This is a genomic window from Reyranella sp., from assembly GCF_965279625.1.
GTDB lineage: Bacteria > Pseudomonadota > Alphaproteobacteria > Reyranellales > Reyranellaceae > Reyranella.
Map to the genome: position 1 here is coordinate 4432279 of NZ_OZ257251.1, position 54159 is coordinate 4486437.

A 54159-nucleotide genomic window follows, 5' to 3' on the forward strand; every position below is an offset into this window, starting at 1 on the left:
CCACCGCCGGCGGCCAGCGCCACGACGAGCAGCGCGACCAGGATCGGCCAGCGGCGGCGAGACTGGGGCATTCCTTACTCCACGCATCAATTGCTGCGTGGAGACCTAGAACCATTCGGCGTTCCGCCCCTTGATGTCGGTCAAGCCTGCCGGCGATAGAGGAAGCAGTTGTCGGCCTTGGGCATCTTGATGCCTTCGTAAAAGGTCATCGCCGTCGGCGCGGAGAGCAGCAAGGTGGTCGTGTTCGGGCCACCGGCTTCGCTGCGGGTCATCTCGATCAGGCGACGGCCGATGCCCTGGCCCTGGCAGGCCTTGTCGACCGCGAGGTCCGACAGATAGCAGCAGAAGCAGAAATCGGTGAGCGAGCGGGCAAAGCCCACCAGCTTGCCGTCCTGACGCGCGGTCAGGATCAGGTTGGCCTGCTTCAGCATCTGTTCGATGCGGGGACGGTCGGTGATCGGGCGGTTCAGGCCGGACTTGGCGACCACGTCGATATATTCGTCGGCGCCGAGATCGTCCTCGCGGGCATAGATCGTGTTCATTGCGTCAGCCATCTCCTCAGGGCGGCCGATACTTCGGCCGGTTTCTCCAGCGGTGTCATGTGCCCGGAGTCGTCGATGACCTCGAGGCGGGCGTTGGCGATGTCGCTGGCCATCTCCTGCGCGCGCGGCAGGGGCGTGACCCGATCCTGGCGGCCCACGATCACGAGCGTCGGCATCTCGATCTCGACCAGGAGCGGACGGCTGTCGGCGCGGCCCAGAATGGCCTGCTGCTGGCGCACGAAGCCGTCGCCGCCGATGTCGCATGCCATGTCGAAGAGTGGTTGCGTGATGCTCGCGTCGCCAACCCTCGACGGGTGGACGAGTTGCGGCAGCAGGGTCGGGTGAATGCCGTGGAAGCGGCCGATCCGCGTCTGCTCGATGAAGCCGCGCCGCCGTGCGGCCGTTTCCGGCGAATCGGGGGCGGCCTGGGTGTCGATAAGGGCAATGCGTTCGACCCGCTCCGGCGCGCGACGGAGAATCTCGAAGGCGACGTAGCCGCCCATCGAGAAGCCGCACAGGGCGAAGGTCGGTGGGGCCTCGGCGAGCGCAGCCTCGGCCATCGCCGCGATCGTGTCATGGTGCCAGAGCTCGGGGATGGTGAAGGAGGCTACGTCCGCCAGCGCTTCGACCTGGGGGGCGAAGACGCGGCGCGTGTTGAGCAGGCCCGGCAGCAGCACGAGTGGAGAACGCGACATGGCGGGCGGCCTCAGATCTGGATCTGGTTGCCGAGTTCGATAGCGCGGTTGGGCGGGATACGGAAGAAGGTCTTGGTGGCCGAGGCCGAATGGGAGAGCGAAATGAACCAGTCGCGGCGCCAGCGTCCGAGCCTGGAATGCTGCGACGGCACCAGGGTCTCGCGGCCGAGGAAGAACGAGGTCTCCATCTCGTCGTAGGCGATGCCGTGCGGACGGCAGGCCCGTAGCGCCTCGGGAATGTCTGGCTGCTCGGTGAAGCCGTAATGCGCGATCACCGTATGGAAGCCCTTGCCCAGCCGCTCGACCTCGACCCGGCTGGCGTCGGAAACGACGGGAACGTCCATCGTGTCGACCTGCAGGATGATGATGCGCTCGTGCAGGACCTTGTTGTGCTTGAGATTGTGCAGGAACGCGGCCGGCGTGTGGCTGGCGTCGGCGGTCAGGAAGACGGCGGTGCCCGCCACGCGATCCGGCGCGCGCTCCATGCGCTCGAGGAACTGCTTGAGCGGCAGCGAGCCCTCGCTCAGCTCCGCCGCGACCAGCCGGCGGCCGCGGCGCCAGGTCATGATCGTGAAGTAGATCAGGAAGGCCACGATCAGCGGCAGCCAGCCGCCGTCGGGGATCTTGAGGGCGTTGGCGATGAAGAAGGCGAGGTCCGGGATGGCCAGGAAGCCGAACACCGCCGCCGCCAGGGGCCACGACCAGCGCCACACCAGGATCGCCACCGCCATGGCCAGAGCCGCATCGACCAGCATGGCGCCGGTGACGGCGAGGCCATAGGCGCCGGCCAGGGCGCCCGACGAGCCGAACCCGACGACCAGCGCCACGACACCCGACATCAGGAGCCAGTTCACGCGCGGGATGTAGATCTGGCCGATTGCCGTTTCGGACGTGTGGTGGATTTCCATGCGCGGGAGATAGCCGAGCTGAATGGCCTGCCGGGTCAGCGAGAACACGCCGGTGATGACCGCCTGCGAGGCGATGACGGCGGCGAAGGTCGAGAGCACCACCAGAACGATGATGTAGTCCTTCGGCACCAGTTCGAAGAAGACCTGATGCACGACGGTGGGATTCTCGATGATGAGCGCGCCCTGGCCGAAATAGTTGAGCAGCAGGCCCGGCATGACGAGACCCAGCCAGCCGATGCGGATGGGTTTGCGGCCAAAATGACCCATGTCGGCGTACAGGGCTTCGGCGCCGGTGACGGCCAGCACGATCGAGCCGAAGGCCCAGAAAATGCCGAAGCCCTGGTCGGTGACGAGATAGTAGGCGTGGATCGGATTGATGGCCGCCAGGACGGAAGGGTTCTTGACCACCTGCCAGGCGCCGAGCACGCCCAGCACCAGGAACCAGACCAGCATCACCGGTCCGAACAACCGGCCGACATCGGCGGTGCCGCGCGCCTGCAGCATGAACAGGGCGACGAGGATGACCAGCGACAGCGGCAGGACATAGGGCGTTAAGGCGGGCTCGGCCGCGGACAGGCCCTCGACGGCGCTCATCACGGAGACCGCGGGTGTGATGATCGCGTCACCGTAGAACAGGGCCAGCCCGATCACCGCCAGCACCACGATCGACCGGCGGACCTTCTTTGCCTTGCCGTTAAGCCCGCGGGTCGCGAGCGTCGCCAGCGCCAGGACGCCGCCTTCGCCCTTGTTGTCGGCGCGCATGATCAGCACGACGTATTTGATGGTGACGGTCAGCGTCACCGCCCAGAACAGCATCGAGAGCACGCCCAGCACATGCTCGCGCGTCGGCGCCATTCCGCTGCCATGGAGGAAGGTCTCGCGCAGCGCGTAGAGCGGGCTGGTGCCGATATCGCCGAACACGACACCGAGCGCCCCGAGGACCAGGGCCGCACCCACGGGATGGGCAGCGTGCTGGTGACCGGTGGCGGCTTCGGGCGATGAGGATTGGCTGGTTTCGGCTGGTGCCATGATGTCAAACGCCGCCTCGGACGGCGGCGCGGCGAGGGTGTGCGCTTAGCGCCTTGCGCTGTCAACGAGCCAAATAAGGCACCGTTGCGGCGAAAGCACTTGACTTGGAGCGGCCTGAGGGGCGGCCTTGGGGGCAGGGAGGCTACCCATGCAAAAACATGTCGAAGAACATGCCGACGTCAGCCAGCCCCGGCTCTATCGTGAGGACAGCTGGGGGCCGCATTTTGCCCGGCTGCGGCGGCAGGACCCGGTTCACTGGCATGCCGAGAGCCCGTTCGGGCCCTACTGGTCGGTCACACGTCATGCCGAGATCATGAAGGTCGAGCTGGACCCGGCGACCTATTCGTCGGCGTCCGAGCTGGGTGGGATCCAGATCACCGACCAGCCGCAGGGCGAGGAGCTGCCCAACTTCATCCGCATGGACCCGCCGCGCCACACGGCCCAGCGGAAGACCGTGGCGCCGATCGTGGCCCCGTCCAACCTGGCCAACATGGAAGGCCTGATCCGGCAGCGCACCGGGCAGGTACTCGACGGGCTGCCGACGGGCGAGACGTTCGACTGGGCCGACCGGGTGTCGACGGAGCTCACCGCGATGATGCTGGCGACCCTGTTCGACTTTCCCCAGGAGGATCGGCGCAAGCTGACCCGCTGGTCCGACGTGGCGATCTGCAACATCGAGGCCGAGGACGCGATCGTGAAGACCAACGAGGCGCGGATGGCGGAACTCCGGCAGATGGCTGAGACCATGGCGGCGCTCTGGCAGGAGCGCGCGGCGCGGCCGCCGACCTTCGACCTGATCTCGATGATGGCGCACAGCGACGCCACCCGGAACATGCCGACCCGCGAGTTCATCGGAAACTTCGCGTTGCTGATCGTCGGCGGCAACGACACGACGCGCAACTCGATGAGCGCGGGCCTGATGGCGATGCTCGACAATCCGGCCGAGGTCGACAAGGTGCGCGCCGACCCCGGCCTGATGCCGAGCCTGGTGTCGGAGACGATCCGCTGGGCGACGCCGGTGATCCACATGCGGCGCACCGCGCGCCAGGATTGCGAACTGGGCGGCAAGCAGATCCGGGCCGGCGACAAGGTGGTGATGTGGTACGTCTCGGGCAATCGCGACGAGGCGGCGATCGACGAGCCGGAGCGCTTCGTCGTCGGCCGGCCGAAGGCGCGCCAGCATCTTGCCTTCGGTGCCGGCATCCATCGCTGCGTCGGTGATCGTCTGGCCGAGATGCAGATCCGGATACTCTGGGAGGAGCTTCTCAAGCGCGACCTCGAGATCGAGGTCGTCGCGCCGCCGGTGCGCCTCTACTCCAACTTCATCCGCGGCATCCGCTCGCTGCCGGTGAGGATTACGAGCTAGCGCTCTACAAGCCTTTCCTCCCTCGTTTGACGGAGGAGGTGAAGTTGTTTTCGAACTTCAGGACGACGAGCCGCGGATCGTCTCGACGCCCGCCGCAAAAGCCTGCTGCAACAGCCAGACGTCGCCGGCGATCGAGACGAAGTCGTAGCCGAGTTTCACGAACTGCGCGGCCTGCCTGGCATCGACGGCGAGGCGGCCGGCGGACTTGCCGTGTTTCTTCGCCGCCGCGATCGTCGCCCGCTCGGCGCTGAGGAAGTCGGGGTGGTCGAAGGCGCCCGGCTCGCCCATGGCGACGCTGAAGTCGTTGTGACCGAGCCACAGCATGTCGACACCCGGCAGGGACGCGATCTCGTCGGCCGCGGCGGCGCCGCGCGGATCCTCGATCTGCAGGATGATGGCGGTGCGCGCGTTCTGTTCGGCAAAGCGCGGCAGCAGCGGTTCGGAGCGCCGCGCGAAGCGCTCGTGGGCGAGGCCCAGCGCCACGCCACGCGTGCCGTCGGGCCAGTACTTGGCGGCGTCGAGCACGGCCCTGGCCTGCTCGACCGACGAGACGATGGGGACCATTACGCCGTCGGCGCCGGTGTCGAGCGCGCGAGAGATGTGATGACGTGACTGTGAGGGCACGCGCACGACCAGCGGCAGGTTTGCAGCCTGCATGTAGCGCACGACCTGGCGCACGGTATCGAATCCGAAACCGGTATGCTCCATGTCGAGCACCGCGAAGTCCGCGCCCGCGGCTTTCAGGATCTGGCCGATTCCCGGCGTGGCGAACTCGAACAGGAAGGTGCCGATCTTCGTGGGACCGGTGCCGACGAGCGCGCGAAGTCCATTGCCTGTCATTGTCGTTTCCCCCTTATGGACGCGATGCTAGCGTGGACCGTCCCCACGACACACCTTCTTTAGGGAGAGACTCATGAAGCTCTATTACATGCCCGGCGCCTGCTCGATCGGCATCCACGTCCTGCTCGAGGAAATCGGCAAGCCCTACGATGCCCACAAGGTCGACGGCGCCAAACAGGAGCAGTACGGGCCCGACTTCGTGGCGCTCAACCCGAAGTCGAAGGTGCCGACCCTGCAGCGCGATGACGGCTCGGTGCTGACCGAGTTCCCCGCGATTGCCGTGTGGCTCGCCCGCAAGAATCCCGAAGCCGGCCTGCTGCCGTCGGATGCCGATGACGAAGCGCGGGCGCTGGAGGCGATGGACTACGCGGTGTCGACCATGCACATGCAGGGCTTCAGCCGCATGTTCCGTCCGGGCAACTTTGCGCCCACCGAAGCCGACCACGACAAGGTCAAGGCGCGCGGCAAGGAGATCATGGAGAAGGGCCTGGCGCTGATGGACAAGGCGCTCGAGGGCAAGGAGTACCTGGCGGGCAAGTTCTCGGTGGCCGATGCGGCGTTGTTCTACGTCTCGTTCTGGGCCGCCGCCCGCATGAAGATGCCGCTGCCCAAGAACGTGGCCGCCCACTACGAGCGCATGAAGGCCCGTCCGGCCGTGCAGCGCGTGCTGGAGCAGGAAGGCCTTTCGGCCGCCGCCTGAACGCCGCGAGACCCGCGCCGTCCCGCTGTGCGGGGCGGCCCGGCCGCGATCTTGCGACGGCGATCTTCGGTGCCGTCGCGCGCTGAGCTAAGCTCGGGCCATGTCCTTGCCCGCCTCCCTGCGCGACCGCCTCCGCCTGCCGCTGATCGCGGCGCCGATGTTTCTCGTCTCCGGCCCGGCCCTCGTGACGGCCGCCTGCCGTGCCGGCGTCGTGGGCTCCTTCCCGACCGCCAACTGCCGCACCGTCGAGGAACTCGATGCCTGGCTGGCCGGCATGGCAGACGATGCCAAGCGCGCCGCCGATACCGAGGGCCGCGCGCCTGCGCCCTGGTGTCCAAACCTAATCGTGCATCGCTCCAACCCGCGCGTGCTGGAGGATCTCGCCGCCGTGCTGCGTCACAAGGCGGAGATCGTGATCACGTCGGTCGGCTCCCCCGAGCCGGTGATGAAGCCGCTCAAGGATGCGGGCTGCCTCGTGTTGGCCGACGTGGCCTCGGTGCGTCATGCCGAGAAGGCGGTGGCGGCGGGCGTCGATGGGCTGGTGCTGCTGACGGCCGGCGCTGGCGGCCAGACCGGCTGGGCCAATCCCTTCGCCTTCGTGCGGGCGGTCCGGGCATTCTGGGACGGAATCGTGGTGATGGCGGGCGGCATGGCCGACGGTCACGCCGTCGCGGCTGCCCAGGCCTTGGGCTGCGACCTTGCCTATATGGGCACCAAGTTCATCGCCACGCGCGAGAGCCTGGCCAAGGACGGCTACAAGCAGATGCTGGTGTCGAGTCGCCTCGACGACGTGCTGCTCACGCGCGCCTTCACCGGACTGGAGACCAACATGCTGCGCCCGTCGATCGCCGTGGCCGGCCTCGATCCGGACAACCTGCCGGCGCGCGGCAAGATCGATATTTCCAAGGACATCAACGCGGCCGAGCGCGAACGGCCGGACGCCAAGCGCTGGAAGGACATCTGGAGCGCCGGCCATTCGGTTTCGGGCGTGGCGGACGTGCCGTCGGTGGCGGCGCTGGTCGAGCGCACCGCCACCGAATACGACGCCGCCTGTCGCTCAATGCAGCGTGTATAGCCCGCAGGAGAGGCGAAATTCGGCAGGTTTGATCAGCTGCGTGTTGGCGACGGTCACCTTGTGCAGCTTGCCGTCGAGATTGCGGTCCCAGAAATCGAGGAACTTGGTAAGGGCGGGGAAACGAGGGGCCAGATCGAGGTTCTGCCAGAGGAAACTCTGCAGGACATGCTGGTGATCGGGCATCCAGTAGAGGATTTCGGCGGTCGTGATGCGGTAATCGTTGAGCTGCGCAACAAAACTACGATCCATTTAGACCCTCCTTGACTTGGTGCGCGTGGAAGAATAGTCACGCACCGCTCTCGGAAAATCAGCAAAAATCGTTCCAGATCAAATAGTTAGCAGCAGTCCTGCCTGATTGCTGCCAGTGCGAACCTGGTTTGGGAACCTTTCGTGGCCTGTCTTGACTCAGGCACCCGACAACCCTAAATCCCGTGCGCCATTGGCACTCACTCTCTGAGAGTGCTGATAGCACTACATTCACCGCGGCCGTTCGGTCGCGCAGGGTCAATCATTCACTGGAGGAAGAACCATGAAGTTCCGTCCGCTTCACGACCGGGTCGTGGTCAAGCGCGTCGAGGAAGAAGGCAAGACCAAGGGCGGGATCATCATTCCCGACACCGCCAAGGAAAAGCCGATGGAAGGCGAGATCGTCGCCGTTGGTCCGGGCGCCCGCGACGAGAAGGGCAACCTGGTCCCGCTCGACGTCAAGAAGGGCGACCGCATCCTGTTCGGCAAGTGGTCGGGCACCGAGATCAAGCTCGATGGCCAGGATCTTCTGATCATGAAGGAATCCGACATCATGGGCATCATCGAGGGTTCCGCCTCGATGAAGAAGGCCGCCTGAGCTTCGCTCGGCATCACTGAAAACCAAAACGACATTCGAGAGGAATAGAAAATGGCAGCCAAGGAAGTCCGCTTTAGCGCCGACGCACGCGAGCGCATGCTGCGCGGCGTCGACATTCTCGCCAACGCCGTCAAGGTGACGCTGGGCCCGAAGGGCCGTAACGTTGTCATCGACAAGTCGTTCGGCGCACCGCGCATCACCAAGGACGGCGTCACCGTCGCCAAGGAGATCGAGCTCGCCGACAAGTTCGAGAACATGGGCGCCCAGATGGTGCGCGAAGTGGCCTCGAAGACCAACGACATCGCCGGCGACGGCACGACGACGGCGACCGTTCTCGCCCAGGCGATCGTGCGCGAAGGCGTGAAGTCGGTCGCGGCCGGCATGAACCCGATGGACCTCAAGCGCGGCATCGACCTCGCGGTCGAGGCGGCCGTCGAGGACATCAAGGCGCGCGCCAAGAAGATCACGGGCACGGACGAAGTCGCCCAGGTCGGCACCATCTCGGCCAACGGCGACAAGTCGATCGGCAAGATGATCGCCGAAGCCATGAAGAAGGTCGGCAACGAGGGCGTCATCACGGTGGAAGAGGCCAAGAGCCTCGACACCGAGCTGGACGTCGTCGAGGGCATGCAGTTCGACCGCGGCTATCTCTCGCCGTACTTCATCACCAACGCCGACAAGATGATCGCCGAGCTCGACTCGCCGTACATCCTGCTGTTCGAGAAGAAGCTGTCGGGCCTGCAGGCGATGCTGCCGGTGCTCGAGGCGGTCGTGCAGTCGGGCAAGCCGCTGCTGATCATCGCCGAGGACGTCGAGGGCGAGGCCCTGGCGACCCTGGTCGTGAACAAGCTGCGTGGTGGCCTGAAGATCGCCGCTGTCAAGGCGCCGGGCTTCGGTGACCGTCGCAAGGCGATGCTCGAGGACATGGCGATCCTGTGCGGTGGCCAGCTGATCTCCGAGGACCTCGGCATCAAGCTCGAGAACGTCACGCTCGACATGCTCGGCAAGGCCAAGAAGGTCATCGTCGAGAAGGAAAACACCACGATCGTCGACGGCTCGGGCAAGAAGGCGGACCTCCAGGCCCGCATCAGCCAGATCCGCGCGCAGATCGAGGAGACCACTTCGGACTACGACCGCGAGAAGCTCCAGGAGCGCCTGGCCAAGCTCGCCGGCGGTGTCGCGATCATCAAGGTCGGCGGCGCCACCGAAGTCGAAGTGAAGGAAAAGAAGGACCGCGTTGACGACGCCATGCACGCCACCAAGGCTGCGGTGGAAGAGGGTGTTGTCGCCGGCGGCGGTTCGGCCCTGCTCTACGCGATCCGCGCGCTGGACAAGGTCCGCACCTCCAACGACGACCAGAAGGTCGGCATCGAGATCGTGCGTCGTGCGCTGCAGGCGCCCGTCCGCCAGATCGCCGAGAACGCCGGCTACGACGGCGCCGTCGTGGCGGGCAAGATGCTCGAGCAGAAGGACACGAACTTCGGCTTCGACGCCCAGAAGGGCGACTATGTCGACATGATCAAGTCCGGCATCATCGATCCGGTGAAGGTCGTTCGTACGGCCCTGCAGGACGCCGCTTCGGTGGCCGGTCTGCTGGTCACGACGGAAGCCATGATCGCCGAGAAGCCGGAGAAGAAGGCCCCGATGATGCCGCCGGGTGGCGACGGCGGCATGGGCGGCATGGACTTCTAAGTCCAGTCTTCTCAGACAAGTTGGAAAGGCCGGGGAGCGATCCCCGGCCTTTTCTTTTGGTTCGCGCAGGCGGAGCACCAAACTCTTCACCTTCCCCGTCAAACGGGGGAGGCCGGGAGGGGGAAAGCAAAGGACGGGGTTCGAGCTATCCGCGGCATTTCTCGTGTCGAGGTTGTATGATCGGCTGCCGGGGGAGGGCTGAAGGAATGCGATGGCTCTGGGTGGCAGTTGGAATGTTCGCTGCGATGCCCGCTGGTGCGCGCGAGGCGCGTGACTACAAGGCCAGTGAACAGTCGATCGTGAACTGCATCGAAGCGGCCGAGAAGGCTCTGCTGCAAACAGGCGTAGACATCACGCGCCAGTGCATCGGCATCGAAACGCGCAACTGCGATCAGACCTCCGAGGATACGTACCAATCGAACAAGCAAATGTATTGCGCGTCCGCAGAAGCCGAAGTCTGGTCCAGGCTTATGGAAGCTGCCCTTGCCACGCTCATCACGCGCTATTCGGCGTGGGATGCGGAGGGAGGCAATAAGCAGACGGGCGTCGCATATGAGCCAGTCGTTCCGGCTTTGAGGCAGGCACATGAAGCCTGGGAGCAACGTAAGGACTGCGAGTTCGCTCGCATCCAGCCCGGACAGGGAACGGACAAATACGATGTGCCGGCGCGATGCGCCCGAGATCAGGTGGCGGATCGCGCGTTGCTGTATCGTCGATGGCTAACAAGACAACCTTACTGATCATGAGCCACCATCCCCTCTCGATCAAAGGCGTGTTGCTTCACGATAGTCGCGTGCTTCTACTTCTCAACGAGCGCGACGAGTGGGACCTGCCCGGCGGGCGTCCCGATGCTGGCGAAGATCATCGGGCGGCGCTGGTGCGAGAGGTGCGCGAGGAGACGGGGCTAGCCGTCGAAGTCGGCGCCCTCATCGACGAGCATCTGTTCGAGGTTCTGCCGCAGCGTTTCGTGCGGATCGTCGCCTATGCCTGCACGCTGGTGACCGAGGGCACGATTGCCCTCAGTCCTGAACATCGCGAAGCGTGCTGGGTGGAGCTCACGGTGCTCGGCGAGCGTATCGCCGGGCGCTCGTTGCCGGTGGGCTATCTCGGCGCGATCCGCCAGGCCGCCTGCCAACCCTTCTCGCCGTAGCTGCGACTCGTCTCAAGCTTGAGGAAGCGGTCGTGCGCGCCGGCGGCGCCGAGCCACAGCTCGTTCCAGGCATCGAAGCCGGCCAGCGGATCGGCGAGCTGAAGCTCGCGGGCCAGTTTCCAGCCTTCCATGCGAACCACGACTGCGCCGTCTTTCTCCTCCGCCGAGACCTGCTCGCCCTCGGCCGCAAGAATCGTCGTCAGCCAGCGGGCGAACAGGCGGGCGCTGTCGAGATCGCCGGTTTCGACATCCGTCGGCAGGTCGATCTCGCGCGCGGTCTCCTCGTGGAACTGCAGCCCCACCAGACGCGCCACGCGGCCCATCTCGAGCTGGGCGTCCTGCGGGCCTAGAAGGTCCTGCAGCACCGGCAGCATGGTCTGCACGTAACCCATCGCGTAGGAGCGGTAGGTGCGCAGGCGGCGCTCCTCGGGCCAGTTCTCCGTCGCGAGCTTCGGCTGCGTCTTCCAGTCGATGCGCGGCATCTCCTCGTCGTAGGCGAAGCGTACGCGCTCCTCCTCCTTCAGGGGGCGGCCGTAATCGTAATAGTAGCCTTCGAGGCCCGGCTTGCCGTCGACCGTCATGCCGGTGCAGACGAAGCCGAGGCCGGGGTTGTTCAGCGAGACGCCGTTGTGGCCATGCCAGCCGTGCAGGAAGGCCGCCGACACTTCGTGCGGCACGGCGGCGATCGCGGTGCCCTTCCACATCCAGCGCGGCGGCGGGTAGCGCACCCACGCCTTCGTGTCGCTCTCGCGCAGGTAACCGGTCTTCACGCCGCCCAGCGCGTTGGAGTGATAGTGGTAGAGGGCGCAGGCCGGTGCATCCTTCTCGCCCGCGAGGCCGAGCTTCTGGAGGCCCGGCTTGAACTTCTCAAGGTGCTGCCGGCGGAAATGGCGGAAGATGTATTCACGCGCCGTGTCGCTGCCGCGTCGGGAGACGAGGCCGAGGACCAGTGCCGTCATCAGCGCATTGTAGAGGGTGCCGACCGCCCTGCAGGCGGCAGCTTCAGCCCCCTGTCGCTCAGCCATGATGGCCGTCGATCAGGATCGCCTTGGAATGACCCGCCTTCAGGCGCATCGCGAGGACGGGCTTGTATTCCTCGGAATGATAGAAGCGCTCGGCCTTGGCGCGGTCGGGGAATTCGAGCACGACGACGCGTGCCGGCGTCCAGCCGCCTTCCAGGCTGGTGCAGTGGCCGCCGCGCACGATGAACTTGCCGCCGAACTTGGCGACGAGGCCCGGCGTGTGCTTGCGGTACTCGTTCATCAACTCTTCGTCCTTGGTGTCGATCTCGACGATGATATAGGCCGTCACGTCTTCCTCCCTCGTCAGCCGGTTTCCATGGGCAGGGCGGGGTCGTTTGCCCATTCCTGCATGGAATTGTCGTACACCGAGACGTTCCTGTGACCCAAGAGGGCGGTGAGGACGAAAGCGTCCAGCGTGGCGGCTATGCCGCCGCCGCAATAGACCAGCACGCGCTTGTCCGGGGCGGCGCCGACGCTCTCGAACGCGGCACGCAGCTCGGCGATCGGCTTCAGGGACTTGTCCGGCCCGAACAGGCTGGCGGCCGGGACGCAGGATGAGCCGGCGATGCGGCCGGCGCGGCCATAGACCACGCCGCCGGTGCCGCTGTGCTGGTCGTGGCTCAGGGCGTTGAGGGTCAGCGTCGAGGGATCGCCGATCGCGCCCTTGATCGCGTCCTTGCCGACGAAGATCTCCCGCCGGCCGCGCAGCGACAGCGTTGCCGGCGGATGGGTGACGGGCTCGGTCGACAGCGGGCGGCCTTCCGCCTTCCACTTGTCGAGGCCGCCATCGAGGATCGCAACCTCGTCGAAGCCGACGGCGCGCAGCATCCACCAGATGCGGGTCGCCCAGACCGGCGACGCATGGCTGTAGAGGACCACGAAGGTCCCGTGGCCGACGCCCTTGGCCGCGAAGGCCCGGGTGAGGTCCTCAAGCGACGGCAGGGTGAAGCGAAGCGGTGAGGTCGTGTCGGAAAGGTCGGCCTGAAGGTCGAGATAGGCCGCGCCGGGAATGTGACCCGTGTCGTAGTTGGCGCGCCCGCTTTCGGCGATGTAGCGGCCGTCGGGTCCGGGCTTCAGGTAGGTGGTGCAGTCAAACACGCGCAGGGCAGGGGCGCCGAGCTGGCGTGCGAGATCGTCTGTCGTGATCAGGTTGGCCGAATGGGCCATGTCGCTCTCCCGGGGTTGGGGAGAGCGGAGATTAGCGCGGTTCCTGGCGGAGGCGCGCTAAATCAGATCGTCTTGGAGGGCAGCGGCGGAACGCTGACCGGACCGGACGAGGGCGCGGCGGCGGTCGGCGCCGGCGCAGAGGCCGGCGGGAGCTGGCCGACGTCGGGCGACTTCGGAGCGGCCGGCGTGGTGGTGGTCTTCTTCGTCTTCTTCGACGGCGCCTTCGCGACCTGCACCTTCTTCAGGCAGGCACTGCGCTGCGAGCTGCTCTTGATCTTGTTGCAGGAGGCAGTCGTGGCCGTCTTCGGCTTGGCGGTGGGGGTGGTGGTCGGCGCAGGCATGGTTTCGTCCTGCGCGAAGGACGGGGCGGCAAAGGCGACCGCAGCCAGGGCGGCCATGCTGGCGATCAAAAGACGCATGAAATTCTCCCGGGCCGCTTGCGGTGAGGGGACGGGTGCGGCCTCGCTGTATCTGCAAAATGCTATGTGATTTGTGGTATTTATGTCAAATTCTTAATGAGTTAGAGCAACTGCAATCGGAAAGCCTGTGCAGGCCATCTTCAACGTCGCCTTTCCGATCTTCGGCGTCATTCTGGCGGGCTATCTGGCTGGCCGCTGGCGCATCCTGGGGCCAGAGGCGACCACGGCGCTCAACGCCTTCGTGAGTTACTTCGCCCTGCCGGTCCTGTTCTTCGGGACCCTGGCGCGTACGCCGGTGACGGCCGTTCTGGATCCCAGCCTCATGGCGGGCTTCGGCATTGCCGTGGTCGCGACCTTTATCGTCGGCATGATCACCACGCGGCTCGTTTCGCGGGGCGGTCTGGCGGCCATGAGCCTGCAGGGAATTGCGGCCTCCTGGGGCAATGTCGGCTACATGGGCGTCCCGCTCTGTCTCGCGGCTTTCGGCGAGCAGGGTCTGCCGCCGGCCATGCTCACGGTGATCGTGACGGCCGTCGTCTCCATGGTGTTCGGCGTCATGCTGATCGAGCTCGAGGTCGCGGCCGGGCACGGTCCGGTGCGGACCTTCCTGCGCGCTGCCTTCAACGTGGCCCGCAACCCGCTGCCGGTTTCGATCGCGTTGGGGATCCTGGCCTCCTGGGGCGGCCTGCCGATCCCCGTACCGTTCGAGAAATGGCTCGACCTCATGGGCGCCGCGGCGGCGCCCTGCGCGCTGTTCGCCATCGGCCTGTTCCTGTCGGACAAGTCGATCAAGAGCGGTCTCGCCGAGGCGGGCCTCGCCACCCTGATCAAGCTGCTGCTGCAGCCATTGGCGGCGCTGGTGATCCTGCCTTTCTTCGTGCCCCTCGATTCGATTGCGGGCAAGGTGGCGCTGCTGATGGCCGCGCTGCCAACGGCTGCCAACGCCTTCGTGCTGGCCAAGCAGTTCGATGTGTCGGTCGAGCAGAATACCGCGTCCGTTCTCCTGTCGACGGCCTTCTCGGTGGTCACGGTTTCTGCTTTGCTGGTCTGGCTGCGCGTGACCTGACGACGACAAGGGGGAGAAGAGGCATGCTTCAGGAGTTCAAGAAATTCGCGATGCGCGGCAACGTCGTGGATCTCGCCATCGGCGTGATCATCGGCGCCGCTTTCAGCAAGATCATCGACTCGCTGGTCGGTGACATCATCATGCCGATCATCGGCCGCATCGCCGGCGGTCTCGACTTCACCAACTACTTCATCGGCCTCACCCCGGCGGCCAGCCAGGCCGCGACCTACGATGCCGCCAAGAAGGCCGGCGCGACGCTGGGCTACGGCACGTTCCTGACGGTGACGGTGAACTTCCTGATCATCGCCTGGGTCCTGTTCATGGTGATCAAGGGCATGAACCGCGTGATCAAGCAGGAGGAGAGCGCGCCGCCGCCGCCCGCGCCGCCGACCAAGGAGCAGGAGCTGCTGACGGAGATCCGCGATCTGCTGAAGGCGCGCGGCTAGGCCGCCGCCTTCGTCGGGTCGAACACCGCGTCGAGCCGGCGGGCCAGCCCGTCGGAGATCTTCGTGAGCGGCAGGCGGCATTCGGGCGACGCGATCAGCCCCTGACGCCACAGGAGATGCTTGATCGGCATCGGATTGGCTTCGGCGAACAGCAGCGGCACGAAGCTGGCGAGCGGCGCCCAGGCGGCCCGCGCACCGGCGAGATCGTTGGCGCGGAAGCAGCGCTCGACCTCGACGAAGCCTTCCGTCACGAGATGGCTCGCGGCCAGGATGCCGCCCTCCGCGCCATTGGCCCTCATGGTGAAGAACAGCGCATCCTCACCGGTCAGCACGGCGAAGTCCGCCGGCTTGCGCCGCAGCAGCTCCAGCGACTGCTCGATGCTGCCCGAACTGTCCTTCACGCCGACGATGTTCGGCACCTCCGCCAGTTCGAGCAGCGAGTCGTTGGATAGATTGACCGCCGTGCGATAGGGGATGTTGTAGATCACGACGTCGCGGTCGGTGGCCGCGGCGATGCGGCGGAAGTGCGCGATCAGCCCGTCCTGGCTCGGCCGGTTGTAGTAGGGGCACACCGAGAGGATGCCGGCGATCGGCAGGTGACGGAGGCGCTTCAGCTCCTTCTCGACCTTGGCCGTGGCGTTGCCTCCGACACCGGCAAAGACCGGCACGCGGCCGTCGGCAACGGCCAGGGTGCGCTCGATCACGGCCGCGATCTCGTCCTCGTCGAGCGCCGGCGATTCGCCGGTTGTGCCGAGCGGCAGCAGCCCGTCGACGCCTTTGGCGATGTAATGATTCACCAGCCGGTCGTAGCTCGCGAAGTCGATGGCGCCGTCCTTGAACGGCGTGATGAGCGGCAGCCAGAGGCCTGAAATCTTCGTGGTCATGGCGATACGCTAAGGGACGCGAACAGATAACAAAAACGAATGTTTTGGATAGGAACGTTCGGAAGTGCTTATATATGCCCATGCGCAAGGACCTCGATTTGGCGCTGGTGCGCGCCTTTCTGACCGTCGTCGAAGCGGGCGGCGTCACGCGGGCGGCAGCGGCGCTGGGCATGAGCCAGGCCGCCGCCAGCCAGCAGATCAAGCGGCTGGAGGAGGCGCTCGACTGCCGGCTCTTCAACCGCCAGGGGCGCGGGCTGGTGCTGGCGCCGGCCGGCGAGCGGCTGCTCGAACAGGCGCGACGCCTGGTGGCGATGAACGACGAGGTCTGGTCGTCGATGCGCGCGCCGCAGTTCGAGGGTGAGGTCCGCTTCGGTGTTCCTTACGACATCATCGGCAGCTTCGTGCCGGCGATCCTGCGGCGCTTCGCCAAGGCGCAGCCGCGCGTCCGGGTCAGCCTGGTCTGCGAGGATTCGCGTGTGATCCGCGAGGAGTTGACGTCGGGCGGCGTCGATCTCGCCATGACGACCGAGATGGAGTGCGGCCGTCACGGCGAGACCTTGCGCACCGACCGGCTCGTCTGGGTCGGGGCGGCCGACGGCGACGCCCATCTCAAGGATCCGCTCCCGGTCTCGCTCGGCGCGCCGACCTGCGTCTTCCGTCCCATCGCGGTCGAGGCGCTGGGCAAGGCGCGGCGCGACTGGCGCGCGGTCTGCGAGGTGAGCCGGCTGGAGCCGGTCTATGCCGTGCTGGAGGCCGGCCTTGCGGTGGCGCCGCTGCTGCGCTCCTCGGTCCCCGAGCGCTTCGTGATCCTCGGCCGCGAGGCGAAGCTGCCGCCGCTGCCGGAGTTCCGCATCAACCTCTATGCGCCGCCCGGCCTCGGCCCCGCGGCGCGCGATCTGGCCGATCACGTGCGGGCGAGTTTTTCCGGACGGTTACGAAGCCATAACAATTGATACCAAGCGCCCCCTGTGCCGATGGCCCGCCGGCCCGTATCTTCGCGTGCATGGACGGGGCGCGGTTCGAGAGATCGCCGCGGCGGCCAGCGAGTTTAGAGGGGGCGTCTGGGGGCCTGGAGAGTGAAAACTCTCCGGGCCCCCATTTTTTTGCTGACATGAAACGGTCATGGAGGCGTGTTTGATCCGGGCGTCTCAGAGGAGGATCGGGGGATGTCAGTGACGAGCGAGTCCGTGCTCGACAAGCCGAGGGGTGTGGTCGTGGTGAGGCCGTCGACCGAAAGCGACGTGCCGGCCATGATTGCGATCTACACGCACCACATCACGCGCGGCGTTGGCGACGTCGATATCGAGCCGACCCAGTCCGACGACATCAAGCGGCGGCGCAAGAACATGCTGCGGCGCCGGCTGCCGCACCTCGCCGCGGAGCGCGACGGCGTGATCGTGGGCTATGCCTATGCGGTCCCGTTCCGCAAGCGCCCGGCCTACCGCTATGCCGTGAAGCATTCGATCTACGTCCATCCCGACCATGTCTCCACCGGGATCGGCCGCCTGCTCCTTCCGGCGCTCATCGAGGCCTGCGCCGGCACCGGCTATCGCCAGATGTTCGCTTATATCGACGCCGACAACGTCGCGTCGCTCAGCCTGCACGAGACCCACGGCTTCCGCCGCGTCGGCCTGCTCGAGGGCGTCGGTTTCAAGTACGGCAAGTGGGCCGACAGCGTGCTGATGCAGCGCGCCATCGGCGCGGGCGCCAGCACGCCGCCGGTCGAGATCGCCTACTCGCGCACCACGTAGGTGTAGAAGCGCACGCGGCCTTCCTTGTCGATCTCGCGATAGATGCCCTGGATCTCGACGTCGAAGCCGGGGAACAGGTTGGCGCTCTTCTGGAACATGAGCAGGTAGTCGAGCATCGGCTTAGCCCGTTCGTCGAGCCTCTCGCCGGGCACGATGCTGGCGATACCGGGCGGATAGACCACGAACATGGTGGTGGCGATTCGGCCGACCGCCTCTTCGATCGGCACATAGTCGACATTGTTGCGCACCAGCTGACGGACCGCCTCGTGCGGGGGCATCGCCGGCTCGGGCAGGTGCTCGGGCATGAACTGCGCACGCTGCATCAGGCTGACGTTGCTCTCGCGGAAGAAGGCGTGCATTTCGGCGCAGAGATCGCGCAGCCGCATGCCGGCATAGCGGGCCGGCCGCTTGCGCACGAACTCGGCGATGACGTCTTCCAAGCGTGCGTTCTCGTCGTGCAGCCGCTTGAAGATCACGAACGCGCTCAGCAAGGTGCCGGCCTTGCTCGATTCGACTCCGGGTGTCATCAGGAACAGCAGCGAGTTGAGGTCGTTCTTTTCCGGGACAATCTGGTTCTCGCGCAGATACTGCGCGACCACGGGCGCGGGGATGCCGTGCCCGGCATAGTGCCCGGTCTCGCGATCGAATCCCGGAGTCAGCACGATCAGCTTGTTGGGATCGGTGATCGCATAGCCCGGCGCCACGTGCTTGAAGCCATGCCAGGGCGCATCGGGCGCCAGCTCCCAATAGCGCGCGTCGACGGCGAGGTCGTCGGTCGGCACATCCTCCCAGGCCTGCTCGCGGCCGCCCACCGTGACGCGATTGGGCACGAAGGGCTCGAAGAACCAGCGGCGCGCCAAGTCGCGCTCCTTGTCCTCGAATTCGCGGCGGATGGCGCGCATCTTCTTGCGGATCTCGATGCCCAGCCGGATGGTGTCGTCCCACAACACCTCGCCTGAACGCCCCTTCATCATCTGCGCGCCGACGTCGAGCGAGGCGAAGATCGGGTAGAAGGGCGAGGTCGAGGCGTGCAGCATGAAGAATTCGTTGAAGCGGCGATGCTCGATGCGGCGGCGCTGGCCCTTGATATGGCGATCCTTGACGTGAATCTGCGAGGCCTGGCTGAAGCTGGCGAGCTGCTTGTGCGCCGACTGGGTGGCGATGATGCCGGGACTGTCCGGCCCGAGATTGGTCAGGCCCATGGCGAAGCGGCCGGCATAGAGCGGATGGAACTTCATGAAGCCCGCCCATGCCTCGTCGAACAGGATGTAGTCGCAGAGATGGCCGATCTTCTCGACGATCAGGCGCGCGTCGTTGATCGTGCCGTCGTAGGTGCATTGCTCGATGACGGCAACGCGGAACGGCCGCTCGCGCTTCCACGCCTCCTTGTCCTGGACCAGCGGGTTGGTGCGGATCTTCTCGCGAATGGCGGTCTCGTCGAGCGCCTCGTGGAAGATTGGCCCGATCAACCCGTGGGCGTTGCGGTCGGTCTCGAGATAGATGGGAATGCCGTTGCCCAGGAACAGCGCGCCATGATGGGCGGCCTTGTGGTTGTTGCGGTCGAACAGGACGAGATCGCCCTCCGCGACCAGCGCCTGCAGCACGATCTTGTTCGACGACGAGGTGCCGTTCAGCACGAAGTAGGTCTTCTCCGCGCCGAAGATGACGGCGGCTTCCTTCTGCGCCTTCAGTGCCGGGCCCTCGTGGACCAGCAGGTCTCCGAGGTCGAGCACGGAATTGTCGAGATCGTCGCGGAAGACCGCCTCGCCCAGATGCTCGACGAAGATCCGGCCGATCGGGCTCCTGTTGTAGAAGATGCCACCATTGTGGCCGGGGCAGGTCCAGAGCTGGTTGCCTTCCTCGGCATAGTCGACCAGCTCGCCGAAGAACGGCGTCTTCAGCGTTTCGGCGTATTGTTTGAGGCGGCTCACCAGGTTCTTGGCGATGAACTCCGGCGTCTCTTCGGAGAGGAAGATGTAGCCGTCGATAAAGTCCATGAGTTCGACCGGGATGTCCTGCAGCCGCTTGCGGCGCACCAGGATCACGATCGGCATCTCCAGCCCGCGCCGCCGCATCATGTTGATCATCGCCGCAGCCTTGCCGTCGAGACCCTTCTTGCCCCAGTCCACGACCATGCAGCCGATGGCGGCGTCGGTCTGCACCACCATCTCGGCATCCTCGATGCGCCGGGCCCGCACGACCTGGAAGCCCATCTTCTCGATGGAAACCGTGATCTCGCCCAGCCTGTGGCCTTCGAGATCGTCGGCATCGAAGGCCGGAGCGCAGACGAGGAACGTGAAACGCCTGAAGAAATCCATCAGTAGACCGCCGGGACATAGAGTTCGGGAGCGACCGGCGTGCGCGCGTAGTCGGGCTTGTGTTCGCGCTTGGGCAGGACGATCGGTTGGTGTTCGACTTCCTTATAGGGCACTTGCTGCAGAAGGTGGTGAATGCAATTGAGGCGCGCGCGGCGCTTGTTGTTGCCCTCGACCACCCACCACGGCGCCTCCGGAATGTGCGTCCGGGCCAGCATTTCCTCCTTGGCCTTGGTGTACTCCTCCCAGCGCCGCCGGGATTCCAGGTCCATGGGGGAGAGCTTCCACTGCTTCATGGGGTCGTGGATGCGCATCAGGAAGCGCATGTTCTGCTCCTCGTCGCTGATCGAGAACCAGTATTTGAGCAGGATGATGCCGGAGCGCACGAGCATGCGCTCGAACTCGGGCACCGTCTCGAAGAAGTCCCGGACGTCGCTTTCCTTGCAGAAGCCCATGACCCGCTCGACGCCGGCCCGATTATACCAGCTGCGGTCGAACAGCACGATTTCGCCGCCCGCCGGCAGGTGGCTGACATAGCGCTGGAAGTACCACTGGGTGCGCTCGCGCTCGGACGGCGCCGAAAGGGCGACGGTGCGGCAGACGCGCGGGTTCAGCCGCTGGGTGACGCGCTTGATCACGCCCCCCTTGCCCGCGGCGTCGCGACCCTCGAACAGGACGACGACCTTGAGCTTCTGGGCGATCACCCAGTCCTGCAGCTTGATCAGCTCGCGCTGCAGCCGCAGCAGCTCGGTGAAATAGAATTTCCGGTTGATGCCTTCCTGCTGCGGCAGGTCGGCATCGCCATGCTCGGGCAGGCGGGCCAGCATTTCGTCGCCCAGTTCGAGCTCGAGATCCTCGTCGATACTGTCGGCCAGCTCCCGGCGGACGCGGTCCTCCAGCGCCTTGCGGTCCCGTTCGCTCTCCATGCCAAGCCCTCCATCACCTTCAGAGTGGCCGGGAAAGTGAGGGGCGCATATGACAATTTGACGACAGTCAGGCTAGGTCCCGAAGCGCGCCCTCAGGGACGCGGTAGCAGCCCTTTTTCCTGCATTTCGGCAAAGCATTTGCGGAACATCGCCTCGGTATCCATGACCTCGGTGAAGTCGGCCTGCATCAGCTTGATGGTCGAGACCAGCGCCGCCGGTCCCGGCTCCGTGCGGCCGTAGCCCATCGTGTAGTCGGCATATTCAAACGACAGGCCGACGAAGTCCCGCAGGGTGCCCGACTTCAGCCTGTAGGCGGCGCGGATTTCGGCCCATTCGCCTTCGCGCGGCCGGATATCGCGGTCGAGCGCCAGGGGCACATGGGCGCCCGGCTCGAAGCCCAGCGCGTCGGCGATGGCCGGCCAGACATTGGGCCACACGAAGACGTCGCCGTTGGTGACGTTGAAGATCTCGTTTCGAGCCGTCCCGGCCTCGCCCGACCAGGCGATGGCGCGGGCCAGGAGGTCGGCATCGACCGCCTGCGCCACGCGGCCGACCCCGCCCGGATAGTCGAGCTTTGTCTTGCCGGCTTTGCGCATGAAGGCGGCATAGACCCCCAGCGCCGGAATGACGTTCATCGCGCTGCCCACCGAATCACCCACGATCAGGACGGGCCGTAGGATCGACCAGCTCCAGCCCTTGCCCGCCTGGCGTTCGCGAAGGAAGCGCTCCTGGTTCCAGTAGAAGTTCGGCTGCTCGTGCATCTCCGAACGGTTCTCCCTCGCCGGCACGGCAAGCGGACGGACATGCACGCCGTAGGCCTTGGTCCCCTGCAGCAACGCTACATGCCGCAACCCCGGCGCCGCCCGTTCGAGCGGGGCCATCAGATTGCGCAGCATCAGGTCGTTGGTGCGGATCTGTTCTTCTTCCTGCCACCCCGCGACCAGCCCGGGCCGTTCGTAGAGGGCGGCATAGACGAGGTGCGTGATGCCCGCGAATTCCGGCGCCACCGCCTCGCAGGCTGCCCTGTCGGTGAGATCGAGCGGCAGCCAGCGCGCCCCGTGGGTCTCGTCTGGCTTACGCCGCGAGACAGCTACGACTTCGCAGCCCTCGACGGCAGCGAAGTGCTTCATTGCGGCATGGCCGACGAGGCCGGTGGCCCCGGCCACGAGGATCTTCTTTCGGGTCATGCCGGCAGCCTGACACGCGCTGCCGCCGCCGCAAGCCCCTATGACGGGACGCTTAGTAGGAGGAAACCTTGTCCGGCTCGCCCTTGGAGGGCCAGACCCGGCTGTAGAGGTACAACAGCGCCTCGCCGGCCTTCATGCTGTCGAAGGTCGGCGGATGTTCGGCGTCGACACAGGTCGGCAGCGGACGGATGACGGTGTCGTAGTCGGGATTGGCAAACACGCCGACCGAGTAGCGCTCGCGGCCATAGTGGTTGACGACGCGATGGAGCGTCGAGGCGAACCGGTTGTTCGTCCACATCCGCATCGAATCGCCGATGTTGACGATGAAGCTGTTCTCGACCGGCGGCACGATCAGCCATTCCCCGGACTTGCTCTTGATCTCGAGGCCGCCGACATCGTCCTGCTGCAGCATCGTGAAGCCGCCGGCATCCTGATGGGCGCGGCTGTCGCCGCCCTCGAGAGCGGCCTGGGTGTCCTGCGGGAGATAGTGGAGCAATCGGACCTGGATCAGCGGCTTCTTGTAGTACTGCGCGAAGTATCCGTCCGGCAGGTCGAGCCCGCGCGCGAACACCGAGGCCAGCAGGGCGGCGAAGTCGGTCATGGTGGCGTGATAGTCCAGCACCGCGTCCCGGAAGCCCGGCAGGTCGTCGGGCCACAGATTGCCACCATGCAGCGGCTTGCCCGAGACGACATCCGGATCGTCGTCCGGCAGTTCGATCGAGACCTGGAAGGCTTCGTTCTTGTGGGGCTTGCGCGCCTTCATGCGCGACGGGTCGAGGTGAGGCTGGAAGCCCTCGATGGCGGCGCCGCGATAGGCATTCTGCTTGCCGGGCTGGTCCATCGGCAGGTAGCCGCGGAACAGGTTGGAGTTGCCCATGTAGGCCTTCATCTTGGCCTCGAGCGGCAGAGCGAAGAAGCGCTTGGACTGGCGGAAGATCTCTCGGATCTTCTCGGGCGGCACCGGGTGATTGACGATCGTCAGGAAGCCCACGTCGCGGCAGGCATCGTGGACCTCGCGGGCGAGCCGCTCCTTGGCCTCCTCGTTGGCGCGGCCCAGCGGTGCGAAGTCGATCACCGGCAGTTCGTTGGCATTGGCCCAGCGTCCGAGCTTCGGAGCCGGGAGCGGCGCGGGCGTGGCTGACTGGATATCGGTCATGTCGGTTCGTCCTCAGCTCGAGAGCGCATCGATGAGTTGCTGGCGGGCCGCCGTCGCATTCTTGGCGTACCATTCGATGCCGCCCGGCAGCATCTTCGCATAGTTCTCAGGCGCGCCCGGATTGACCTTGTTCCAGTCGGCATCGAGGAACTTGTAGGCCTCGGGATTGACCGGGCCGTAGCCGTTGGACTTCAGAAGCTCGGCCTGCGCCTGGGGATCCTGGGTCATGGCGATGAACTCCCAGATGGCCTTTCCGCCCTGAGCGCCCTTGGGCACCATCCAGCAGGCCCCCCACGACACGCCCTCGTTCCAGGTCCAGTCGCAGACGCCTTTGGTATCGAGCTTCAGCGGCCAGGCACGCGTGTTGAGGAGCTGCCCCAGATGGACCTCGCCGTTGCGGAACGCGTTCTGTCCGTCGGCGATGACCGTGTAGTAGATCGCGTGCTCCTTCATCTTCTTGTGCATGTCGAGGGCGCGCTTCATGTCGATCGGGTAGATCTTGTCGAAGGGCACGCCGTCGGCCATCAGCGCCGCTTCCAGCACCGCGTCGGGTTCGCGGCGGAACGCTCGCTTGCCGGGGAATTTCTTGAAGTCCCAGACATCCTTCCAGCTCGTCGGGACCTCGCCGCCCCACTTCTTGGTATTGTAGGTCAGCACCATGGCGTAGAGATAATTTCCGATCCCCCATTCGACCGCATGCTCCGGACGCACCTTGCTCCTGTCGACGATCGAGTAGTCGATCTTCTCGAGCATGTTTTCCGGGCCGATCTCCAGCGCGGTGTGCAGATTGCGGTCCATGATGTCCCACGTGACCCTGCCGCTCTGGACCATCAGGCGGATGCGGCTCGTGGAGGGACCGGTGCCGTCGATCGCGACCTTGCGGTCGGGAAACTTCTTCAGATAGGGATCGACGAAGGACGCCTTCATCCCGCGCACCGCATCGCCACCCCAGTTGACCAGGACGAGTTCCTTCTGGTCGGCCATCGCCGGACTGAGGCGCGCCGCGGCCGGCGCGATGCCGAGGGCGGCGCACATGCCGAAGAAGACGCGCCGGGAGTAGACCTTGCCTTCGGTGTTCTGGACGAACCGTTCGATATCGCTCTGACGATCACGCACGTCGGACATCATTGACCTCCTAGCTCCTCGATCGTCGGGCCCTCAAGGCGATCTCTGCACTGAGAACGAGCAGCGTGAACAGGATCATGCCCGTCGCCACCACGGCGATGACGGGGTCGAGATTGTCGTTGATGCCGTCCCACATGCGACGCGGCAGGGTGAAGAAGGCCCGGCCCCCGATGAAGATCACGACGATCAACTCATCCCACGAATGGATGAAAGCAAATATCGCGCCCGACAGGATGCCGGGGACGACGTTCGGAACGATCACCCAGCGCAAGGTCTGCCAGACGGAAGCGCCGAGCCCGCGCGCCGCCTGCTCGAGCCTCGGATCGATATTGGCGAGCGAGGCCGAGACGGTCAGCACGACATAGGGAAGGCCGGTGACCGTGTGCGCGAAGACGATGCCGATCGCGGATCCGACGAGGTCGAGATCGACATAGAGCCGGTAGATGCCCAAGGCGTAGACAATCGTCGGCACCGCCATGGGCAGGATCATCGCGGTGCGGACGCGTTCCGACCAGCGGGATGACACGCGCCAGCAGCCGATGGCGCACAGCGTGCCGGCCACGACGGCGCCCAGGGTCGACACCGAGGCGATCCAGAGGCTTTGCCAGATGCTGTCATGCCACTCGCCGCTCGACAGGAAGGCGCGCCAGTGCTGCAGCGACCAATGCTCGTCCGGCATGGCGAGATAGCGCGTGTCGGTAAAGGAGATCGGGACGACGGCGAAGGCGGGCAAGGCGAGGAAACCCAGCACCATCCAGGCGAAGGCCGTCACGATTCCGGTCGCGTGATGCCTGTTCACGAGGGGCCCCTCACGCGCCGAACAGCCGCTTGACGTCGAGGACGCGGGAGAGGGCCCACAGCGCGGCGAGCACGGACAGCATCAGCGTCGCGGCAAGCATGGTGCCCAGCCCCCATCGCAGCGTGTCGTTGATCTGCACGGCGACATATTCCGCGATCATCAGCACCTTGCCGCCGCCCAGCAGCGCCGGCGTGACGTAGAAGCCGAGCGACAGGATGAAGACCAGCGTGCCGGCGCCGATCAGGCCGGGCCGGGTGAGCGGCAGGAACACCATGCGGAACGCCTGGAACCGGCTGGCGCCGAGGCTGCGTGCGGCTGCGACTAGCCGCACGTCGATGCCGCGCATGTTGGCGTAGAGCGTCAGCACCGCATAGGGCAGCATGACGTGGACCATGCCGATCAGCACGCCGGTCTCGTTGCGGACCAGCGCCAACGGCTCGTCGATGATGCCCCATGCCATCAATCCGGCATTCACCGGCCCGCGGCTGCCGAGCAGCGCGATCCAGGCAAAGGAACGCACGAGCACCGATATCCAGAACGGCAGGAGGACGCAGAACAGCATGAGGCGCTGCTGGCCGGTGCTGGCGGCCCGCATCGCGTAGGCCACCGCGTAGCCCAGCAGCAGGGCGATGAACGTGGTGAGCGCGGCGACGCGGAGCGTCGTCAGCAGGGTCTTCTGGACCGACGTGCTGGTGAAGAGCAGCCCGTAATTGTCGAGACCGGGCTTGGGATCCATGACGCTGGTGACGAGAACGTCCGCGAGCGGCACCAGATAGAGAATGCCCAGCATCGCAAGAGCCGGCAGGATGATAAGCCAGTAGGCGCCGTGGCGCGGCCGCCATTCCGCCCGCGCGTCACTCTGCGAGGGCACGGCAATCCTCCGCCTGCCAGCCGATGTCGATCTCCGTGCCGGGAGCAAACGAGTCCTGGCCGGCGGTGTTGGCGAGTTTCACGATGAAGTCATCGGCGCCGAAGGCCACGAGCCGCAGCCGCGTCTGGTCTCCGAGAAACGTCACCTCCGCGATGCGGGCGGCAAAACGGTTGGGCGACGCCTGCGCCGCCTTGCCGAGCAGGATCTTCTCCGGCCGCACGACCAGATGCACCGCCGAACCCGGGGCGCAGGGCACGGGCATCACTGCCGTCACAGTCTCGCCGGTCGCGAGCGTGGCCGCGCAACGGGCGTCGGCGTGCTGCCGCACGGTCGCGGGAAGCGCGTTGCTCTCGCCGAGGAAGCGAGCGACGAACAGAGAGGCCGGCGCCTCGTAGAGGCGGCGCGGCTCGTCGACCTGGCGCAAGGCGCCGGTGCTGAACACCGCGACCCGGTCGGACATGGTCATCGCCTCGACCTGGTCGTGCGTGACGTACACCATGGTGACGTCCAGCCGCTGGTGTAGATGCTTCAATTCGTATTGCATCTGTTCGCGCAGTTGCCGGTCGAGCGCGCCCAGCGGTTCATCGAGCAGGATCAGGCGGGGTTCGAAGACGAGGGCGCGGGCGACCGCGACGCGTTGCTGCTGGCCACCGGAAAGCTGCTGCGGCTTGCGATCGCCAAAGCCGTCGAGCCTGACCATCGACAGCGCCCGCGCGACCTTCGACGTCATCTCGGCTCGAGATACGCCACGGACGCGCAGCGGGAACGCGATGTTCTCCGCCACCGTCATGTTCGGAAACAGCGCGTAGTTCTGAAACACCATGCCGATGCCGCGCTTCTCGACCGGCACGTCGGTGATGTCCTCGCCGTCGACGAAGATGCGGCCCTCGGTGGGCCGCTCGAAGCCGGCAAGCATGGTGAGCGTGGTCGTCTTGCCCGATCCCGACGGGCCCAGCAGCGTCAGAAACTCGCTGCGGGCGACCTCGAGGTTGAGCGCACGGACGGCGTCGACCGTGCCGTCATAGCTCTTGCGAACGTTGACGAACCGAACGAGCGACTCTGGAACCGGCGAGAGCATACGCCGGTGCAGCGAATTCCATGCCAGCCCGCGCGCCGGTGCGACAGGCGGAAATCACTCCACCTTGGCGCCCGATGCCTTGATCACCGGTGCGAGCTTCTTCTCCTCGGCGGCTCGGTACGCGGCGGTCTCCGTGGGCGTCATCCAGATCTGGGTGGCGCCCTGCTGGTCGAATGCGGCTTTGACGCTCGCTTTCTGCAACGCCTGCCTGGTAAGCGCCGAGAGCTTCTCGACCATGGCCGGCGGCACGCCGGCCGGCGCGCAGACGCCGCCCCATGAGGTGATCTCGAAGCCCGGCAGGAATTCCGCGAAGGTCGGCTTGTCGGGCACCGAGGGATGGCGCTCCTTGGATGTCACCGCGAAGCCCTTCACCTTGCCGCCCTTCATCAGGCCGAGCGGCCCTGGAATGTTGTCGAACATCATGTCGACCTGGCCTGCCAGGATGTCCTGATGGGCGGGTGCGCTGCCCTTGTAGGGGACGTGCAGTAGGTTGACGCCGGCCATCTGCTTGAACATCTCGCCGGTGAGGTGCGGGCTGGTGCCGGCACCCGACGAGGCGAACGAATACTTGCCGGGATTGGCCTTCGCCAGCGCGATCAGCTCGGGGATCGTGTTGGCCGGGAAGTCGAGCCGCGTCATCAGCATGTTGGGCACCGACCACAGCATGGCGATGCCGGTGAAGTCCTTGCCCGCGTCGAACGGCAGCTTGGTATAGAGCGTGGGGGCGATGGCGTGTGCGGCGATCGTATAGAGGCCGATCGTGTAACCGTCGGGCGGCGATTTTGCGATGGCGTCGGCGCCGATATTGCCGCCGGAGCCGGCCCGGTTTTCGATGATGAACTGCTGCCCCGTCAGCTCGGAAAGTTCCTGGCAGACGATGCGCGACAGGGTGTCGGTCGGGCCGCCCGGCGGAAATACCACGATGTACTTCACCGGGCGGTTGGGCCAGTCGCTCTGGGCACGGGCGATGCCTGAGGCGATCATCGGAGCGGCGAGTGCACCGCCAGAGAGTAGGAGCGCGCGTCGGCGCGGAATCATGACTTTGGTCATCTTGAACGTAGCCTCCTGTGCTTTCTTTATTGGACGACAGTCTAACTGAGTCGTTCCGCTGTTCAATATGACGCCCGCCGGAGCCTTCGCTTGATTTGAGAGGGCGCGGCCGCCACGGTGGCGCCCGCAACAGGAGACGGTGCGATGAAGCTGGATTTCACGGGCAAGAAGGCAATCGTTTGCGGCGGCAGCCGCGGTATCGGCAAGGCCATCGCGATGGGGTTTGCGGCCTGCGGCGGCGACGTGTCGATCTGCGCACGCGATTCCAAGACGCTCGAGGAGACCCGCGCTGAACTCGCCAAGTACGGGCACAAGACGCATGCCGCCAGCGCCGACCTCGCCCAGGGCGACGCGGTGCGCGGCTATGTGCGGGATGCCATCTCGGCACTGGGCGGCGTCGATTTCCTGGTGAACAACGCCTCGGCCTTCGGCTCCTCCGACGACGACAAGGGCTGGACCAGCAACCTCGCGGTCGACATGCTCTCGATCGTCCACGCCACGCAGGAGGCCCTGCCCGAGCTGAAGAAGTCGCGGGGCAACGTGGTCAACATCTCCTCGATCTCCGCCCATCATCCCGCGGCGCGCCAGCCGCCCTACGGCGCCATCAAGGCGGCGGTGATCCACTACACGGTTACGCAGGCGGCGATGTACGCCAAGGATCTCATCCGGGTGAACTGCATCGCGCCGGGCTCGATCGAGTTTCCCGGCGGCGTCTGGGACAAGCGCAAGACCGACAATCCCGCTCTCTACAACGGCACGCTGGCCTCGATCCCGTTCGGCCGCATGGGCACTGCCGAGGAAGTGGCGAACGTCGCCCTGTTCCTCGCCTCGCCGTTCGCCGGGTGGGTGACCGGCCAGACCATCGCCGTGGCCGGCGGACAGGGACTGTAGTTCCGATGTCCCCGACCAACCGTACCCACGTCCTGCTCTGGACGGATACCCCGACGGCCTATCTCGATGCGATCCAGGCCGCGGGTCTCGCCGAACGCGTCGCGGTCGATACCCTGCCGCGTAAGGAGAAGCCGTCGTCCGAGCAGCTCGCCCGGACCGAGGCGATGATGGCGGGGGCGGTGCCGGCGGGACTGCTGCCCACGATGCCGAGGCTGCGCTGGGCGCAGGCGATGAGCGCCGGCGTCGACAACTGGCTGGCGCTGCCAGATCTGCCACCGGGCCTCACGCTCACCTGCGCGCGCGGCACGCACACCGAGTCGATGCCGGAGAACATCATCGGCGCGCTGTTCCATGTCGCGAAGCCCTACGCACAGGTCGCCGAGCATCAGAAACAGGGCAGGTGGGTCCACACCGTGGCCCAGCCGCTGACGGGCAAGACGCTCGGCATCCTGGGCCTCGGCGTGATCGGCCAGGAAGTGGCGCGCATCGCCGTCGCGCTGGGCATGCATGTGATCGGCACCAAGCGTCGCCCGACGCGCATCCCGAACGTGGCCGAGGTGCTGCCGCCGGAACGCACCGACGAGGTTCTGTCGCAATCGGACTTCGTCCTGTTGCTGCTGCCGGCGACGCCGGACACCGAGAACTTCATCGATGCCAAGCGGCTGTCGAAGATGAAACCCTCGGCATGGCTGCTGAATTTCGGTCGCGGCCAGATCGTCGACGACGCCGATCTCATGGCGGCGACCAAGGACAAGACGATCGCCGGCGCGTTGCTCGACGTATTCCGGCAGGAGCCTCTGCCGGCCGAACACCCGTTCTGGAAGGCCGAAGGCATCGTCGTGCTGCCCCATATCGGCGGGCCGCATCCGCAGCGCGACCGCTTCGTGGCGCGCCTGTTCGTCGAGAACCTGAAGCGCTTCCTCGAGGGTGAGCCGTTGAAGGAAGTGGTCGATCGCACCGCCGGCTACTGAGCGCGACGAGCGGCCAGGCGGCCAGGGCTATTTCAGGCCGTAGACCGTGAACTGGCCGGCGACGTCGGGATCGAGCGTCAATGCCGCCGCCTCGTCGGCTTCGCCCTCGCGCGTTTCGCCGAGCGTGAGGCGCGCGATCCCGCGGCCATAGAGTGCCAGCGGTCGATTGGGATCGACGTCGAGCGCCTGATCGTATTCCTTCACCGCAAGGCGCGGGTCACCCATCTTGAGGAAGAGGAAGCCGCGCGTGTCGCGGACATCGAGATTGAGCGGCAGGAGTGCCTGCGCCTTGTCGCAGTCCTGGAGGCCCGCGGGCAGGTCCCGGCCGGTGGCGGCGCGGACGAGACAGCGGTTGTTGTAGGCCAGCCCCATGTCGGGATCGAGCCTGATGGCCGCGTCGTAATCGGCCAGCGCCTTGTTGTACTCGTGCTTGGCGAAGTGCGCGTAGCCGCGATTGTAGTAGGCGACGGGATTGGCAGGATCGGCTGCGATCGACTCGTCGAGATCGCGGATCGCTGCGTCGTACTTTCCTTGCTCCGAAAAGAGTGCAGCTCGATTGGCGAGCGCCTGCGGATAGCGTGGCACGCGCTGCAGAGCCGCATCGTAGTCCTGCATCGCGACCCTCTTTTCGCCGCGCCGGTTGTTGGCCAGGCCGCGCACGACATAGGCCTGGGCATTGTCGGGCGCCAGGGTAAGGGCGCGGTCGAGGTCGGCCAGCGCCCGGCCGTTGTCGCCGAGCTGGCTGTAGGCATTGCCCCGTGCAATCAGGGCATCGACATTGTCCGGCTGGAGAACCAGCACCTTGTCGAAATCCTCGATCGCGCGATCGTAGGCTCGCTTGCGCGTTGCCAGCAGGACGCCACGACCGAGAAAGGCGAGCGAGTTGGCGGGGTCGATGCGGATCGCGTCGTTGTAGTCGGCGAGAGCGCGATCCGTCTCGCCCGTCGCGTGCAGGGCCGTGGCGCGGCGGTAGAGATTCAGCGCGTCGGGATTTTTGGGATCGATGACGCCATCGTAATGCTTGAGTGCTTCCGAATAGTCATCGGCAGCCAGCGCCTTGTCGCCCAGAGCGGTGCGGGCGAGGCCGCGCGTCAGCCGGGCGAGCGCGATCTCGTCCGGCTTGAGCTGGCGCGTCTGCAAGGCCTTGGAGCAGGCTGCCGCGCGCTCATCGGCATCCTTCACCGTGGGCCAGGCGCCGCGCACGCAGGCTTCGTAGAGCTCCGAAACCGAAGCGCCGTTCGGCGCAGAGGACGGAGTGGATGAGGGAGTAGCAGCAGGAGCAGGGACGATGGGTGCCGTCGCGGAGGGTGCTTGCCGGGTGGTGGCCAGCGCGGGAGGCTGAGGGAAGCGGGAGGCGATGGCATAGAGGCCGGCGCCGACGGCTGCGAGGGCTGCGGTGGCGATCAGGACCTTGGTCGAAGGGCGCATGTCTCGGGGGCTCGAACGGAGGAAGTCACTCAACGACTACCACTCTATCAGAAGGTGTCAGACACGGGACGATCCTTCCCAGCGCAACGAAAAACGGCCCGCTCCTAAAGGGAGCGGGCCGCGTCGTTCGAGACGGAAGCGTCAGCGGGTCGCGCCGCCCGACGCACCGCCAGTACCGGACGGCGCAGGTGCCACGCCCTGGTTCACCGAGCCACCGCCGGTCGTGCCGGCGCCGACGCCCATCGAACTGGTGCTGCCGCCCGGCGCGGGGGCGGTACCGCTCCCGGTAGCGCCGACGCCCGCGCCCGGCGAGCTGCCGCCCGGTGTCGTGGTCGTGGCACCGCCCGTGGTGCCCGTGCCGGTCGTGCCGCTCGGACCCGTCGTCGAGGCGCCACCGCCGACAGAGGCGCCGCCGCTCGATGCGCCGCCGCCAGCACCGGCACTGCCGCCCGCGCTGCCCCCAGAGCTTCCGCCGCTCTGTGCCATCGCCGAGCCGCCGAAGAGAAGTGCCGCTGCGGTGAGGGCGATCAACTTGTTGGTGTTCATGAGTTCCTCCTGTTGCGCTGGTTGTTGCAGGAGAAACAGCCGGTCGGGGCGATCGTTGCGCCGATCTCAACTATCCAGAAACCGCCTCGTTTCGGCCACCGCGTCGGCAAGGCCGATGCGCTCCACGAGCACACCCGGCGGAAAAGCGCTCAACAGACGCGTCGGCAAACGCGAATCGAGCATGACGAAGACTCCGCGGTCGTCGGCCCGGCGAATCAGACGGCCATAGGCCTGCTTTAACCGCAGCCGCGCCAGCATGTCGTCATAGCCGGTGGCCCCGGCGCCGGCCGCCTTCCAATGCGCCTTGCGCGCGCGATGCAGGATGTCGGGGCGCGGCCACGGTACGCGGTCGAACACGATAAGGCGCAATGAGCGTCCAGGGACATCGACACCGTCGCGTACGGCGTCGGTGCCGAGCAGGCACGAATGCTCCTCGGCGCGGAAGATATCGACCAGGGTGGCAGCATCCATGCCACCGACATGCTGGGCGTAGAGTGGCAGTCCGGCCTCTTCCAACACCGGCGCGATGCGCTGGTGGACGGCGCGCAGGCGGCCGATGGCGGTGAAGAGTCCCAGCGCGCCACCGCCTGCCGCCAGGAAGAGTTCGCGATAGGCCGCTGCTACCTGATCGGCATCGTCACGCTTCACGTCCTTCACGACCAGAACCTTGGTCGCGTTCGCATAGTTGAAAGGCGACGCCATCGCCGCGCGCGCGGCCGGGGCCGCGAGATGGCGCGTGCCGGTGCGCGCTTCGGCAACCATCCAGTCGGCCTGCGTGGTCACGTCCTCATCGTTTGCGGCCTGCGGCACGCCCAGCGAATCGCGCAAGGTGGCCGAGGTGATCACGGCGCCATGCGCGGGACGGATCACCGCATTTACGAACGGCTCCGCCGGATCGAGATAGTGGCGGTACATGCCGACGTCGTATTCGCGACTCTGCACGCGCTCGACGGCGAACCAGTCGACGAAAGCAGGATCGGGATCGTTGTGCAGGCCGCGCAGCATGGCGCGCCAGGATTCGAGCGTGAGTTCGCAGCGGTTGGCGAGCGAGCGCGCCACACCCTCGATGCGCGCGCGCTGGCCCGAGTCGAGTTTGTCGGCCTCGCCTTCGAGTTTGGCTCGCAGCGCCTGCCGCAGGCGGCGCACCGGCTGCAGCATCTTCTCCAGTGCATCGGCCAGCTGGTCGGCGGCCTCGATCAGGCCGGGATTGAGCGGGCGCACGTCGCATTCCTGGCCGAAGCCCTGGTCGTCACCGGCCGACCGCGCCCGCACCTGCTGGCGCACCAGCGCCAGGAATTCCTCGGCCGGACCCAGCACGGTGCCGTCGGCCAGCCGCGTCTGCCAGTTGGGCGAGGGTAGTTTCTGGGCGAGATCGAGCAGGCGTCGCAGGGCACCCTGCGCCTCGACATCCTCGCCGAGCAAATCGGTGACTCGACGCTCGAGCCCGCGGGCGCGGCTGCCGCGACGCCCCTCGGCGCCCAGCAGCCAGCGGCGCAGGTCCGACGTCTCGACGCCGCTCAGATGCGCGCCGAAGGCGGCGTCGGCGGCCTCGAACAGGTGATGGCCCTCGTCGAAGACGTAGCGCAGCGGCCGGGTGGCGTCGTCGAGGCCGCCCATCGCGGCCTGGATCATCACCAGCGCGTGGTTGGCGATGACGATGTCGGCCTGACGCGCGCGGCGGATCGTGCGCTCGACATAGCACTTCCGATAATGTTCGCACGCCGAATAGATGCACTCGCCGCGCCGGTCGGCCAGCCGTTGCACCCGGCTGCGGCCCACCAGGTCGAGCAACCACGCCGGGAGGTCGCCGCCGATCATGTCGCCGTCGCGGCTGGCCAGCGCCCAGCGCGCCATCAGCCCGAGACCGACCGCATTCTCCGGCACCAGGCCGGTGCGCATCGCCGCCTCCTGGAAGTTCAGCAGGCAGAGATAGTTCTCGCGACCCTTGCGGATGACGACGCGGCGCCGCTTCTCCGCCGAGTCGCGATGTAGCCGGTCGAGTTCGTTGTCGATCTGGCGCTGCAGGTTGCGCGTGTAGGTCGAGATCCAGACCGGGGCGCCGTTCTTCTCGGCCCACAAGCTGGCGGGCGCGACATAGCCCAGGGTCTTGCCGACGCCGGTGCCGGCCTCGACCAGCACGACATGTGGTTTGCCTTCCTCCTCGCGCGGCGCAAAGGCCGCGCTGGCGGCCGAGGCATAGTCGCTCTGGGTCGGCCGGGCCTCGGCCATGTTGGAGCCGGCCGAAACGAGATGGGCCAAACGCAATCGCGCTTCACGCGGCTCGACGGGCTGGCTGCCCGGCGGCGGTGCGGGCGGCGGCTCTTCCCACACCGGCAGGCTCTTCCAGATATCGAGGCCTGCGCCCGGGCGCGATTTGTTGCTCCCTATGTCGATGCCGAGGGCATCCAGTACCGAATCGCCCCAGCTCCATTGGCCACGGGCCATGGCGAGCGCCGTTTCCTTCATTTCGGACGAAGCGAGTGCTGCCATGTCGTCGAGTTCTTCGAGCAGGGCGCGGGCGACTGCGGACAGGGAGGCCACCTCCTGCTCGGGCGTCGCGGGGACTTCGAGGCCGAGCGTCTCGCACAGGCCGCGCACCGTCGGCAGGCAGAAGCGTGCCGGTCGCACGAAGGCGAAGAGTTCGAGCAGGTCGTGTGCCGGAAGGTCTTCGAGCCCGAGACGCGCCGCGACCGCGGGCGCGTGGCAGACCAGTGGCAGGGTGCCGGCCGCCCGACGCCCTGCGTCGGCGCCGGTTAAACGCTCGAGCGTTCCGTCAGGCGCACGCCATAGGGCGCCGCGGGCGGTCGCGACCAAAGCCGGCCAGGAGGAGGTCGCTGGAAACGTCACTGGGCCGTAGATAGCACAGGGCAAATGCCCGATGCAGCGACTGCCGGTTGCGTTTAGGATGATCGGCTATGAAGCCACCACCTGTCGTCAAGAAGACCACGGCGGTCTTCCACCAGTCCGGCGCCCTGCCAGTGGGCAAGGGCAAGATCACCGGCATCATCGCTCTCACGCTGGGCGGCCTTGCCGTGCTGGCGGTGCTGGCGTTCCATTTCCCCGAGTATTTGACCACGCCGGACCTGCGCAAGAAGTACGATGTGGGCCTGCTCAGGCAGGTTCTGCTGGTCGGCATGGTGATTGCGGGCGGCATGGCGATCGCTAACCTGGCCCAGCGCCGCAATCGCTGGCTGAACGGCACGGCGCTGGCCCTGATCGCGCTCGCCGCCGCGATGGGCGGCCACCGGGTCCCCGTATCCGATTTCCCTGACAACACGCCCTATATCGGCCTCGACTGGTTCATCCTGGATCTGCTCGGTTCGAGCATGATCTTCATCCTGATCGAGAAGATGGCGCCGCTTCATCGCGAGCAGCCGGTGTTCCGTCCGGGCTGGCAGACCGACTTCACGCATTTCATCGTGAATCATCTAGTGGTCGGACTGGCGCTGCTGATCGTGAATTTTGCCATCCATCGCCTGTTCGGCTGGCTGGTCTGGGATCCCTTGCAGAAATGGGTCGGCGGCCTGCCGTTCTTCGCCGCGCTCTTTCTCGTCCTGCTGGTCGCCGACCTGGTGCAGTACTGGACGCACCGCGCCTATCACGAGATTCCGTTCCTGTGGCGGTTCCATGCCGTGCATCACAGCGCCGAGCACATGGACTGGATGGCCGGCTCGCGCCTCCATCTGTTCGAGCTTCTGACGACGCGCGTTTCGATCCTAGGGGTGCTCTACGTGCTGGGCTTCAGCCAGGCCGTCACCGACGTCTATATCGTGATCGTGGGCTTCCAGGCGGTGTTCAATCACGCCAACGTCCGGCTGCCCGCGATCTTCGGCAAGGCGCCGCTCAAGTGGCTGATCGTGACGCCCGACTTCCATCACTGGCATCACAGCTCGGAGCGCGAGGCGATCGACCGCAACTACGCCGCCCACTTCGCCTTCATCGACTATATGTTCGGCACGGCGGTGAAATCCGACCGCCGCTTTCCCGGCAAATATGGCGTGCTGGGCGACTACATGCCGACCGGCTTCGTGCGCCAGCAGCTCTTCCCCTTCACATGGAAGGGCTGAGGGCGCGACGCCTGGCGTCGGCCATCAGCGACAGGACGGCGGCCAGTACAAGCGCAGCTACGGCGGCCAACAGCGGCACCGCGAGACTCCCCGTGGCGTCATAGACGTAGCCCGCGAAGGCCGGCCCCAGGATTTGGCCGATGCTGAACGAGACGGTCATCAGCGCAATACGTCCGCGCGGATCGCTGCCGGTCGAACGTGTGGCGACGAGGCCGAGTGCCGTTAGGCTTACGAAGGTACCACCCACGAACACCGCTGAGATCAAGATGCTGGCCGGATGCAGCCACAGCGCACTGGCCGCGACGCCCGCCGCCTCGACGATACAGGCCACGGCGTAGATGCGAAGGACGCCCCAGCGCCGGCCAAGTGCCGTCCACAGCGCCACCGAAGGGACGGCGCAGAGGCCGAACAGTAGCCAGATGTAGGGCTCAAGAGGGGCGATCGACGAAGTCCCGCGTACCATGTCGACGATGAAGGTGGCGGTGATGACGTAGCCGAAACCGAACAGGCCGTAGGCGAGAAGAAGGGCCACGAACTCGGCGGACAGGCTCATTTCGGCCGGACGTTTCGTCGTCTGCGCCGCCGCCTCGTCGGGCGGCACCAGCCAGGCGACGGCGAAACCTGCTGCGACGGCAAACACCGCGCTCGCGTACCACAGCATGCTCCAGGCGGCGCCCAGCTGGAGCAGAACGGCAACGATGATTGCCGAGATGGAGATGCCGACGCCGACGCCCGCGAAATGCACGGCGGAGAGCGCACCCTGTCCTGAGGCGCTCAGACGGTCGATCACGAGTGCAGAGCTGAAGATCAGCGCGAAAGCGCTTGCCCCACCCGCGACGATGCGCAGGCCGATGAAGACGGGCATTGCGGTCGCAAGGCCCATGCCCAGCAGGCAGATCGTCGTGACCGCGAGGGAAGCCAACAGCCAGAAACGGCGCGAGCCCGGCAGGCGCAGGGCCGCCAGCAGCGCGCCCGCGAGATAGCCCAGGAAATTCGCCGAGGCGATCAGCCCGGCCTGCGATTTGCTGAGGGACAGGGCCTCGACCATGGCCGGCAGGATCGGCGTGTACACGAAGCGGCCGACGCCGATGCCGGCTGCCATCGCCAGCAGGCCGCCGATCGAGAGCGAGAGTGCGCGTTTATTCATTGCAGACGCGGCACTTTGGGCCGCTGCTGCAATTGACGCAAATGGCCCTCGCACCTAGTTTGGCCGACCCATGTCCCAGATCGATCGCACCCTTGCCGAGGCCGCACGCGCGTGGCCGTTTGAAGAAGCCCGCAAGCTCGTCGCCCGCACCGGCGGCAAAGCGCCGGCGAAAGGCTATGTGCTGTTCGAGACCGGCTACGGTCCGTCGGGCCTGCCGCATATCGGCACCTTCGGCGAGGTCGTTCGTACCACGATGGTGCGCCAGGCTTTCCGCCGCCTGTCCGACGTGCCGGCGCGGCTGTTCTGCTTCTCCGACGACATGGACGGCCTGCGCAAGGTGCCGGACAACGTCCCCAACAAGGAGATGTTGGCGGCCCATCTCGGCAAGCCGCTGACGTCGGTGCCCGACCCGTTCAGCAACGAGCATCCGAGTTTTGGCGCGGCGAATAATGCGCGGCTGCGCGCCTTCCTCGATTCGTTCGGCTTCGAGTACGAGTTCCAGTCCGCGACCGAATGGTACAAGTCAGGCCGCTTCGACGAGATGCTGCTCGCCATGCTGCGTCACTACGACGGGGTGCAGGCGGTCATGCTGCCGACGCTGGGCGAGGAGCGTCGCGCGACCTACTCCGTCTTCCTGCCAATCTCGCCCAAGACGGGCCGCGTGCTGCAGGTGCCGGTGATCAAGACCGACGCCGATGCCGGCACCATCGTCTATCGCGACGAGGATGGCTCGATGGTCGAGACGCCGGTGACCGGCGGCAACGTCAAGCTGCAGTGGAAGGCCGACTGGGCCGGGCGCTGGTTCGCGCTCGACGTCGACTACGAGATGTACGGCAAGGATCTGATTCCGTCGGCCGAACTCTCCGCCAAGATCGTGCGCATCCTGGGCGGCAAGCCGCCGGAGGGCTTCAACTACGAGCTCTTCCTCGACGAGGAAGGCAAGAAGATCTCCAAGTCCAAGGGCAACGGCCTCTCGGTCGAGGAATGGCTGCGCTATGCCTCGCCGGAATCGCTGGCGCTGTACATGCACCAGCAGCCGCGGCGCGCGAAGCGACTGCATTTCGACGTGATCCCGCGTGCCATCGACGATTATCTGTCGTTGGTCGAGAAGCTGCCGAAGGAAGAACCCGCCCGCGCGCTGGAGAATCCGGCCTGGCACATCCATGACGGCGCCGCACCGGCCAACTCAGCGGCCGGCGTCACCTTCGGCATGCTGCTCAACCTCGCCGGAGTCGCCAACACCGAAGACAAGGACGTTCTCTGGCAGTATCTGCGCCGCTACGTGCCAGGCGCGACGCCGGAGACCGCGCCGTATCTCGACCGGCTGCTCGCGGGCGCCGTCGCCTACTACCAGGACTTCGTGAAGTCCTCGAAGAAGTTCCGGCTGCCCACCGACCGCGAACGGCCGGCGCTACAGGACCTGCTCGAGACGCTGCGCAAGATGCCCGAGGACGCGACGGCGGAGCTCATCCAGGACGAGGTCTACGAGGCCGGCAAGCGCCACTTCGCTAAGGAGGAGCTGCGGCAGTGGTTCAAGACGCTCTACGAGGTGCTGCTCGGCAGCGAGCAGGGGCCGCGGATGGGCGCCTTTATCAAGCTCTATGGCCGCGACAATGTCGTGAAGCTGATCGAACGCGCGTTGGCCGGCGAGGATCTGGGCAAGGCAGCGTAGGGACCAGCGACATGCATGACGGCGTCGTCTTCGACTATCTCAATCCCGACGTGCCGGCCGGGCTGCGCCTGCTCGACGTTCCCCTGATCAGTGCCAATCGCGAGACGATCAAGGGCTATGGCGAGGTCGTTCGCGATCCGAAGAGGCAGAAGATCGAGATCGTGCCGTGGCCGCTCAGCGGCTCGCGCAAGCTCGATGCCGGCACCGGCATCGAGGGCGGCACGACCGAGGGCATCTTCACCTGCGAATGGCGGGGCAACGAGCTGATCGGCCGCAACGAGGCAGTCGGCGGCCACTATGTCATCGGCTTCCGCGATCTGCCGGAGGCGGTGCGGCCGGGCGTCAAGCTGAGCAAGGGCCGCGTGCTCCTGTGGCACTGCAACTACCACCCAGATGGTGGGCAGCTCTTTTGGCCGCTCGACGGCAAGCCCTTCGTCGTGCCGGCCGCGCTGCCGGGCGACGATCTTCAGCCCGAGACCTTCAAGGCCTTCTGGTCGGACGGCAGCTTCGGCATCTACATCCATCCCGGCATCTGGCACGAAGGTGTGTTCCCGGTGAACGAGACCGGCCGCTTCTTCGACAAGCAGGGCAAGGTGCATGCACGCGTGAGCTGCGATCTTGCGCGCGAGTTCGGCGTGCTCCTCAACGTGCCGCTTCCGCAGGGCTGATCGCGCCGAGATAGGCGACGATCATCCGCACGATCTCGTCCTCGAAGGCGCGGCTTGCGAGGAACTGCTGCTCCTCCAGCACCGCGGCGCGGACGACGCCCATGAGGGCGCGCGACACGACGAAAGCCTGCTCGCGGGTCAGGGGACCGACCAGCGGGTTCGACCCGCGCCCGACGGTCTCGCCAGCTCGCGCGATGAAAGCGGCGACCGGTGCGATCAGCTCGATGCCGGCACCCTGCGCCAGAAGCGCCTGCACGACCGCCTTGCGGGCGCGCTGCCGGCCGCGGAAGGCGTGGACGATCGCCCGCACCATGGCCCGCACGCGGCCCTCGAGCGAGGGATCACCCTCGCCCTGCAAGGCCCGCCCCACCTCGCCCAGGGCGGCTTCCATCTCCTCGCGGGCCAACGCCATCAGCAGTGCGTTCTTGTCGGCAAAATACTGATAGAGCGTGCCGATGCTGACGCCGGCCCTCTCGGCCACGGCGTTGGTGGTGAAGGCGGCCAGGCCGCCCTTCTCGAGAATCTGAGCCGAGGCCTCGACGATCGAGGCAACGGTCTGCGCCGCGCGCGCCTGGCGCGGCAATCTCCGTTTGTTTTCAGCAGCTTGGCGACGTGCAGCCATGGCGGCACCGGGGGCGGGAAGGCGAGTAACGGAACATGAGCATCACTCATATATTCGGCGCCGGCAAGTCATACGGAGGCTCTCATGCAGTCCCTCGCCATCTTCTATCTCGTCATCCTGCCGCTGGTCCTTCTCGCGGCCTTGGCCGAAGGCATCTGGCAATCACGGACGCGGGCTGGGGCTTACGACTGGAAGTCCTGGGCCTGCTCGCTGGCCGATCTTGCCGGCCGCCGCCTGCTGGCCTTCATTCCCTACACGTTCGCCGCGCCCTGGCTGGGCTGGATGTACGAGCACCGCCTGTTCACCCAGTCGCTCGACAGCGCCTGGTCCGTGCTGCTGCTCTTCTTCGGACTCGAATTTTTCTACTACTGGTTCCATCGCGCCAGCCACACGGTGCGCTGGTTCTGGTCCTCGCACTCGGTCCATCACTCGCCCAACCAGTTCAACTTCGCCATGGCCTATCGGTTGGGCTGGATCGGCCGCTTCGCCGGCACGTCGCTCTTCTTCACGCCGCTGGTGCTGCTGGGCTTCACGCCGGAGACGGTGCTGACGGCTTTGTTCCTGAACCTGCTCTACCAGTTCTGGATCCATGCCGACTGGATCCCGAAACTCGGCTGGCTCGAATACGTGCTCAACACGCCGTCCGCGCATCGCGTCCACCACGCGCGCAATCCGGAGTATCTCGACGCCAATTTCGGCGGGGTGCTGATCCTCTTCGACCGGCTGTTCGGGACCTATGTGCCGGAGCGCGACGACCTGCCGTGCGATTTCGGCCTGGTCTCGCCCGCGGTCTCGTCGCGCAATCCGTTCGTCCTGAACGTCGGCCCGTGGCTCGGGCTCGCGAAGGACCTGGCCTCGGCGCGCTCGGCCCGAGACGTCTGGATGTATCTGTTCGGTGCACCGGGCTGGCGCCCCGACGGGACGGGTCTCACAGCCGCCGAGTTGCGGAGGGCACACGCGCTGAGGTCCGTCAGGACCGAAACTCAGCCAGCCATGACGTAATCTCCCTTGAGCCGCCTGGTTACGGCCGACAGATTGGGCGGCAAAGGAGACAGCCATGGCCAAGGACAAGGTCTGCGTCGTGATCGGTGCGGGCGATGCGACGGGCGGTGCCATTGCCCGCCGCTTCGCGCGCGAAGGCTACACCGCCGTCGTCACGCGCCGCAGCGCCGACAAGCTTCAGTCCCTGGTGGCGCGCATCGTCGGAGAGGGGGGCAGGGTTCATCCCTTCGGCTCCGACGCCCGCGACGAGGCGCAGGTCGAGGCGCTGTTCCGCCAGATCGAGACCGAGATCGGCGAGGTTGAGGTCTTCGTCTTCAACATCGGCGGCAACGTGCGTTTCGACATTCGCGACACGACCTCCCGCGTCTATCGCAAGGTCTGGGAGATGACGGCTTTTGCCGGCTTCCTGACGGCGCGCGAGGCCGCCAAGGTCATGGTCCCGCGCGGCAAGGGCACGATGATCTTCACCGGGGCCACCGCGTCGATGCGCGGCGGCCGCGGCTTCTCGGCCTTCGCCGGCGGCAAGCACGCGGTGCGGGCGCTGGCGCAATCGATGGCGCGCGAGCTCGGCCCCCAGAACATCCATGTCGCGCATGTCATCGTCGACGGCGCCATCGACACCGAATGGATCAAGGCCAATTTTCCGGATCGCTACAATGCCGGCCCCGACGCGATCCTCAATCCCGACGACATCGCCGAAGCCTACTGGCAGCTTCACCGCCAGAAGCGCAGCGCCTGGACTTTCGAGATGGACCTCAGGCCGTGGAAGGAAAGCTGGTAATCAAACTTACCCCGTCGTCCTCGTCTTAGCAAAAACGGCTAGCCTTTAGACGCTTCGCAAGGAGCGCGCGGGCCCGGATGGCCATCCGGGCCCGCGCGGCCGGTCGTCGGATCGACGTCGTCTGATCCCTTTGGGGGATGAGCTCAGCAAGATCGCGGCCGGCCTCTTCACCCGATCCGGATGGTTGCCCGAACTCCAGGTTCGAAGACGAGGCAGGATGGACGAAGATGAGCGATGTTAGCATGGTCGTAGCCGGGATCGACATCGGCAAGGCGCGGCTGGACGTGGCGCTGCACGGCGCGGCAGACCGCATGGCGTTCGACAACAGTGCGGCCGGCCATCACCAGCTGATCCAATGGCTCCGCGCGGCGCAGGTCGTGCGGGTCGGTCTGGAATCCACCGGTTCGTACTCGCAGGAAGTGACTGGCACGTTGCGCGAGGCCGGCTTCGAAGTAGCGGTATTGCAGCCCCTACAGGTCCGGGCGTTCGCGCAATACCGCCTGCGCCGGGCCAAGAGTGACCCACTGGATGCGGCGCTGATCGCCACCTGCGCGGCGTTGCTCGACAAGGTGCACGAGGCTTCGGATGCGCGGCTGGTTCCCCTTGCCGAGCATCTGCGGCTGATCGAGCAGCTGGAGGACGACGTGGTGCGGGCCAAGACGCGCCTGGAGGCCGCGCATCTGGCGCATGTGCGCCGCTTCCTGCGCCGGGAGGTCGAGCGGCTGGAACGGCGCGAGGCGGCAGAGCGGATCCTGCTGATGAAGAGCATCGCCGCCGAGCCTGACCTGCTGGCCCGGCTGCAACTGATCCAGAGCGTCGACGGGGTCGGCGAGCGCACCGCGCTCAGCCTGCTGCTGCTGCTGCCCGAACTCGGGCGTCTCGAGCGTGAACCGATTGTCTCCCTGGCGGGGCTGGCTCCCTTCGTGCGGCAGTCGGGCAAATGGAGAGGCCAGAGCCGCATCGGCGGCGGCCGCGATCGGGTGCGTCGCGCGCTCTATGCCGCCAGCCTCGCGGCAGCCTTCCGCTGGAATCCGGCCATCAAGGCGCTGTATCAACGCCTGAAGACCGCCGGCAAACCCCATCGTAAGATCATGATCGCCTGTGCGCGCAAGATGCTCATCCAGGTCAACGCCGTCGTCGCCCGCGGCACCCCGTGGATCTCATCTCGCCGCGTCGCCGCATAGTGCATTCTTAATGGTTGCTGAGCGGAGTGAGCGAAGCGAACGAAGTCGAAGGACCTCTTTTCGCTTCAACGGGTCTTGCGCCGGAAAAGAGGTCCTTCGACTGCGCCGCCCTTTGGGCGGCGGCGCTCAGGACGACGGGAAACTCTACGCCTGTGCCGCCCGCAGCTTCAGGAGGGCCAGCATCATGTCGATGGTCGGCGTTTCGACCCCTGCCAGTTCGCTGAGGTCGGCGATCGAATCGGCGAGCGCGTCGATCTCGAGCGGCTTGCCGGACTGAAGGTCGGTCAGCATCGACATCTTGTGGTCGCCCAGCCCGACCGTGAATTCGATGCGCTTTTCCATCGGCGTCGCCATCGTCGCACCGAACCGGGCGGCGACCGCCTCGGCTTCCGTCATCATGCGCCGCGCGATCTCGACGGCGCCGGCGCTACGGCCGATGCCGCCATTGTCGGCCAGGGTCAGCACCGCGATCGGGTTCCAGGTGAGACTGTTGATCATCTTGCTCCAGATCTCGGCGCGGATGTCGGTCTTCACCGGTGCCTTGAGCCCGGCCTCGGTCATGGCGGCGCTGAGCGCCGTGACCCGCGACGAGTTCGAGCCGTCGGGCTCGCCCAGCGGCAGGTAGCAGACCTCGTTCTCGAGATGCGCCACGCCCGGTGCGGGGACGACGCCGCCCGCCCAATAGGCACAGCCCAGCGCGCGCTCGGGTCCGAACATCGACCATTGCCGGCCGCCGGGGTCCATGCGCTTCAGGCGGCTGCCCTCGAACGGGCCGTTCAACCTGTGAAAGAACCAGTAGGGTGCGCCGGTGGTCGGCGGGATCAGCGCCGTCTGCGGTCCCAGCAGCGGCATCACATTGTCGAGCACCGAGAGATACTGATGCGTCTTCAGGGTGATGAATACGACGTCCTGCGGGCCGAGTTGCGCTGGATCGTCGGTCGCGTTCACCTTCACGGTGAAATCCTCGTGTGGCGAGACCAGGCGCAGGCCGTTCCGGCGAATGGCATCGAGATGGGCGCCACGCGCGATCAGGCTCACCTCGATGCCCTTCACGCGCGCGAGGTGGGCGCCGATGATCCCGCCGATCGAGCCAGCGCCGTAGAGGCAGATTTTCATGGCCGCAGCCTAGCAGGTCGGCGAAAAAGTCAGAATCACGGCAAATAAACGAAACAAACGAAATAAACGAAACAAACGAAGCGGATGTCGCACCCCCCTTAAATTTGGGTCGTGGTGACCGTTGACGGTCGATGTCGCTAGACGGTCCTTCTGAAAAACCCACTTCGACGGCCTGCTGGATGCTTCACGGCCTCTGCGGAACTGGCGTCCGGCGCGTTCGTTGTGTCGCCAAATCCAAAGATTGAGGAGGGGCGGGCATGACCGCGCAGACCATCGACACCAGCAAGCTGTGGGACATGATCGGGGACATCCGTTTCGGCATGCTGACCGTGCGGGGCGCCGACGGGCGTCTCTACTCGCGCCCCATGACCACCCAGAATGGCGAGGCCGATCGCGGCGCGGTCATCTGGTTCTTCATGGCGCGCTCTGGGCAGCCGCTGGCCGACCTCACGGCCTCGCCGGATGTGAATGTGGCCTACGCCGATCACGACTCCGACAAATACGTCTCGGCGAGCGGGACCGCTCGCCTCGTCGAGGATCCGGTGAAGAAGCAGGAATTGTGGAGCGCGGCGGCCAAGGCGTGGTTCCCGGGCGGCGTCGAGGACCCCGAGCTGGCGCTGGTCGCGGTCCTTGTCGCCGACGCCGAGTACTGGGACGTGAAAGCCAACAAGGCGGTGCAGCTCTTCAAACTCGCCAAAGCCGCCCTGACCGGTGAGCCGCCCACCGACCTGGCCGAGCACCGCCGCGCCCGCATGCGCTGACGGCGGCGCCTTATCGGCGGGGTGTCGTCGCCGCACCCACGCCGGCACCGACGGCACCGCCTACCAGGGCGCCGGGCAGCAGTCCGATCGGGGTGAGGGCGCCGACCAGAGCGCCGGTGCCGGCACCGATGCCGCCGCCCGTCACAGCCCGTTGGCCCCAGGTGTCGCCACAGGCGGCGAGGGTGAGAGCCAGAAGGGAAATGCCGACGACCTTCATCATGTGTTCAACTCCGTTGCGTGCCCGAAAGGCTTCCGAGGCTGCGAGGTTTCCACAAATGGCCGCTCTGCGGTGTGTCCTCATGGTGACCTTGGTCTGGCTCGGCCTGTCTTGTCCGCTCCGGGCGCAGACGGTCGGAGGCTTCGACTACGCTCCGGAATACGACTTTTCCGAATTCTGGGCGGCGACCGACGGCCGCCTCTTCCAGGTCATCGTGGCGGGCAATCCCTTTCCGCAGTGGCCGGTCGAGCAGGTGAAGCAAGGGCTGCTGCCGCTGATGCAGGCCAACAAGCCGAGGCCGGCCCTCACCTTCACCTACCAGTCACCCCCTGAAGAACTCCGACCCAGCTACCGTCTCGTGCTGGTTTTCGCTCCAGCCAACGATCTCACAGCGGCGCGCGTCTGTGCCGGGCAGTATTTTCTGAAGCCGCCCACGCCGGGCCGCGTCTATGTGTTCGGCGTCTATTGCCGCAACGACCTCGCGCTTTCCCAGACGACGGCGTGGACCCAGTCGACTGGCCCCGACGATCCGCGGCTCGGACAGATGTTCGCGCAGCTCTTCCTGGTCCTGTTCGACGACCGGCGCTGGCAGCGCTACCCCTTCAATCCGTGGTTTGCCCGCTAGCCGATCCGGCCTAAGAGAGAGGCGACATCAGGGGGATCTCTTGGGTACCGACGTTGAAATCTGGATGCTCTTCGCGCCGTTCTGGCTGCTGGGCATGTTCGCGGCACTGGGCGCGCTCTGGCACTTCATCCGCTTCCTGAGCGTGCACGGCAAGGCGCACGCGGCGGGTCACGTTCCCAAGTACGAGTTGGGCGCGCGCCTGCACCCGCAGGGAACGACGGCGCAAGGGCACCATCACTACAAGCGGGCGCAGATCGCCTTGATGCTGTTTGCGTGTCTGATTGTCCTGGGACTGGTGGCCGGCGTCCTGTGGTCGCTATTCCGGGGCTAGGCCCACGATCTCAATCGGCGACCAGCCCCACGACCTCGTAGTGGCCCGGATCCGAGGACGGAGCGGCAACGAGCACCTGCTGTTCGCAGGCAGTCAAGACGAGAACGAGAAGGCCGAGGGAAGCGAAAACCCTGCGGAACATGACGGAATCCTCCAACTGCCCGAGGAACGCCCGCCGTTTGCCTTTGGTTGCCGTGTTTTGCAGTCTGCGTGCCTGAGACTGGGGAAATAAGCTAAAAGGGGTGGGGGCCCGAGCCTGAACTATGACCCGACATCGTATGCTGCGCCGGATCGCCTATGTGCGGCGCAACCGCTGCAGCGCTCTCGTGGCCGCGCTCACCTTTTTCATCCTGCTCAACCCCCTGCTGGCCAGTTCGGCGATCGGCGGCTCCATGCTCGGGGTGGCTTTGTTCGTCGTGCTCGTCCTTGCTGTCTGGGCGCTGCGACTCGAACGGCCTGTTCTTTGGGGGCTGGGCGTATTCGGGTTCATCACCGTCGATACGCTGATCGCCGACCGGATGGGCCACATCTGGCTGCGGCCCATCGCGCTCGGAGCCACGGCGCTCTTCGTGGGGGCAATAACCATCGCGCTCCTGGGCTATGTGCTCGACCGCCGGCCGATCACGACCGACAAGGTGTTTGGCGCCGTGGCGGCCTACATCCTGATCGCGATGTCCTTTGCCAGCCTGTTTGGCTTCCTCCAGGTGTTCCAGGCTGACGCCTTCACGGCCGCCATAGCCCACGGTCCGGACGGCAAGCTGAACTGGCCGGACCTGACGTACTTCTCCTTCACCGTGCTGACCTCGACCGGCTTCGGTGAAATCACGCCAGCGACTCCGATGGCGCGGTCCCTGATCGTGATCGAGCAGGTGCTGGGCGTCATGTACGTCGCCTTCCTGATTGCTCGACTGGCAAATCTCTACGGTTCGCCGAAGCACCTGCGCTAGCTGCGTCCAATCTCGCTCTGCGCATCGTCGAAAAATCCCCGGCTGCGCTATACTCTTCCGCAAAATCAGGTGAGGAACGCCATGGTTATCGCGGCTGAAGCGAGTCGGACGAGCGAGAGCGTCGAGATTGTCGAGCCCGCCATTCTCGAACAATCGGACGTCATTGTGATCGGCGCCGGTCTCTCGGGTATGTACCAGCTCCTGAAGCTGCGCCAGATGGGATTCAAGGCGAGGGTCTACGAAGCAGGCGGCGGTGTCGGCGGCACCTGGTACTGGAACCGCTATCCCGGCGCGCGCTTCGATTCCGAGAGCTGGACCTACGGCTTCTCCTTTTCGCCCGAAGTGCTGAAGGAGTGGGACTGGAAGGAGCATTTCTCAGGCCAGCCCGAGAACCTGCGCTATTGCGAGTTCATCGCCGACAAATTCGACCTGCGCCGCGATATCACCTTCAATACCCGCGTGAAGGCGGCGCACTGGGACGAAGCGGCCAATGAGTGGGAGGTCGTGTTCGAGAATGGCGGCCGCGCCCGAGCGCGTTTCCTCATAACCGCGATCGGTCCGCTGTCGTCGCCCACCATGCCGACCATTCCCGGCATCGAGGATTTCAGGGGCGAGTCCTGGCACACCGGCCTGTGGCCGCACCATCCGGTCAGCTTCGAGGGCAAGAAGGTCGCCGTGATCGGCACCGGCGCGTCGGGCGTGCAGGCCATCACCGAGATCGCCAAGACGGTAGGCGAACTCACCGTGTTCCAGCGCACGCCCAATTGGTGCACCCCGCTGCGCAACAGCCGTATCGAGCCGGAGACCATGGCCGACATCCGCGCGCGCTACGACCAGATTTTTGCCCAGTGCCGCGAGAACTGGGGCTGCTTCGTCCATACCGCCGATCCGCGGCATTCGACCGACGTGACGCCGGAGGAGCGCGAGGCCTTCTTCGAGAAGCTCTACAGCATGCCGGGCTTCGCCTTCTGGCAGGGCAATTTCCGCGACGTGCTGATGGACCAGGCGGCCAACGACGCGCTGACGGCATTCGTGATCAAGAAGATTCGCGCCCGCGTGAAGGATCCGAAGATCGCCGACAAGCTGATCCCGACCAACCACGGCTACGGCACGCGCCGCGTGCCGCTCGAGAGCGGCTACTTCGAGGTCTACAACCAGCCCAACGTGAAGCTGGTCGACATCCGAGAGACGCCGATCGAGCGCATTACGGAGACCGGCCTGCGCGTCGGTAGTGTCGATTACGAGTTCGACATGATTATCTACGCGACCGGCTTCGACGCCATCACCGGCGCCTTCGATCGCATCGACTTCCAGGGCCGCGGCGGAGAGAAGCTCCGGGACAGATGGGCCGATGGGCCGCACACCTATCTCGGGCTCAATGTCGTGGGATTTCCGAACATGCTGACCCTGGTCGGCCCGCACAATGCGGCGACCTTCTGCAACCTGCCGCGCTGCATCGAGCAGAACGTCGAGTTCGTGTCGGACCTGCTGGACTACATGCGCGACAAGGGGCTGACCCGCATCGAGGCGACGCCGGAGGCCGAAACGGCCTGGACGACGCACGTTTACGAGACGGGCTCCCGGCTGCTTCTGACCAAGGTCGATTCCTGGATGACCGGCGTGAACAAGAACGTGCCCGGCCGCCTCAAGCGCACCTTCATGGCCTATGCTGGCGGCGCACCGAAATACCGCCAGAAGTGCGAGGAGATCGCGGCCAACGGATATGAAGGTTTCGCGCTGAAGTAACCGTTATATCCCTCTCCCCTTATCGGGGAGAGGAGAATGAATTCAGATCGATGCCTATCGCGCGCCGCGGACCAGTCGTCCCGGACGTGCGCCGCTGAACTCGCCGTCACGATACGTCACGTCGCCACTCACGATCGTGGCGACATAGCCTTCGGCCTTCTGTTCCAGCCGCCGGCCGCCGCTCGGTAGGTTGTGCACGGGATGCGGCGCCGAGACCTTGAGACGGTCGAGGTCGATCACGTTGAGGTCGGCCTTGTAGCCGACCTGCAGCCGCCCGCGATCTCCCAGCCCGACCGCGTGCGCCGGCACGTCGGTGAGTTGCTGGATCGCCCAGGGTAGGGACCAGCGTTCGCCCTTGCGGTCGCGCGTCCAGTAGGTGAGGGCGTGGGTCGTGTAGCTCGCGTCGCAGATCAGCCCGTAATGCGCGCCGCCGTCGCCCAGTGCCATCACCGTATGCTCGTGACGCAGCATGCTGGCCATGTTGGCATCGGAGCAGTCCGTATAGTTGGCGCCGGGATGGAACAGGATGGTGCGCCCGTCACCGCTCACCAGCAGGTCGTAGGCGAGTTGGAGCGGCGTGATGCCGAGTCTTGCGGCGCGGGCGTCGAGCCTCTGGTCGGCCGGTGGCGTGTAGTTGGGCGGATCGCCCAGCACGAACATGTTGGCCACGCTGCGCATGAAGGCCAGCATCTGCGGATTGCGATAGGTCGGCTGTTCGGCGAGCAGCTTCGCCTTCAGCGTCGGGTCGCGCAGCTTGGCGAGCTTGGCCTCGAGCGGCAGGCCCTCGACCTCACGATAGCTGGGGCAGGTCGAAAAGGGATGGAACGACAGCTCCAACCCGTACAGCACAGCGACCGGCCGCGCCGCGACCTGGCCGCGGATCGGCAGGCCGTCGCGATGCGCGCGCTCGATCTCGCGCAGCAGCGTCTGCCATCGTCCGGGGTAGAGCGAGAGATCGAGCAGGGTGAAGGAGAGTGGCCGGCCAGAGAGTTCGACCAGCCGGCGCAGCATGGCGAACTCGGTCGCACCCTCCGCCGTCGTGTCGGCGAAATCGTCGAGCAGCTGGATCACGCCCTTGCCGGCGCGTCGCATGCCGCGCGCGATCGCCGCCAGCTCTTCCTCGCCGGCGGTTATGGTCGGCGTCAGCGCGCCCTCGGGCGTGCGATGGAACAACGAGCGTGAGGTCGAGAAGCCCAGCGCGCCGGCGTCGAGCCCTTCCTGGACCAGAGCCGCCATCTCCGCCATGTCCGACGCGTTGGCTGGTTCACGGTCGACGCCGCGCTTGCCCATCACGAAGACGCGCAGCGGCGCATGCGGCACCTGCGTGGCGAAGTCGATGTCGCAATGGCGTTTCGACAGGGCCGCGAGATAGTCGGGAAAGCTCTGCCAGTTCCAGGGCACGCCTTCGCGCATCACCAGCTCGGGAATGTCCTCGACGCCTTCCATGACGTTCATCAGCGTGTCGCGATCCTGCGGGCGGCAGGGAGCGAAGCCGACGCCGCAATTGCCCATCAGCACCGTCGTCACGCCATGGCCCGACGAGGGGGAGAAGCGATCGTCCCAGGTGACCTGGCCGTCATAGTGGGTGTGGATGTCGACGAAGCCCGGCGTCACCGCGAGGCCCTTCGCGTCGATCTCCTCGCGACCGCTGCCGCCGATGCGGCCCACGGCGGCGACCTTGCCATCCTGAATCGCGACGTCGGCCTTGCGCGGCTCGGCTCCGGTGCCGTCGATCACCGTTCCGTTGCGCACGATCAGATCGTATGAGGCGGCCATGGCGTCCTCCCGCAAGAGTTGCTTCTTGTGTGCTAGCACTCCGGTCGCGGCGAGGACAATGCCGACACGAAAACGCCGGGCCCTTGCGGGCCCGGCGTCGTTGCCGAGATATGCAGAAATGCTCAGCGGATGATCGTGACCTGGAGCGCGGTCTGCACGCTGTACACGGTGGTGATCGGTGTGCCCGGCTTGATTGTCTTCAGCGCGGCTTTGCCCGCCTCGCTCACGACCTGCGGCATCTGAATGACTTCGCCGCTGTCGGGCGAGGGCTTGTCGGGTTCGCCGCCAGAGGCGTTGATCAGGAACACGGAGTTGGTCGCGAGGTCGACCTTGGTGCACATGCCGGCCATCGACCAGAGGCGGATGCGCTCCCGTGCGCCGGGGATGCCCTCGATCCGGGCGCCCTGGGCCATCATCGCCTTGGCGCGCGCCGTCACGGCGGGCGTGGTCGGCGCGATCAGGAAATCGACATAGTCGTACCACTGGACGTCGACGATCTGGCCGACGCGGAGCGCGCCGTAATTGGTGACGAGGTCGGCCGCCTTGATCTTCACCCGGCCGAGATCCTGCCAGACGATGACGAAGCCGCGCGTCTTTTCGTCGAGGCTGTGGATCGTGCCGCGCTTGAAGTTCTGGTAAGCGGCAGGAATGTAGAGGTCTTCCTGCGCCCTTGCGGCGAGCGGCAGGACGGGCAGCGTGGCGGCCGAAAGCGCAGCGCCTCCCAGCAACTTCAGAGTCGAACGGCGATTCGCGTGCATTTAGTGTCTCCCCCTCATCGCGCAGGATGATCGGCTCCGGCGCGGGCATGGTCAGCCTCCGAACAGACGGCCGGGTTATGCCGACGAAAATATTACCCGGCAACTCCCTTTGGAGCATTTCTGCGGCTGCGCGCCGGTGAGCGGTTCGGCCGGGCGTCAGAAAAACGTGACTTGCGCCTCGGAGGGCGAAGGTCGGTTATGGCGGTGGAAGGATCATCCCATGCCCAATCCCGTCGCCCTTTTGTCCGTGGCTCATGCCGTGCCGCCGCACCGGCTCCTGCAGACGGAAGCGGCCGAAGCGGCGCGCGGAGCCTTCGCCCACCGCTACGCCGCCTTCGAGCGGATGGCGCCGGTTTTCACGACGTCCGGCATCGACTCGCGGTACACGGTGAAGCCCCTCGACTGGTATTTCTCCGCCCTGGGCTGGCCCGAGCGCAACGCCGCCTATCTCGAGGGCGCCCAGCACTTGTTCGTGGATGCCGTAACGCGGGCGCTTGCGGCGGCCGGGTGCAATGCCTCGGAAGTCGACACGATCGTCACCATCTCCTCGACCGGCGTCGCGACGCCCAGCCTCGAGGCGCGCGTCGCCGGACGCATGGGTTTTCGGGCCGACGTCGAGCGCGTGCCGGTGTTTGGCCTCGGCTGCGCGGGCGGCGTCTCGGGGCTGGCAATCGCCAGCCGTCTCGCGGCGGCGCGGCCCGGCTCGACCGTGTTGCTGGTGGCGATAGAGATTTGCACGGCCGCCTTCCGCATGGACCAGCTCACGCCCGCCAACATGGTGGCGACCGCCTTGTTCGGCGACGGCGCGGCGGCCTGTGTCATGCGCGCCGGCCCGGGCGAGGAGGGACTCGCCCGGATCGAAGGGGCGGGCGAGCATGTCTGGCCCGATACCCTCGACATCATGGGCTGGAAGGTCGATCCGACGGGATTAGGTGTCATCTTCGACCGGTCCATCCCGCCCTTTGCTGAGCAGCAGGTCGGCCCGGCGGTCGACGGCATCCTGTCTCGCATCGGCGTGGCGCGCGCCTCGGTCGATCGCTTCGCCTGCCATCCCGGCGGTGCCAAGGTGATCACGGCGCTGGAAACGACGCTGCATCTGGCGCAAGGCACGCTCGACCACGAACGCGAGGTGCTTCGCCAGTACGGCAACATGTCGGCGCCAACGGTGCTGTTCGTGCTCGAGCGTCTCGTGGATGCCGGCCTGCCGCAGCGCACGGTGCTGACGGCGCTGGGGCCGGGTTTCACCTGCAGTGCCCTGTCGCTGGCCCGTGCCGGCTGAAGGGGCTGCAATGGATTGGGCCGCGCTGATCCTGGGACTCGTCATGGCTCAGCGCCTGGGTGAGCTCGTGCTGGCCCGTCGCAATACCCGTAACTTGTTGGCGCAGGGCGCACATGAAGTGGGCGCGGCGCACTATCCGCTCATCGTTGCGCTGCACGCCTTCTGGCTGCTCGGCCTCTGGTACGTTGCGGTGTATCGCGCTCCGCTGGAGCAGGACCTCAGCCTGCCCTGGCTTGCGATCTTCATCATGCTGCAGCTGGGCCGTCTCTGGGTGATCGCCTCACTGCGAGAACGCTGGACGACGCGCATCATTGTGCTGCCGGGGGCACCGTTGGTGCAGCGCGGACCCTATCGATTCGTGTCCCACCCGAACTACTGGGTGGTGGCGGGCGAGATGCTCGTGCTGCCGCTGGTCTTCGGTCTGCCGGCGTACGGGCTCGTCTTCTCGGCGCTCAATGCCGCCGTGATGTGGATCCGCATCCGGGCGGAAGCCGCAGCTCTCCGGCCTCAGTAGGACGCCAGAACTTCGATCTTGGTGTTCGCGATGATGAGGCGCTTGGCGAGCAAGCGCGCAAGGTTGCCCATGATATGCTCGCAGGCACGGGGATGGAGATTCCGAAAGCTGGCGAAGGCATCGAGGGACAGTTCGAGACATGCGACCGCGGTGTCGGCCCAGACGTCCGCTGATCTTGTCGTTTCGAGCAGCGCCATCTCCCCGACCGCCATGCCTGCCGACAGCGTCGCCAGACGCAGGCCCCCCGGCAGCCTGACACTCACGACGCCGCTCACGACGAACAGCAGCGTGGTGGCCTGCTCGCCGGCCGAGATCATGCGCTCGCCGATCCGGTAGTCGTGCGGGGTCATCAGCTCGGAAAGCGCCGTCAGTGCCGTCGGGTCGAGACCGGCCAGCAGTTGCTGTTCGGCGAGGGCGGCGGGCTTTTCGACGTCGAGCGCTCCGGCCGCGCTTTGAATGATGCGATCTTCCGCCCACTCGATGGCTTCGTCGAGCAAGGTGATGCTGCGCACACCGGCTTTGCCGGCCAGCCACTCTCCAAGAGCGGCTTCGACGGGGGTACCCTTCGGAATGCCGCAGAATACGACATCGACTTTTGCACGAGCGAGGTCGTCCAGGATGTCGGCCATCAGCTGGAGTGCGGCCTCGCTGACCGAGGGCACGCGACGCAGATCGACGATGAGATAAGCCAACTCGGGCGGCAGGCCGCGGACCCGCCGCGAGATATACTCGGCGTTCGCGAAGCTCAACGCCCCTGTGAGCTCCACGATGGCACACTTGGCGTGGTGAGCTTCCAGGATGGCCTGCTCGCGTGGCCGGCGGTTGCGGCGGGACGAAACGCTGCCGACATCGTAGCTGGCCGCGATGCAGGTCCGCACGTCGCCGACCCTGTTGAGCATGTGGAGGCCGTAGTGCGTCGAGAGGGCCTCGCAGGTGCGTAGCCCGCGAACGCTGTTGCCCTGGTCGTCGATGCGCGGCGAATAGGTGCCGAGGCCGAGTTGCGAGGG

At 66.1% G+C, this 54159-nt stretch carries 57 protein-coding genes (2 of these 57 cut by a window edge); 26 read left to right on the plus strand and 31 right to left on the minus strand.

From position 1 onward, the window contains the following. From ACQY78_RS21550 to ACQY78_RS21565, 4 genes are all read right to left on the minus strand, one after another. Positions 1–71, minus strand: partial view of an efflux RND transporter periplasmic adaptor subunit gene (locus ACQY78_RS21550; protein WP_428678501.1) — the beginning only. The gene continues 934 nt to the left of window position 1, outside the view; only the first 71 of its 1005 coding nucleotides appear in the window; its start codon is at positions 69–71; the stop codon falls past the left edge of the window. Between the two features lie 69 nt (positions 72–140). Beyond that, positions 141–542 (minus strand): GNAT family N-acetyltransferase, encoded by a 402-nt coding sequence (locus ACQY78_RS21555; RefSeq protein WP_428678504.1) that lies wholly within the window; start codon positions 540–542, stop codon positions 141–143. Continuing rightward, complete coding sequence (locus tag ACQY78_RS21560) at positions 539–1237, minus strand: alpha/beta fold hydrolase (protein WP_428678506.1); 699 nt, start codon at positions 1235–1237, stop codon at positions 539–541. Before ACQY78_RS21560 ends, ACQY78_RS21555 begins: the two co-directional genes overlap by 4 nt. An 11-nt stretch (positions 1238–1248) precedes the next feature. Next, positions 1249–3174: a potassium transporter Kup gene (locus ACQY78_RS21565; RefSeq protein ID WP_428678508.1), complete on the minus strand. Its 1926-nt coding sequence runs from the start codon at positions 3172–3174 to the stop codon at positions 1249–1251. A gap of 148 nt (positions 3175–3322) precedes the next feature. Between ACQY78_RS21565 and ACQY78_RS21570 the strand changes: the two genes are divergently transcribed. Next, positions 3323–4540 carry a cytochrome P450 gene (locus ACQY78_RS21570; RefSeq protein WP_428678510.1) on the plus strand — a complete coding sequence of 406 codons (1218 nt, stop codon included), beginning with the start codon at positions 3323–3325 and terminating at the stop codon, positions 4538–4540. Between the two features lie 57 nt (positions 4541–4597). Here the strand turns inward: ACQY78_RS21570 and ACQY78_RS21575 are convergent, their stop codons facing one another. Then, on the minus strand, positions 4598–5380 hold the full coding sequence (locus ACQY78_RS21575) for an HpcH/HpaI aldolase family protein (protein WP_428678513.1): 783 nt from the start codon (positions 5378–5380) through the stop codon (positions 4598–4600). A gap of 73 nt (positions 5381–5453) precedes the next feature. Between ACQY78_RS21575 and ACQY78_RS21580 the strand changes: the two genes are divergently transcribed. Then, positions 5454–6080, plus strand: coding sequence for a glutathione S-transferase family protein (locus ACQY78_RS21580; RefSeq protein ID WP_428678515.1), 627 nt, complete (start codon positions 5454–5456; stop codon positions 6078–6080). Positions 6081–6180: 100 nt separating this feature from the next. Further along, positions 6181–7155 carry an NAD(P)H-dependent flavin oxidoreductase gene (locus ACQY78_RS21585; RefSeq protein ID WP_428678518.1) on the plus strand — a complete coding sequence of 325 codons (975 nt, stop codon included), beginning with the start codon at positions 6181–6183 and terminating at the stop codon, positions 7153–7155. Here ACQY78_RS21585 and ACQY78_RS21590 read toward each other — a convergent pair. After that, positions 7138–7404, minus strand: a complete 267-nt coding sequence (locus ACQY78_RS21590; RefSeq protein WP_428678520.1) for an usg protein — start codon at positions 7402–7404, stop codon at positions 7138–7140. The genes ACQY78_RS21585 and ACQY78_RS21590 overlap by 18 nt on opposite strands. A gap of 280 nt (positions 7405–7684) precedes the next feature. Between ACQY78_RS21590 and groES the strand changes: the two genes are divergently transcribed. From groES to ACQY78_RS21610, 4 genes are all read left to right on the plus strand, one after another. Further along, complete coding sequence (gene groES, locus ACQY78_RS21595; protein WP_298311058.1) at positions 7685–7999, plus strand: co-chaperone GroES; 315 nt, start codon at positions 7685–7687, stop codon at positions 7997–7999. 51 nt (positions 8000–8050) lie between these two features. Further along, positions 8051–9691, plus strand: a complete 1641-nt coding sequence (groL, locus tag ACQY78_RS21600) for a chaperonin GroEL (protein WP_422034087.1) — start codon at positions 8051–8053, stop codon at positions 9689–9691. Between the two features lie 233 nt (positions 9692–9924). Next, positions 9925–10431 carry a lysozyme inhibitor LprI family protein gene (locus ACQY78_RS21605; protein ID WP_428678524.1) on the plus strand — a complete coding sequence of 169 codons (507 nt, stop codon included), beginning with the start codon at positions 9925–9927 and terminating at the stop codon, positions 10429–10431. A 2-nt stretch (positions 10432–10433) separates the two neighbouring features. After that, entirely contained in the window at positions 10434–10841 is a 408-nt protein-coding gene (locus ACQY78_RS21610; RefSeq protein ID WP_428686460.1) for an NUDIX hydrolase, read from the plus strand. On the opposite strand, the gene ACQY78_RS21615 is transcribed toward ACQY78_RS21610, so the two are convergent. From ACQY78_RS21615 to ACQY78_RS21630, 4 genes are all read right to left on the minus strand, one after another. Further along, positions 10793–11866, minus strand: a complete 1074-nt coding sequence (locus ACQY78_RS21615) for a hypothetical protein (protein WP_428678527.1) — start codon at positions 11864–11866, stop codon at positions 10793–10795. The genes ACQY78_RS21610 and ACQY78_RS21615 overlap by 49 nt on opposite strands. Next, positions 11859–12152 (minus strand): DUF1330 domain-containing protein, encoded by a 294-nt coding sequence (locus ACQY78_RS21620; protein ID WP_428678530.1) that lies wholly within the window; start codon positions 12150–12152, stop codon positions 11859–11861. The genes ACQY78_RS21615 and ACQY78_RS21620 overlap by 8 nt, the downstream gene beginning before the upstream one ends. Before the next feature lie 14 nt (positions 12153–12166). Next, entirely contained in the window at positions 12167–13030 is an 864-nt protein-coding gene (locus ACQY78_RS21625; protein ID WP_428678532.1) for a sulfurtransferase, read from the minus strand. Positions 13031–13092: 62 nt separating this feature from the next. Continuing rightward, complete coding sequence (locus ACQY78_RS21630; protein WP_422034092.1) at positions 13093–13449, minus strand: hypothetical protein; 357 nt, start codon at positions 13447–13449, stop codon at positions 13093–13095. A 127-nt stretch (positions 13450–13576) separates the two neighbouring features. On the opposite strand from ACQY78_RS21630, the gene ACQY78_RS21635 reads away from it, so the two are divergent. After that, positions 13577–14515 (plus strand): AEC family transporter, encoded by a 939-nt coding sequence (locus tag ACQY78_RS21635; protein WP_428678535.1) that lies wholly within the window; start codon positions 13577–13579, stop codon positions 14513–14515. 23 nt (positions 14516–14538) lie between these two features. Beyond that, positions 14539–14961 carry a large conductance mechanosensitive channel protein MscL gene (mscL, locus tag ACQY78_RS21640; protein WP_422034094.1) on the plus strand — a complete coding sequence of 141 codons (423 nt, stop codon included), beginning with the start codon at positions 14539–14541 and terminating at the stop codon, positions 14959–14961. Here mscL and dapA read toward each other — a convergent pair. Continuing rightward, positions 14958–15845: a 4-hydroxy-tetrahydrodipicolinate synthase gene (gene dapA / locus ACQY78_RS21645; RefSeq protein ID WP_428678540.1), complete on the minus strand. Its 888-nt coding sequence runs from the start codon at positions 15843–15845 to the stop codon at positions 14958–14960. The genes mscL and dapA overlap by 4 nt on opposite strands. A gap of 74 nt (positions 15846–15919) precedes the next feature. On the opposite strand from dapA, the gene ACQY78_RS21650 reads away from it, so the two are divergent. Both ACQY78_RS21650 and ACQY78_RS21655 read left to right on the plus strand, forming a co-directional pair. After that, positions 15920–16798 (plus strand): LysR family transcriptional regulator, encoded by an 879-nt coding sequence (locus ACQY78_RS21650; protein ID WP_428678543.1) that lies wholly within the window; start codon positions 15920–15922, stop codon positions 16796–16798. Between the two features lie 213 nt (positions 16799–17011). Further along, complete coding sequence (locus ACQY78_RS21655) at positions 17012–17596, plus strand: N-acetyltransferase family protein (protein WP_428678546.1); 585 nt, start codon at positions 17012–17014, stop codon at positions 17594–17596. Here ACQY78_RS21655 and ACQY78_RS21660 read toward each other — a convergent pair. The 9 genes from ACQY78_RS21660 to ACQY78_RS21700 form a co-directional block, all read right to left on the minus strand. Further along, positions 17578–19914, minus strand: a complete 2337-nt coding sequence (locus tag ACQY78_RS21660) for an Orn/Lys/Arg decarboxylase N-terminal domain-containing protein (protein WP_428678549.1) — start codon at positions 19912–19914, stop codon at positions 17578–17580. The genes ACQY78_RS21655 and ACQY78_RS21660 overlap by 19 nt on opposite strands. Continuing rightward, on the minus strand, positions 19914–20837 hold the full coding sequence (ppk2, locus tag ACQY78_RS21665) for a polyphosphate kinase 2 (protein WP_428678551.1): 924 nt from the start codon (positions 20835–20837) through the stop codon (positions 19914–19916). Before ppk2 ends, ACQY78_RS21660 begins: the two co-directional genes overlap by 1 nt. Positions 20838–20929: 92 nt before the next feature. Then, on the minus strand, positions 20930–22024 hold the full coding sequence (locus ACQY78_RS21670; protein ID WP_428678554.1) for an NAD-dependent epimerase/dehydratase family protein: 1095 nt from the start codon (positions 22022–22024) through the stop codon (positions 20930–20932). A gap of 52 nt (positions 22025–22076) precedes the next feature. Then, the gene (locus ACQY78_RS21675) at positions 22077–23180 is read right to left on the minus strand and encodes an isopenicillin N synthase family dioxygenase (RefSeq protein WP_428678556.1); all 1104 of its coding nucleotides are present in this window, start codon (positions 23178–23180) and stop codon (positions 22077–22079) included. 12 nt (positions 23181–23192) lie between these two features. Then, entirely contained in the window at positions 23193–24305 is a 1113-nt protein-coding gene (locus tag ACQY78_RS21680) for an extracellular solute-binding protein (RefSeq protein WP_428678559.1), read from the minus strand. Positions 24306–24315: 10 nt separating this feature from the next. After that, positions 24316–25104, minus strand: coding sequence for an ABC transporter permease (locus ACQY78_RS21685; protein ID WP_428678562.1), 789 nt, complete (start codon positions 25102–25104; stop codon positions 24316–24318). A 10-nt stretch (positions 25105–25114) separates the two neighbouring features. Next, entirely contained in the window at positions 25115–25975 is an 861-nt protein-coding gene (locus ACQY78_RS21690; protein ID WP_428678565.1) for an ABC transporter permease, read from the minus strand. Continuing rightward, positions 25959–27053, minus strand: a complete 1095-nt coding sequence (locus ACQY78_RS21695; protein ID WP_428678568.1) for an ABC transporter ATP-binding protein — start codon at positions 27051–27053, stop codon at positions 25959–25961. The genes ACQY78_RS21690 and ACQY78_RS21695 overlap by 17 nt, the downstream gene beginning before the upstream one ends. 54 nt (positions 27054–27107) lie before the next feature. Further along, on the minus strand, positions 27108–28103 hold the full coding sequence (locus ACQY78_RS21700) for a Bug family tripartite tricarboxylate transporter substrate binding protein (protein ID WP_428678571.1): 996 nt from the start codon (positions 28101–28103) through the stop codon (positions 27108–27110). Between the two features lie 144 nt (positions 28104–28247). Between ACQY78_RS21700 and ACQY78_RS21705 the strand changes: the two genes are divergently transcribed. Then, positions 28248–28994, plus strand: a complete 747-nt coding sequence (locus tag ACQY78_RS21705) for an SDR family NAD(P)-dependent oxidoreductase (protein ID WP_428678574.1) — start codon at positions 28248–28250, stop codon at positions 28992–28994. Positions 28995–28999: 5 nt separating this feature from the next. Beyond that, on the plus strand, positions 29000–29965 hold the full coding sequence (locus ACQY78_RS21710; protein WP_428678577.1) for a D-2-hydroxyacid dehydrogenase: 966 nt from the start codon (positions 29000–29002) through the stop codon (positions 29963–29965). Positions 29966–29992: 27 nt separating this feature from the next. Here ACQY78_RS21710 and ACQY78_RS21715 read toward each other — a convergent pair whose 3' ends face one another. From ACQY78_RS21715 to ACQY78_RS21725, 3 genes are all read right to left on the minus strand, one after another. Beyond that, a complete protein-coding gene (locus tag ACQY78_RS21715) occupies positions 29993–31393 on the minus strand; it encodes a tetratricopeptide repeat protein (RefSeq protein ID WP_428678580.1) in 1401 nt (466 codons plus the stop codon). Between the two features lie 141 nt (positions 31394–31534). Beyond that, positions 31535–31939, minus strand: coding sequence for a hypothetical protein (locus tag ACQY78_RS21720; protein ID WP_428678582.1), 405 nt, complete (start codon positions 31937–31939; stop codon positions 31535–31537). A 66-nt stretch (positions 31940–32005) separates the two neighbouring features. After that, the gene (locus tag ACQY78_RS21725; protein ID WP_428678585.1) at positions 32006–34786 is read right to left on the minus strand and encodes an ATP-dependent DNA helicase; all 2781 of its coding nucleotides are present in this window, start codon (positions 34784–34786) and stop codon (positions 32006–32008) included. A gap of 68 nt (positions 34787–34854) precedes the next feature. Here ACQY78_RS21725 and ACQY78_RS21730 point away from each other — a divergent pair, with 68 nt between their 5' ends. Continuing rightward, a complete protein-coding gene (locus ACQY78_RS21730; RefSeq protein ID WP_428678588.1) occupies positions 34855–36006 on the plus strand; it encodes a sterol desaturase family protein in 1152 nt (383 codons plus the stop codon). On the opposite strand, the gene ACQY78_RS21735 is transcribed toward ACQY78_RS21730, so the two are convergent. Then, positions 35990–37153 (minus strand): YbfB/YjiJ family MFS transporter, encoded by a 1164-nt coding sequence (locus ACQY78_RS21735; protein ID WP_428678590.1) that lies wholly within the window; start codon positions 37151–37153, stop codon positions 35990–35992. The two genes, ACQY78_RS21730 and ACQY78_RS21735, sit on opposite strands and share 17 nt — an antisense overlap. Positions 37154–37223: 70 nt before the next feature. Between ACQY78_RS21735 and ACQY78_RS21740 the strand changes: the two genes are divergently transcribed. Together ACQY78_RS21740 and ACQY78_RS21745 are read left to right on the plus strand one after the other, a co-directional pair. Beyond that, positions 37224–38825 carry a lysine--tRNA ligase gene (locus ACQY78_RS21740; protein ID WP_428678593.1) on the plus strand — a complete coding sequence of 534 codons (1602 nt, stop codon included), beginning with the start codon at positions 37224–37226 and terminating at the stop codon, positions 38823–38825. An 11-nt stretch (positions 38826–38836) separates the two neighbouring features. Further along, entirely contained in the window at positions 38837–39493 is a 657-nt protein-coding gene (locus ACQY78_RS21745) for an ureidoglycolate lyase (RefSeq protein WP_428678596.1), read from the plus strand. Here ACQY78_RS21745 and ACQY78_RS21750 read toward each other — a convergent pair. Then, the gene (locus ACQY78_RS21750) at positions 39468–40076 is read right to left on the minus strand and encodes a TetR/AcrR family transcriptional regulator (RefSeq protein WP_428678598.1); all 609 of its coding nucleotides are present in this window, start codon (positions 40074–40076) and stop codon (positions 39468–39470) included. The two genes, ACQY78_RS21745 and ACQY78_RS21750, sit on opposite strands and share 26 nt — an antisense overlap. Before the next feature lie 123 nt (positions 40077–40199). On the opposite strand from ACQY78_RS21750, the gene ACQY78_RS21755 reads away from it, so the two are divergent. The 3 genes from ACQY78_RS21755 to ACQY78_RS21765 all read left to right on the plus strand — a co-directional run bounded on the left by ACQY78_RS21755 (position 40200) and on the right by ACQY78_RS21765 (position 43082). Beyond that, positions 40200–41117, plus strand: a complete 918-nt coding sequence (locus ACQY78_RS21755; RefSeq protein ID WP_428678601.1) for a sterol desaturase family protein — start codon at positions 40200–40202, stop codon at positions 41115–41117. A gap of 55 nt (positions 41118–41172) precedes the next feature. After that, positions 41173–41898 (plus strand): SDR family oxidoreductase, encoded by a 726-nt coding sequence (locus tag ACQY78_RS21760; protein ID WP_428678603.1) that lies wholly within the window; start codon positions 41173–41175, stop codon positions 41896–41898. Positions 41899–42140: 242 nt separating this feature from the next. After that, positions 42141–43082 (plus strand): IS110 family transposase, encoded by a 942-nt coding sequence (locus tag ACQY78_RS21765; RefSeq protein ID WP_428676459.1) that lies wholly within the window; start codon positions 42141–42143, stop codon positions 43080–43082. Positions 43083–43226: 144 nt separating this feature from the next. Here ACQY78_RS21765 and ACQY78_RS21770 read toward each other — a convergent pair whose 3' ends face one another. Continuing rightward, the gene (locus ACQY78_RS21770) at positions 43227–44198 is read right to left on the minus strand and encodes a ketopantoate reductase family protein (RefSeq protein WP_428678606.1); all 972 of its coding nucleotides are present in this window, start codon (positions 44196–44198) and stop codon (positions 43227–43229) included. Between the two features lie 257 nt (positions 44199–44455). On the opposite strand from ACQY78_RS21770, the gene ACQY78_RS21775 reads away from it, so the two are divergent. Further along, entirely contained in the window at positions 44456–44959 is a 504-nt protein-coding gene (locus tag ACQY78_RS21775; protein WP_428678609.1) for a pyridoxamine 5'-phosphate oxidase family protein, read from the plus strand. Between the two features lie 10 nt (positions 44960–44969). Here the strand turns inward: ACQY78_RS21775 and ACQY78_RS21780 are convergent, their stop codons facing one another. After that, positions 44970–45179: a bacteriocin gene (locus ACQY78_RS21780; RefSeq protein WP_298305841.1), complete on the minus strand. Its 210-nt coding sequence runs from the start codon at positions 45177–45179 to the stop codon at positions 44970–44972. A 55-nt stretch (positions 45180–45234) separates the two neighbouring features. On the opposite strand from ACQY78_RS21780, the gene ACQY78_RS21785 reads away from it, so the two are divergent. Then, complete coding sequence (locus ACQY78_RS21785; protein WP_428678612.1) at positions 45235–45801, plus strand: hypothetical protein; 567 nt, start codon at positions 45235–45237, stop codon at positions 45799–45801. Positions 45802–45841: 40 nt separating this feature from the next. Beyond that, positions 45842–46132 carry a hypothetical protein gene (locus ACQY78_RS21790; RefSeq protein ID WP_428678614.1) on the plus strand — a complete coding sequence of 97 codons (291 nt, stop codon included), beginning with the start codon at positions 45842–45844 and terminating at the stop codon, positions 46130–46132. 10 nt (positions 46133–46142) lie between these two features. Here ACQY78_RS21790 and ACQY78_RS21795 read toward each other — a convergent pair whose 3' ends face one another. Then, positions 46143–46274, minus strand: coding sequence for a hypothetical protein (locus ACQY78_RS21795; protein WP_428678616.1), 132 nt, complete (start codon positions 46272–46274; stop codon positions 46143–46145). A 121-nt stretch (positions 46275–46395) separates the two neighbouring features. Between ACQY78_RS21795 and ACQY78_RS21800 the strand changes: the two genes are divergently transcribed. Further along, a complete protein-coding gene (locus ACQY78_RS21800) occupies positions 46396–47079 on the plus strand; it encodes a potassium channel family protein (protein WP_428678618.1) in 684 nt (227 codons plus the stop codon). Between the two features lie 81 nt (positions 47080–47160). Then, the gene (locus ACQY78_RS21805) at positions 47161–48825 is read left to right on the plus strand and encodes a flavin-containing monooxygenase (protein WP_428678620.1); all 1665 of its coding nucleotides are present in this window, start codon (positions 47161–47163) and stop codon (positions 48823–48825) included. Positions 48826–48879: 54 nt separating this feature from the next. On the opposite strand, the gene ACQY78_RS21810 is transcribed toward ACQY78_RS21805, so the two are convergent. Together ACQY78_RS21810 and ACQY78_RS21815 are read right to left on the minus strand one after the other, a co-directional pair. Next, positions 48880–50601, minus strand: coding sequence for an N-acyl-D-amino-acid deacylase family protein (locus tag ACQY78_RS21810; protein ID WP_428678623.1), 1722 nt, complete (start codon positions 50599–50601; stop codon positions 48880–48882). A gap of 122 nt (positions 50602–50723) precedes the next feature. Beyond that, the gene (locus tag ACQY78_RS21815; RefSeq protein WP_428678625.1) at positions 50724–51359 is read right to left on the minus strand and encodes a hypothetical protein; all 636 of its coding nucleotides are present in this window, start codon (positions 51357–51359) and stop codon (positions 50724–50726) included. A 220-nt stretch (positions 51360–51579) separates the two neighbouring features. Between ACQY78_RS21815 and ACQY78_RS21820 the strand changes: the two genes are divergently transcribed. Beyond that, positions 51580–52638: a type III polyketide synthase gene (locus tag ACQY78_RS21820; RefSeq protein WP_428678628.1), complete on the plus strand. Its 1059-nt coding sequence runs from the start codon at positions 51580–51582 to the stop codon at positions 52636–52638. Between the two features lie 10 nt (positions 52639–52648). Beyond that, positions 52649–53152 carry an isoprenylcysteine carboxyl methyltransferase family protein gene (locus tag ACQY78_RS21825; protein ID WP_428678630.1) on the plus strand — a complete coding sequence of 168 codons (504 nt, stop codon included), beginning with the start codon at positions 52649–52651 and terminating at the stop codon, positions 53150–53152. Here ACQY78_RS21825 and glsA read toward each other — a convergent pair. Next, positions 53146–54159, minus strand: partial view of a glutaminase A gene (gene glsA, locus ACQY78_RS21830; RefSeq protein ID WP_428678633.1) — the 3' portion only. It continues 807 nt past the right edge of the window; only the last 1014 of its 1821 coding nucleotides appear in the window; its start codon lies beyond the right edge, outside the window; the stop codon is at positions 53146–53148. The two genes, ACQY78_RS21825 and glsA, sit on opposite strands and share 7 nt — an antisense overlap.

Excerpts from the sequence above, each read along its gene's own strand:
- ACQY78_RS21555 (WP_428678504.1), bottom strand. The coding sequence starts at position 542 with ATGAACACGATCTATGCCCGCGAGGACGATCTCGGCGCCGACGAATAT.
- ACQY78_RS21560 (WP_428678506.1), bottom strand. The coding sequence starts at position 1,237 with ATGTCGCGTTCTCCACTCGTGCTGCTGCCGGGCCTGCTCAACACGCGC.
- ACQY78_RS21565 (WP_428678508.1), bottom strand. The coding sequence starts at position 3,174 with ATGGCACCAGCCGAAACCAGCCAATCCTCATCGCCCGAAGCCGCCACC.
- ACQY78_RS21570 (WP_428678510.1), top strand. The coding sequence starts at position 3,323 with ATGCAAAAACATGTCGAAGAACATGCCGACGTCAGCCAGCCCCGGCTC.
- ACQY78_RS21575 (WP_428678513.1), bottom strand. The coding sequence starts at position 5,380 with ATGACAGGCAATGGACTTCGCGCGCTCGTCGGCACCGGTCCCACGAAG.
- ACQY78_RS21580 (WP_428678515.1), top strand. The coding sequence starts at position 5,454 with ATGAAGCTCTATTACATGCCCGGCGCCTGCTCGATCGGCATCCACGTC.
- ACQY78_RS21585 (WP_428678518.1), top strand. The coding sequence starts at position 6,181 with ATGTCCTTGCCCGCCTCCCTGCGCGACCGCCTCCGCCTGCCGCTGATC.
- ACQY78_RS21590 (WP_428678520.1), bottom strand. The coding sequence starts at position 7,404 with ATGGATCGTAGTTTTGTTGCGCAGCTCAACGATTACCGCATCACGACC.
- groES (WP_298311058.1), top strand. The coding sequence starts at position 7,685 with ATGAAGTTCCGTCCGCTTCACGACCGGGTCGTGGTCAAGCGCGTCGAG.
- groL (WP_422034087.1), top strand. The coding sequence starts at position 8,051 with ATGGCAGCCAAGGAAGTCCGCTTTAGCGCCGACGCACGCGAGCGCATG.
- ACQY78_RS21605 (WP_428678524.1), top strand. The coding sequence starts at position 9,925 with ATGTTCGCTGCGATGCCCGCTGGTGCGCGCGAGGCGCGTGACTACAAG.
- ACQY78_RS21610 (WP_428686460.1), top strand. The coding sequence starts at position 10,434 with ATGAGCCACCATCCCCTCTCGATCAAAGGCGTGTTGCTTCACGATAGT.
- ACQY78_RS21615 (WP_428678527.1), bottom strand. The coding sequence starts at position 11,866 with ATGGCTGAGCGACAGGGGGCTGAAGCTGCCGCCTGCAGGGCGGTCGGC.
- ACQY78_RS21625 (WP_428678532.1), bottom strand. The coding sequence starts at position 13,030 with ATGGCCCATTCGGCCAACCTGATCACGACAGACGATCTCGCACGCCAG.
- ACQY78_RS21630 (WP_422034092.1), bottom strand. The coding sequence starts at position 13,449 with ATGCGTCTTTTGATCGCCAGCATGGCCGCCCTGGCTGCGGTCGCCTTT.
- mscL (WP_422034094.1), top strand. The coding sequence starts at position 14,539 with ATGCTTCAGGAGTTCAAGAAATTCGCGATGCGCGGCAACGTCGTGGAT.
- dapA (WP_428678540.1), bottom strand. The coding sequence starts at position 15,845 with ATGACCACGAAGATTTCAGGCCTCTGGCTGCCGCTCATCACGCCGTTC.
- ACQY78_RS21650 (WP_428678543.1), top strand. The coding sequence starts at position 15,920 with ATGCCCATGCGCAAGGACCTCGATTTGGCGCTGGTGCGCGCCTTTCTG.
- ACQY78_RS21655 (WP_428678546.1), top strand. The coding sequence starts at position 17,012 with ATGTCAGTGACGAGCGAGTCCGTGCTCGACAAGCCGAGGGGTGTGGTC.
- ACQY78_RS21660 (WP_428678549.1), bottom strand. The coding sequence starts at position 19,914 with ATGGATTTCTTCAGGCGTTTCACGTTCCTCGTCTGCGCTCCGGCCTTC.
- ppk2 (WP_428678551.1), bottom strand. The coding sequence starts at position 20,837 with ATGGAGAGCGAACGGGACCGCAAGGCGCTGGAGGACCGCGTCCGCCGG.
- ACQY78_RS21670 (WP_428678554.1), bottom strand. The coding sequence starts at position 22,024 with ATGACCCGAAAGAAGATCCTCGTGGCCGGGGCCACCGGCCTCGTCGGC.
- ACQY78_RS21675 (WP_428678556.1), bottom strand. The coding sequence starts at position 23,180 with ATGACCGATATCCAGTCAGCCACGCCCGCGCCGCTCCCGGCTCCGAAG.
- ACQY78_RS21680 (WP_428678559.1), bottom strand. The coding sequence starts at position 24,305 with ATGTCCGACGTGCGTGATCGTCAGAGCGATATCGAACGGTTCGTCCAG.
- ACQY78_RS21695 (WP_428678568.1), bottom strand. The coding sequence starts at position 27,053 with ATGCTCTCGCCGGTTCCAGAGTCGCTCGTTCGGTTCGTCAACGTTCGC.
- ACQY78_RS21700 (WP_428678571.1), bottom strand. The coding sequence starts at position 28,103 with ATGACCAAAGTCATGATTCCGCGCCGACGCGCGCTCCTACTCTCTGGC.
- ACQY78_RS21705 (WP_428678574.1), top strand. The coding sequence starts at position 28,248 with ATGAAGCTGGATTTCACGGGCAAGAAGGCAATCGTTTGCGGCGGCAGC.
- ACQY78_RS21710 (WP_428678577.1), top strand. The coding sequence starts at position 29,000 with ATGTCCCCGACCAACCGTACCCACGTCCTGCTCTGGACGGATACCCCG.
- ACQY78_RS21715 (WP_428678580.1), bottom strand. The coding sequence starts at position 31,393 with ATGCGCCCTTCGACCAAGGTCCTGATCGCCACCGCAGCCCTCGCAGCC.
- ACQY78_RS21720 (WP_428678582.1), bottom strand. The coding sequence starts at position 31,939 with ATGAACACCAACAAGTTGATCGCCCTCACCGCAGCGGCACTTCTCTTC.
- ACQY78_RS21730 (WP_428678588.1), top strand. The coding sequence starts at position 34,855 with ATGAAGCCACCACCTGTCGTCAAGAAGACCACGGCGGTCTTCCACCAG.
- ACQY78_RS21735 (WP_428678590.1), bottom strand. The coding sequence starts at position 37,153 with ATGAATAAACGCGCACTCTCGCTCTCGATCGGCGGCCTGCTGGCGATG.
- ACQY78_RS21740 (WP_428678593.1), top strand. The coding sequence starts at position 37,224 with ATGTCCCAGATCGATCGCACCCTTGCCGAGGCCGCACGCGCGTGGCCG.
- ACQY78_RS21745 (WP_428678596.1), top strand. The coding sequence starts at position 38,837 with ATGCATGACGGCGTCGTCTTCGACTATCTCAATCCCGACGTGCCGGCC.
- ACQY78_RS21755 (WP_428678601.1), top strand. The coding sequence starts at position 40,200 with ATGCAGTCCCTCGCCATCTTCTATCTCGTCATCCTGCCGCTGGTCCTT.
- ACQY78_RS21760 (WP_428678603.1), top strand. The coding sequence starts at position 41,173 with ATGGCCAAGGACAAGGTCTGCGTCGTGATCGGTGCGGGCGATGCGACG.
- ACQY78_RS21765 (WP_428676459.1), top strand. The coding sequence starts at position 42,141 with ATGGTCGTAGCCGGGATCGACATCGGCAAGGCGCGGCTGGACGTGGCG.
- ACQY78_RS21770 (WP_428678606.1), bottom strand. The coding sequence starts at position 44,198 with ATGAAAATCTGCCTCTACGGCGCTGGCTCGATCGGCGGGATCATCGGC.
- ACQY78_RS21775 (WP_428678609.1), top strand. The coding sequence starts at position 44,456 with ATGACCGCGCAGACCATCGACACCAGCAAGCTGTGGGACATGATCGGG.
- ACQY78_RS21780 (WP_298305841.1), bottom strand. The coding sequence starts at position 45,179 with ATGATGAAGGTCGTCGGCATTTCCCTTCTGGCTCTCACCCTCGCCGCC.
- ACQY78_RS21785 (WP_428678612.1), top strand. The coding sequence starts at position 45,235 with ATGGCCGCTCTGCGGTGTGTCCTCATGGTGACCTTGGTCTGGCTCGGC.
- ACQY78_RS21795 (WP_428678616.1), bottom strand. The coding sequence starts at position 46,274 with ATGTTCCGCAGGGTTTTCGCTTCCCTCGGCCTTCTCGTTCTCGTCTTG.
- ACQY78_RS21800 (WP_428678618.1), top strand. The coding sequence starts at position 46,396 with ATGACCCGACATCGTATGCTGCGCCGGATCGCCTATGTGCGGCGCAAC.
- ACQY78_RS21805 (WP_428678620.1), top strand. The coding sequence starts at position 47,161 with ATGGTTATCGCGGCTGAAGCGAGTCGGACGAGCGAGAGCGTCGAGATT.
- ACQY78_RS21810 (WP_428678623.1), bottom strand. The coding sequence starts at position 50,601 with ATGGCCGCCTCATACGATCTGATCGTGCGCAACGGAACGGTGATCGAC.
- ACQY78_RS21815 (WP_428678625.1), bottom strand. The coding sequence starts at position 51,359 with ATGCACGCGAATCGCCGTTCGACTCTGAAGTTGCTGGGAGGCGCTGCG.
- ACQY78_RS21820 (WP_428678628.1), top strand. The coding sequence starts at position 51,580 with ATGCCCAATCCCGTCGCCCTTTTGTCCGTGGCTCATGCCGTGCCGCCG.
- ACQY78_RS21825 (WP_428678630.1), top strand. The coding sequence starts at position 52,649 with ATGGATTGGGCCGCGCTGATCCTGGGACTCGTCATGGCTCAGCGCCTG.